This is a genomic window from Enterococcus sp. (assembly GCF_032555305.1).
Taxonomy (GTDB): Bacteria; Bacillota; Bacilli; order Lactobacillales; family Enterococcaceae; genus Enterococcus_A.
In genome coordinates this window covers 1-57,671 of sequence record NZ_JAWGOQ010000008.1, presented here as the reverse complement: position 1 = coordinate 57,671, position 57,671 = coordinate 1, and the positions used below count along the sequence as shown (strand labels likewise).

The following is a 57,671-nucleotide window of genomic DNA, read 5'->3' as shown; positions in this document are numbered from 1 at the left end:
GCTATCAGTCCTTCTTGATTTAATAAAGCTAACAAGCAACGAGTTAAATGAAATGATTTTCTTTACAGCAACTGATTTCCAATGCTATTGTTTTATAAAAGCATCGGAAATGGAGGCAAACTATGAAAATTGTTGTACTAGATGGTTATGCACTAAATCCAGGAGATTTAAGCTGGCAAGGATTTGAAAAATATGGCGACGTGACGATTTATGATCGAACGTCTTTTACAGACAAGCAGGAGATTATTTCGCGAATTGGTGAAGCGGAAGCTATTTTGACAAATAAAACTCCGATTGATGAAGAGGTATTAGCGGCAGCTCCCAACTTGAAATACATCGGAGTCGTTGCGACTGGCTACAATGTTGTGGACATTGAGGCGGCTGGCAAGCGCGGAATTCCTGTCACGAATATTCCGGCATATGGGACGGACGCAGTTGCTCAATTTTCGTTTGCACTTTTACTAGAAATAGCCAATCAAGTGGGCGTCCACAATGAATCAGTTCATCAAGGTGATTGGCAACGAAGTGATGATTTTACCTATCAAAAAACACCTCTAATGGAATTACAGGGAAAAACAATGGGATTGATCGGGTATGGTGAGATAGCGCAAGCAACGGCTAAGATTGCACATGCCTTTAACATGGAAGTGATTTATTGGAATCATCGTTCAAAGGAGCCTCAAGCTGAATGGGCACAGCAGGTATCTATAGAAGAACTTTATCAAAGATCAGATGTTATTAGTTTGCATGTTCCACAAACAGCTGATACAGAGGAAATGATTAATCGGGAATCAATTGCCAAGATGAAGGATGGCGTCATTTTGCTGAATACTGCACGCGGTGGTTTATTGGATGAGGCAGCAGTCGCAACTGCTTTAAATGAAGGAAAAATCTTCGCGGCAGGTGTTGATGTGGTTTCAAGCGAACCGATGGCTGAGGATAATCCTCTATTAGCTGCCAAGAACTGTTTCATCACACCACATATCGCTTGGCGACCACTAGAGACGCGGGAACGATTAATGGGAATTGCCGTTGATAATTTTGCCGCCTTCCTAGAGGGTAAAAGTAAAAATGTTGTAAATGAAAGAGCAAAATAAAAATCATACATTACGAGAAAAAAACTCGACAGGATTGATCTTTTAAGCTTTTTGTCTGTAGAAAATTGTGGTAGTATTTAATTAGTCGAGAAAAAAACTCGGAGGAGTGATTTTATGCTAATACAATTCAAAGTGAAAAATTTTTTATCTTTTAAAGATGAACAGGTTTTTAGTATGGTTTCATCAAATAAATTGAGTGAGCTTCCAGAAAATAGAATCGAAGTCGTTAAAGATGATTTCTATTTGCTCAAGTCGGCAAGTATTTTTGGTGCAAACTCTAGTGGGAAAAGTAATTTGTTAGCAGCGATTGGGTTCATGAAGAGATTTATTATGAATTCTTTAAAGGAATCCCAAAATGAAGGGAATATTGCTGAATTGTCCTTTGCGCTTAACGCGCAAACACGACATGAAAATACTATTTTAGAATTATCTTTCTTATTAGACGATACAATTATCAGATACGGTTTTTCAATAGACAGGAAAAGCATACAAGAAGAATGGTTGTATATGGATGAGGCTCTAGTTTTTTTTAGAGAGAACCAAGAATTGTCTCAATATGATCACGATAGACTTGAACCACAAGAAACAGAAATAAAATTTAATATGACCAATAGCAAGTCATTGTTTCTGACAATTCTTGCCACCACTAATACAGACTTTGCTGAATGGATTGTTGACTACATTAGAAATGATGTGAACATCATTCATGGACTAGGTGGAGGTAGAGTAGACTTTACAAAGATTGCCTTAAAAAAAGGGAACAAATTACTTAAGAAAAAAATTCTTGAGATGCTTGAAATTGCAGATTTAAATATCAATAACTTAGAAGTTGTTAAAGCTGGAGATGTTGATTTCACTGATACTCCCATGGAGGATTTTCCAGAGGAACTTCTTAGTCAAATTGAATTAGATATCAATAGGTTAATTTCTGAACACAATGTCTATGATAATGAGGGGAATATTGTCGGAAAGCATAAATTCGATGCTGAGATATATGAGTCTTCAGGAACGAATGAGTTCATTAAAATTGCTGGACCGTTAATTGATACATTAGAAAATGACAAGGTTCTATTTATTGATGAAATTGATGCCAAGTTACACCCATTGATGACAAAATACATTCTATCTCTTTTTAATTCTAAGAAGAATAGTAGAGCGCAATTAATCATGACCTCTCACAACGCAACTGTTTTAGGTGATAATCTCTTAAGAAGAGATCAGATTTGGTTCACAGAGAAGGATTCTTTCGAGGCCAGCCATTTGACGGCGTTATCCAACTATAAATTTAAAGGAGAGGTTGTCAGAAAAGATGAAAAATATGATAAGAATTATTTGAAAGGAAAATATGGAGCAATCCCAATAATCAAATCTCATATTATCGATGAAGTATTTAGTAGTGATTCGGAGGTACTGTAATGGCTTCGAAAAACAAATTTCATGCATTTAAGAGAGATATCGATAGAAATTCTGTTGAAGAAAACAAAAGTATTTTGATTGTTTGCGAAGGTGAAAAAACGGAGCCACTATATTTTGATTCTTTTGATGTTTATTCTGTAAGTGTAAAAGTTAAGGGGACAGGGAAGAATACAGAAACACTTGTTGATGAAGCGCTTCGATATAAAGATGAGTACGATGAAATTTGGTGCGTGTTTGATAAGGACAGTTTTCAGGCTCGACAATTCAACAATGCCTGTCAAAAAGCCAAGAGTAATGGGCTTAAATTAGCCTATAGTAATGAGTCCTTTGAACTTTGGTATATCCTCCATTTTCAATTTTTGCAGTCTCAGTTAAATAGAAAGCAATATATCAGAACGCTGAATCAAGAATTTTCGAGAAGATTCAATAGACAGTACAGAAAGAATGATTCTGAGACGTATTACCTATTAAAGGACTATCAAAATACAGCAATAAAAAATGCGAAAAGGCTGACCAGTTTCTATTCCCAAGGGACAACACCAGCGAATCAATTCCCTGTAACGTATGTGTATGAATTAGTGGAAGAATTGAACAGATGGTCGCGTAAAAATAGATGGTAGTTAATAATATAGGAATGAAGGATAGTGCATTCAAGCAGCAAAAGAACTCCAACCAGCATTTATTATCTATATAGATGCTGGTTGGAGTTTTTTTCAATAAGCATTGGAAGAATAATTCATGCTCTGTTTCTTCTATTTAAATAGTTGATCGATGGAATCGTAATCTTCGTTCGACAATCGAATATCGACGGCTTTAGCATTTGCCTCGACTTGTTCTGGTCGTTTTGCCCCAGGAATGACCACATCAATTTGCGGATGCTTCATGTACCAAGCAAGTATTAATTGTGCTACAGTCGCGTCGTAATTTTTCGCGATTGGTTTTAATTGATCGACTTTTTCAACGATCTCTGTGAAGCGTTCGCCATTGAAATCTGGTCTTTTGCTTCTTGGATCTGATTCTTCAAAGTGGTCCTCTTTCGTATATTTTCCAGTAAGTAAGCCAGAAGCTAGTGGGAAATATGGAACAAAACTAATTTTCTTTTCCTTTAGATAAGGGAAAAGCTCCTGTTCAAGTTCACGATGAATCAAGCTGTAGCGTTCCTCAACGATATCAACATAGCCCTCTTGATTGGCTTCCTTTAGTTGTTCTAATGAGAAGTTCGAAACCCCAATTGCACGGATTTTTCCTTCTTCTTTTAGTTGATGTAATGCCGCCACTGCTTCATTTTTCGGAGTGGCTTCATCTGGAAAATGGATATAAAAAATATCAATGTAGTTGGTTTGCAGTCTTTGCAGAGCATCTTCAACAGATTTTCGTAAAAATTCCGGCGAGTTATTAAATTTGTAATCATTTTCTGGATCGTGAGCAGCTTTCGTTGCAATAATAATGCGTGAACGGTCAAATTCAGGTTCCTGCAACACTTCCCCGATCAATTCTTCTGATCGCCCATACCCATAGGCAAAAGCGGTATCCAACACGGTAATTCCGTTGTTGATAGCCGCACGAATGACGTCTTTTCCAGTTTCATCATCTAAATTCGGAAAGAGATTGTGTCCGCCGACAGCATTTGTTCCTAATCCTAGATCACTAGCATAAACGCGTGATTTTCCAATTCGTACATCTGACATTGCGCATTCGCTCCTTTAATAAATAGTCTCATGTTTACTATTAAAGTGTAAGTGAAAGCTTTAAAAAAAGCGACTATTCAGTTTTGTTGATTTACTTGAGGAGATTGCGGTCTTCGAGTAAAGGCAAAGAAGATAAAAACAATTTACTGTTATAAAGCAGTGACGTATTTAATTGCGTACGTTATGATTAATGCATAAAGTAATGGAGGAATAGGTATGGCAAAGATTGTCATAAATCCAAGTACAGCACAAAAAAACTTCTATAAATTATTGAAAGAGGTAAATGAGAATCACACAGAAATAGAAATTATAAGTGAACGTAGCGATAACAACGCTGTGCTTATTGGATTAGATGATTGGAGAGCAATTCAAGAAACGCTATTTCTTGAACAAACAGGTACTTTGGATGTTGTTAAGAGACGCGAAAAAGATGAGAGTGGTTTTACCGATGTTGATGAAATTGATTGGGGTAGATTATAATGAGCAACTATTCTGTGAAAATTGTAAATTCGGTCAAAGCTGATATAAACTATATAATAGAAGAAAAGTTTCCGCAACAAATCTTTTTAAAGCGGGAAATCACTTGACTTTCAAGGCTATTTCTAGTAGCTTAATAAGAGATAAAAACATCTATGAAATATCGACGAAGGAACCAGTAAATTACAAAAAAACGTACAGAAAAAATTGCCTTGGCTGAAAGCAATTTCGTGAAAAGTAATTGAAAGACAGTCTGGAGATGAGTGCGTGCAAAGCCACTCCGTTACGCAAGCGTTAATTGCTAGAGAAAAAGAGGACAACTCTTTTAAAAAATAGGTGGTACCGCGACAATTTTCGCCCTTGTTCAGTTGAGCAAGGGCTTTTTTGCCAGTTCTACTTCTTGCTTTAGCAAGATTAGTAGAATGGTATGCGTACGAGAATAAGCTCATTTTTCCGGTTTTTTGGAAAAATGAACTTCCATTAATACGAGCTAGCTGCCAGTGCCACTTTTCGCAGTTTTCGAAAAATGACTTTCCTAGATGATGAGCTAGCTGCCGATCACACACTTAACATCAACTGAGGAAGAATTAGCAGAACAATTTTTATGACAAATTAAATACATTAAAAGGAGATATACCATGAGTTATCAGCGACCAAAAGGGACTAATGATATTTTACCGGGAGAAAGTGAAAAATGGCAGTTTGTCGAAGAGACGGCTCGCTTAGTTTTCAATGACTATCAATATCAAGAAATCCGTACACCAATCTTTGAACACTATGAGGTGATTGCCCGCAGTGTAGGGGATACAACGGATATCGTATCGAAAGAAATGTACGACTTTCGTGATAAAGGCGATCGTCATGTGACACTGCGTCCAGAAGGAACTGCGCCAATCGTGCGTGCGTATGTTGAAAATAAATTATTCGGACCGGAATTTAAGAAACCTTACAAGGTCTATTACACTGGCCCAATGTTCCGCTATGAACGTCCGCAAAAAGGTCGTTTGCGTCAATTCCACCAAATCGGTGTCGAAGCCTTTGGTAGTGAAAACCCGAGTCTTGATGTGGAAGTTATGGCGATGGCGATGGATTTCTTCAAGCAATTAGGAATCAATCAACTGCGTCTAGTCATCAACACCTTGGGAGATAAGGAAACTCGCGCAAACTATCGTCAAGCATTGATTACTTATCTTGAAGCTCATGAAGAAGAATTGAGCGAGGATTCACGTCGTCGTTTACATGAGAATCCGTTGCGAGTGTTGGATAGTAAAGACCGTAAAGATCAACCGATCGTCGCGAATGCGCCAAGTATTTTGGATTATTTGAGCGACTATGCGAAGGAATACTTCGAAGGCGTAACGAAAACTTTGGAGTATCTGGATATTTCTTATGAAATTGATCACCGCATGGTTCGTGGACTGGATTACTACAATCACACGATTTTTGAAATCATGAGTGATGCACCGGGTATGGGTGCGCAAACGACAATCTGTGGCGGCGGCCGTTATGATGGTCTAGTCGAAGAACTAGGCGGACCAGAAACACCGGGGATCGGATTCGCGATGGGAATCGAGCGTATTTTATTAACGCTGGAACAAGAAGATGTATTGATTCCTGATTCATCAAGCTTGGATGCGTATGTTGTCGGTCTTGGTGAAGCAACTAATATGGAAACATTGAAGGTCGTACAAGCGATTCGCGGCTTTGGTTTTTCTGCTGATCGGGATTTCATGGGTAGAAAAGCGAAAGCTCAATTCAAAACCGCTGATAAGGAAGGCGCAAAGCTTGTCCTAACATTAGGCGAAGACGAACTGGAAAAAGGCGTGATCAACGTGAAGGATTCAGCGACACGGGAAGAAAAAGCCTTCCCATTAGTTGATATCTACGAAGATTTCGCGGCGATCTATGATGAAATGACGATGCCGAAGATTGATTAATCGAAATAAATACTACTGATAACAAGGTAGATTACTTAAAAAATGGAGGAATGGAAAAATGGCTAGACGTACAGTCTACTGCGGACGCGTGTCCGATGAGTATTTGGATCAGAAAGTAACATTAAAAGGGTGGGTGCAAAAACGTCGTGATTTAGGCGGTTTGATCTTTATCGATCTCCGTGACCGCGAAGGAGTTGTGCAAGTGGTCTTCAATCCTGAAGAATCAAAAACAGCTTGGGAAGTTGCCGATCAATGCCGTAGCGAATTCGTTGTTGAAATTACCGGAACTGTGATCCGTCGTGATGCAGGTGCCGTAAACAAAAAAATGAGTACTGGTGACTTTGAAGTAAAAGGTGAAGAAATCACTATTTTGAATAGTGCCAAAACACCGCCGTTTTCTATTGAAGATGATCAAAATATCAGCGATGAAGTTCGCTTGAAATATCGTTATATGGACTTGCGTCGTCCGAAGATGACTCAAAATTTGATGATGCGTCATCGTTTGACCCAATCGGTTCGTCGTTTCTTAGATGACAATGATTTCTTAGATATTGAAACACCTTATTTAGCTAAATCTACACCAGAAGGTGCCCGTGATTACTTGGTTCCTTCACGTGTTCATCCGGGACACTTCTATGCGTTGCCGCAATCACCGCAAATTTTAAAACAGTTATTAATGACAGCTGGATTTGACCGTTATTATCAAATCGTTCGCTGTTTCCGTGACGAAGACTTGCGTGGCGACCGTCAGCCAGAATTTACACAAATCGATATTGAAACCAGCTTCTTAACGGCTGAAGAGATTCAAGAATACACCGAAGCAATGATCGCACAAGTCATGAAGGATGTACGTGGTGTTGAAGTGACGTTGCCATTCCCACGGATCACTTGGGATGAAGCGATGGAACGTTATGGCTCAGACAAACCAGACACACGTTTTGATATGGAATTGATCGATGTGACAGACATTGCCTCTGCTACAGATTTCAAAGTATTCCGCATGGCTTCAGATAATGGCGGTGTAGTTAAAGCCTTGAACGCGAAAGGTGCGGCGGACAAATATTCTCGTAAAGAATTGGATCGTTTAGGTCAGTTCGTTGGTCAATTTGGTGCGAAGGGATTAGCTTGGATCAAGGTTGACGAAAACGGTGAATTAACTGGACCGATCGCGAAATTCATGGGCGGTGTCAGTGACGACTTGAAGAAAGCGACCAATGCTGAAGCAGGCGATGTCTTGATGTTCGCAGCTGATCAATTCTTAACAGCTGTAACAGCTTTAGGTGCGGTTCGTTCGAAAGTTGGAAAAGAATTAGGCTTGATTGATGAAGATCGCTTTGACTATCTATGGGTTGTTGATTGGCCACAATTTGAATTTGACCAAGAATTAGGACGTTATGTCTCTGCACACCATCCGTTTACCATGCCGATGGAAAAAGATATCTCGAACTTAAAGGATCATCCAGAAAAAGTTTACGCGCAAGCTTACGATATCGTCTTGAATGGTTATGAATTAGGTGGCGGATCATTGCGTATCAATACACGTGAGCTGCAAGAACAAGTCTTTGAAACTTTAGGCTTCACTCGTGAAAGCGCCAATGAACAATTCGGCTTCTTATTAGAAGCATTGGATTATGGATTCCCTCCAATCGGCGGGATCGCTCTTGGATTGGATCGCTTTGCGATGTTGCTGGCTAACGAAGATAATATTCGTGAAGTCATTGCCTTTCCTAAGAACGGTAAAGCAGCAGAGCCAATGTCTGATGCTCCAAGTACTGTTTCGCCATTACAGCTTTATGAATTGAGTATTGATGTAACGAAAATTGAAGAGTAGTCAACTCGTCTTACAATACGTTTTTTCATAACTCTAAGAATATGCTAAGAGAAGTACCTGCTATCATGGTAGGTGCTTTCTTTTTTTCATGAAAATACGTATAATGTGAGTGAAATTTTGAAATGAGGCGGACCTTACATGATGAAAAAGAAGATAGAGGAGTGGCCCCATCACGATTATGCCACCCGATTATCTGTCGCAGTTGTTTATGCATTTTTAGCGGCGATTGCCGTAAACTTTTTTTACCAGCCAGGACACATCTATTCCAGTGGAGCAACCGGCTTTGCACAAATCTTAACGACTTTGTCCCATCGGGTGCTTGGTTTTACCGTACCGGTCTCGATCACTCTATTTTTGATCAATGTGCCATTATTTTTCCTGGCGTGGTTCAAAATTGGTCATAAGTTTACTATTTTCACCTTTATTACCGTTTTCTTGACATCATTCTTCATTCATATTATTCCCCAAACGGCATTGACGAAGGATCCCATTATCTGTGCGATCTTCGGCGGAGCGATTATGGGTGTCGGCATCGGGTTTGCGTTAAAAAATGGCTTGTCATCTGGCGGTTTAGATATTCTGAGCATCGTGATTCGTAAACGAACAGGCTCTTCGGTCGGATCGATCTCGATCATTTTTAATGTGATGATTATGCTAATGGCCGGAATTTTATTCAGCTGGCAGTATATGTTCTATTCTGCTTTGGCGATCTTTATGAGTGGAAAAATGACTGATGCACTCTACACGAAACAGCGGAAGATGCAGGTCATGATCGTTACTAAATGTCCTGAAAGAGTGGTGAACGCGATTCAGGATCAGATGCGCCGGGGAATTACCATTATTAATGAAGCGGAAGGTGCCTATAAGCACGATAAACAGACGGTACTTTTCACCGTGGTTACACGCTTTGAATTGCCTGTATTGGAATCAATCATGCGGGAAAATGATCCCGATGCATTCGTAAGTATTTCAGAAAACGTCCGAATCATGGGACGCTTTTACGAAGAATCAATGGACTAAAAGTGCCAGTTCTACTTCTTGCTTTAGCAAGACTAGTAGAATGGTATTCATGCGAAGATAAATTTTTTTCGTGGGTTTCTAAAAAGGAATCATCGAACCTGAGCTAGCTGACAGCTCAGGTTCTCGTTGTTTCCGGGACAGACTTGAATTGGTCAAATCAGACATTCTCATTTAAATTTATCAAGTTAAAAACTCAAATATTTAGGAAATGCTTTTTTTATTGAGAAAATGTTGCAGTTTGTCAGAATTATACGTATAGTTAATTTGATATTCTATAGTAAAGTTGGAAAGTAAAATTATGGGAAAAAGACTAAAGCATAGCCGCTATATTACAGGGTTTGACGGGCTTCGATCCTTGGCGGTAATCGGTGTAATTCTATATCATTTGATGCCTGCTCAAATGCGCGGCGGATATTTAGGGGTTCCTGTTTTTTTTGTGGTCTCAGGTTATCTGATCACAGATTTGCTATTGCAGGAATGGAAGCAGACAGGACGTATTGACATTAAGCAGTTTTATTATCGCCGGATGAAACGTCTGTATCCAGCGTTAGTTACGATGCTGGTAGGAGCTTCAGCGTACATAACACTGTTTCAACGAAATCTTTTAAATAATTTACGAGGCAATGTCATCAGCAGTTTGTTCTATGTGAACAATTGGTGGCAGATCAATCATGGGATGTCGTATTTTGATCGATTTTCTGGTGAGTCGCCCTTCACACATATTTGGTCGTTAGCCGTTGAAACGCAAAACTACATTCTCTGGCCGATCGTTTTTGTTCTATTAATGAAATTGGTGAAGAATAAGGGTAAGGTTTTTCTGAGTATTATTGGAGCTGCTTTTGTCTCGGCGATCTTAATGGCTGTTTGGTTTGTGCCAGGACAAGATCCTACTCGTGTTTATTATGGAACAGACACGCGTTTGTTCTCGATCCTATTAGGGGGAGGGTTGGCCTTCATTTGGCCAAGTACCCGATTAAAACCAAAGATACCGCCGCAGGCTAAGCGCATTTTGAATGGAATCGGCTTGGGCTCGTTATTGTTGTTAGTTTTAGCATTCCTATTCATGCGTGATGATCTATCGTTCGTTTATTATGGCGGAATGTTTTTAGTAAGCCTATTGTGTGTCTTACTAGTGGCCATCACAGCGCATCCGGGGGCGAGCTGGAATCGCTGGCTGACGAATCCGGTCTTTACTTGGATCGGCAAACGCAGCTACGGCATTTATTTATATCAATTTCCGGTAATGATTTTTTACGAGGCAAAAGTAAATGTTGCGAATCATACATTTCTCCATACGATCATGGAAGTGATTTTGATTCTTTTCGTTACAGAGCTTTCTTATCGTTATATTGAAAAACCGTTGCGCACGTTTAATTACCGCAAAACGTTCTCATCTTTAAGACAGTCGTTCTGGGCACCAATCAAAAGCCGCAGAAAAATCGGTTTTATCTTTTCAAGTTTGATTACTGTTATCGCGGTAGTCGGTGTGATCATTGCACCGACGAATAAGGTCGATGCGAATCAACAAGCATTGCAGAAGCAGATTGAGCAAAATAAACAAGCCGCAAATAAAACCGAGGTTAAAACGACGCCAAGTGATTCCAGCGGAACAGATGAAACGGCGGGATCGGCAGAAAGCTCCGAAGCACCAACGAGCTTAGCGGACAAATATGACTTAAGTAATCGTGAAGTGACGAAGGCTAAAAAGCTAAAAGTAACAGCTTTTGGCGATTCGGTCTTATTGGCTGGTTCAAAAGGATTGACGGAAATCTTCCCTAATATGGTCGTTGACGGAGAAGTCGGTCGGCAGTTAAAAGATAGTCCACCGCTGCTTCAAGCTTTAAAGGATAAAGGTGAATTGAATGATACGATTCTACTGAGTCTGGGTACGAACGGGGCGTTTGGCAAGGATGATTTTGCGCAGATTATGAATGTTCTGGGGGATAAGCATCAGGTATTTATTATCAATACCCACGTACCAACACGTCGTTGGCAAAATGATGTGAATGCGAACTTGGAGGCTGCTGCGAAGGAATACAAAAATGTCCACCTGATCGACTGGTACAATTTTAGTAAGGATCACCCAGATTGGTTCTATGACGATCAGGTTCATCCGAACGATGTTGGATCGATCCATTATTGTCATTTAATCACGAAGGAAATATTAAAGGGCGAATAGCCTGAAGGACGAAAAAACGTTTTGTGAGAGATCACAAAACGTTTTTTGCTTGGTTGTCCCGCAGGTACTTTTCTTTTTGCCTGCGAGGTAATTTTTTAAAAGCAGATTCGGCCTTAGTAGCCTCACTGCGGGTCTCAAAGCGTTCGGCGTGGATCATTTGCACTGGACGGCGACTTTGTGGATGGGTATATTTCGCACCCGTTCCGGCGTTATGTTCCGTCAGTCGTCGAGGCAAATCTGTCGTATATCCGCCGTAAAAAGAGTGGTCGTTACAAAGTAAAACATAGAAAAATTGATCAGTTGCCATAAAGCATCTCCTGTAAGTCGGCAGAGTAGCTGCCCGATTGGTCATAAGTATATAATGGTGGAAGAAAACGCAGGCCTTCGCTTTTACCGTCCTTGATTCCTTCAATCAGCAGCGTATTTGCTTCCTTGCCCGGTTTTGGATAAACGAACTGGATTCGTTTTGGCGCGATTCGATGAGCACGCAAACAATCCACGATCTCCAAAAAACGATCGGGACGGTGGACCATTGCGAAACGGCCGTTCATTTTTAATAGTTTTGCTGAAACATTGACCACATCCTCAAGAGTCGCATGAATCTCATGGCGGGCAATCGCCAGATGAGGATTGGGATTTTTAATGCTAGTCGGTAGCTCCTTAAAATAAGGCGGGTTGCAGACAACTAAGTCAGCAGAATCAGGATTGAAAATATCAAAAGTATTTTTCAAATCTAGTTCATGCATTGTTAGCTGCTCTTCTAAGTGATTCAAAAGAATGCTGCGCTGGCCCATATCGGCTAAGCGAGGCTGGAGTTCGATCTGATCAATGGCAGCCGACGTTTTTCGACTGAGAAAAAGTCCGATTGCACCATTTCCGGCACAGAGGTCGATAATTTTGCCGCGTTTCGGCACTCGAGCAAAATTGGCTAAAAGAACTGCATCAATGGAAAAAGAGAACACTTCCGAGCTCTGAATGATTTGAATGTCTTCAGCGTAAAGCTGATCGATTCGTTCGCCTTTTCTTAACAATTTCTTGTGCCCCCTTAAAAAAATCATACCGTTGTATTATACTACGTTTAGTTAGTTTACTGAAAGGAAAGAAAAAATGTTTTTTAAATTTATCCGTGTCATCGCACGAACGATCTTAGCGGTCGTCAACGGTAATGCTCAATATCAAAATCAAGACAAATTACCAGAGGGGAATTACATCCTAGTCGCTCCACACCGGACATGGTGGGATCCAGTTTACATGGCCTTAGGAGCATCGCCAAAACAATTCAGCTTTTTGGCAAAAGCAGAGTTGTTCAAGAATCCAATATTGCGTTTTATCCTCGTTCATTTGAATGCTTTTCCAGTGGACCGTGATAAGCCCGGTCCAAGTGTAGTGAAACGTCCAGTCAGATTATTGAAGGAATCAGATAAAAGCTTGATCATGTTTCCCAGCGGAACGCGGCATTCATCAGAATTAAAGGGTGGGATGGCCTTGATCTCTCGTTTGTCGAAAAAGCCAATCGTCCCTTGTGTTTATCAAGGACCAACGAAATTTTCCCAATTATTCAAGCGGACACCAGTAATCACTCGCTTTGGTGATCCTATTGATATTTCTGATATCAAAAAAATGGACAAAGCCGGATTAGCCGAAGTCGAACGCCGTGTGCAAGGAGCATTCGATCAGCTAGACCGTGAGATCAATCCAAACTTTAAGTATGTTGCCAAAGAAAAAAAGGTGGATTAAATTCAGCCAATTTAAAATAGGTCCCGAGCTCTAATAGTGAGCTCGGGACCTTTTTTCACTACGATCCCCTTTACAAGGCTGAAAATCCGGAACCTTCTGAAGTGACATCCACTTGCTAAGCAGAAAAAAATGGCGAATCGTGTTATACTTTTGGGAAGGACTTAATTAGGAAAAGGGTGGATCAATGAAAGTTTTACATACTGCTGACTGGCATATTGGCAAGAAGCTGCATGGCTATGACTTGTTGCCAGATCAAGCATACATTCTTGATCAAATACTAAAAATCGCTAAAGAAGAAGCTGTGGACGCTATTGTCATCGCCGGTGATCTGTACGATCGCTCAGTGCCTTCTGAAGATAGTGTGCGGTTATTAAATCAAACGATCGCTGATTGGAATTTGACCGAACATTTTCCATTGTTGGCTATTTCTGGTAATCATGACAGTGCCACACGATTAGCGACAGGGGCGCCATGGTTCAATCAAGCGAATTTTCATTTGCATACGCGTTTGGAGGAGGCGTTTACTCCTGTAGAAATGGGGAATACTCAATTTTATCTATTGCCCTATTTTGAACCAGTCGATGCACGGATTTATTTTGAAGATTCGGACTTACGGACGATCCAAGCGGCGATGCCGAAAGTAATCGAAAAAATGCAGGAAAGCTTTGATCCAACGAAGAAGCATATCTTAGTGAGTCATTTTTTTGTCGCCGGAAGCAGCAAGACAGATTCGGAAACCAAGATCGAAGTTGGCGGACTTGATGGTATCAATGGCAGCTTATTAGAAGATTTTGATTATGTAGCATTGGGCCATCTACATGGAAAAGATGCGTTGAAAATGGTGAACGCTCGATACAGCGGTTCGCCGCTAAAATATTCTTTATCGGAAAAGGATCAAACAAAAGGCGTTTGGATCGTGGATACATCAACGGCTGAGTTTTCCTTCCGCGTGCTGGCTCCGCTTCATGAGATTCAGGAGCTGCAGGCTAGTTTCACGGAATTACTGGATCCAAAGTTTTATACTGAGATCAATCGTGAAGACTATCTATCGATCTTATTAGAGGATCGTGCGGTGATTCCTAACCTGATGAATCAATTGCGCCAAGTCTATCCGCGGATCATTCAAGTTGAACGGGCTAACGGCTTTGAGACTTCTGTCGAAACTCGCTTAAAATCAGAAAACATTAAAGAAAAATCACCCATTGCTTTAACCGAGGACTTCTTTATCGAGGTTTCGCAAAATGAATTGACCACCAAGCAGAAAAAGTGGATTGAAGAAGGCTTGCACATGATCCTAAAAAAAGGAGGCGCTGAGTAATGCTTCCAAAGAAAATAATCATGGATAATTTTGGTCCATTTCTTCATGAGGAAGTGGACTTTGAAGAAATGTCTGAGGCACCGTTATTCCTGATCAGCGGGAAAACCGGTGCGGGGAAAACAACGATTTTTGATGCAATCACCTTTGCCTTGTATGGCGATGCATCAGGAGGCGTACGCTCCTCCAACGAGATTCGCTCATCTTTTGCCGAACCCACCGAAGAAACGCGCGTTCAGTTTATCTTTGAACATCAGGGGCGAAGCTATTCCATCGAACGGTGGCCGAAACAGACATTGGCCAAGAAAAACGGCAAGGGCGAGACGACAAAAAATCAGAAGGTCCAATTGAGTATTTTTGATGATGCTGGTCAAGAAGCGGAAGCTTATACGAAGGTGGATGCTGTCAATGAAGTGATTTATCAGATTCTGCATCTGCAAAAGGATCAGTTCCGCCAGATCGTGATGCTGCCGCAGGGAGAGTTTCGAACCTTTCTGAATGCCAATAGCACGGAAAAGGAAACCGTGCTGCGCAGCTTATTTGGAACCAACTTTTATCGGAATTTTACGGATGATTTGAAATTGCAAAAGATCGAGCTGGAAAAATCGGTCAGTGAATTAACCACCCGAATCGACCAGCTATTTCAACAAGTGACCGCTGAAAAGGGGGCAACCTATGAGGAATCACTGAATCTTGCCCGCGAATATTTAGTAGCAGAAGAAAACGAGCTTAAAAAAAGTCAGACCGAACTATTAGAAAAGCAAACCAAGCAAAAAGTACTTCAGCAGCAATTGCAAAAAGCACAAGATTTAGCTGAAAGTTTCCATCAAGCACGGGAAACAAACCAGCAGCTCCAGCAATTGGTAGAACGTCAGCCGGAGCAGGAGGAAAAGAAGCAGCAATTAGCAAAAGCAAAAGAAATCGAAAAAATACGTCCAGCTTATGAACGAACACAAGAACTAGAAGCGCAGCAGCTTCAACAGACGCGTGAAGCAAATGAAAATCAACAGCGTTCAGAGGAGCTGGAGCGGCAATACTCAGACTGTCAAAAGCAAGCCGCTGAGTTTGAACAGCAAAGCACTGCTTGGCAGGCAAAAGAAAAAGAGCTTCAAAACCTAGAGACTCTTTTGCCATTAGTAAAACAAAAAGAACAACTAGTGAAGCAAAAAGCGGAATTAACAAAGAAACAAACGGATCAGCAGACGCAATTATCACAGATTATCGAGCAAGTAAAAGCGCATGAAAAAGAACAAAAAGCGCTAGAAACGAAACTAAGCACTGAAGAGACCTGGCAAAATCGTCGCTATGAAGAATTACAATTGCAACAACAAGTGGTGCAATTGGAGGATTCAGCGAAGAAAATATTTGATCAGCAGGAAGAGGAAGAAGAACAGCAGATCAAATTGGCGCAACTGGTGGAAAAATCCAGCCGCACAAGCAATCAATTAACAAGCGAGACAGCGGACTATAAAAAACTGAAAAGTCAGTGGGCTTCCGCTGAAATTGCACGCTTGAGTATGGATTTGCTGCCGGGAGAACCTTGTCCAGTCTGTGGTTCAAAGGAACATCCGAATCCCGCTCAGCACAGCGAGCTGTCAACAGATAACTTGGGGCAATTGCAGGTGGCGCTTGAGACGCAAGAAGCGCGCATCAAGCAATTAGAATTGATTCGCGATCAAGCGGATGCTCAGTATGATGTTGCGATAAAAACCTTTGATAAATTGCAGGAAGAACGAGAAGCGGCACAAGCAGCGCAAGCACAGCGGATCAACGATCTTCAAGCCGTTATTAATGACTATTATCAGACAGAGATCGAAGCAGAATTATCGGAGCTTTCCGAGTTTCTCAAAGAACGTCAAAAAGAGACCGCCGATGCATTGGCTGAGCTCGCAGAAGCGAAGCAAGATCTACAAGTGATTACAGCAACGATTGCAAATGATCAAGCGAAAAGAATTGAAATCGAGGCTGCGGTAAATGCTATAAAAGGTGAAATACAACTATTAGACGGTCGCTTAGCTGGTGTGGAGGAACAAACGGCAGATTGGCAGCTGCCGACACTAGAAGTACAGATTGCCGAACTAACGGATGCACTCAAAGACTATCGTGAACGCCTGCAAGCACATCAAGCGGCTATGAAGGAACTAGAGCAGCAGCGAATTCGTTTACAGGAAAATCAAAAACTGTTGACTAAACAGCAGCTTGAAACTGCAGAAAACGTGAAGAAGTTTCAAACGCTGCTGGACAAACAATTGGTTGAAGCAGATTTGCTCATTGAACAATTAACAGAAACGCCGATTGATCTATCATTGTTAGAGCAAGAGATTACTGATTTTGATCAACAACTTCTAGTCCTCAAGGATCGTCAAAAACGATTAGCAGAGACAATCAAGGATCAAGCAGAGCCAGAGCTGGAGCAACTACAGAATCAGACAGCAGAATGCGAAGCTGAAGTAGCTGAATTTCAACAACTGCATTACGCCAAAGAAAACCAGCTGAAGCAGCAACGTGAACTGATTGAAAAAATCGAAGCCTTGCAGGAGCAAAGCAAAGAACAGCTGGATGAATTAAGCCAAATGCTCCAGCTGTACCAAACGCTAAATGGTGATAATCCACAAAAAATTAGTTTGGAACGCTACGTGTTGCAATGGTACTTGGCAGAGGTTCTGCAAAGCGCCAATCAGCAGTTGAATCAATTAACAAAAGGGCGATATCGCTTTGAATTGAAGCAGGAAACAGGTCGTTCGAAAGGCAATACTGGATTAGAGATCAATGTCTATGATGACAACGCCGGAGCAACACGCAGTTCCCATACCTTATCTGGTGGTGAAAGCTTTATCGCTGCTCTATCTTTGGCATTGGGCTTGGCGGAAGTGATCCAGAATCAAGCGGGCGGTGTCGCGATCGAAGCCTTGTTTATCGATGAGGGCTTCGGCTCATTAGATGAGGAAGCGCTGGAGATGGCGATGGAAGCACTAGAAGGCATTGAGAATGCGGGGCGGATGATTGGCATTATTAGTCACGTACGAGAATTGAAAGAACGGATCCCACAACAAATCATTGTGGAAACTAGCGGGACGGGACGTAGCAGTATTCGTTACCAGCTAGAAGGATGGAGTGAAACGTAAATGAGATGGAGTATTCCAGAAAAAGTGATCGAACGCGGCAGAACCTATTTGAAAGAGGGGCGGGTCTTATCCGTTGAGGCAGATCCCGCTCGACGTGTTTGGCATGGTGAAGTATTAGGTAGCGAACTTTATCTGGTTGATTTAGATGGCAGTGGAAAAGAAAATGATATTTGTGCTTGTCCTTATTGGGAAGAGCATGGTTACTGCAAGCACACCGTGGCAGTTGAATTGTACTTGCGAGAAAAAGGGTTATCCCGGGTAATCAAACCTGAGACTGTTTTACCGAAGAAAATGGAAAGCAGCGTTTCTTTTGCCGACCTATTGAACCAAGGCTTCTCCCGCTTGGAAAAAGAAGCAGAGCCGCTGCAATCGTTATTCGTAGAATTTGTGGTGGAGGCAATTCCGACGAATCCCTATCATCCTGAACTGGATGTATTGGCAGTATCGTTGCGCATCGGCAGCAACCTGAACAAACGCAGCTACATCGTAAAAAACTTGTACGACTTTTTACATGCGTATCAGACGGATTCAGCCTATACCGTCAATAAGCAATACAAGTTCCAGATCGAAGCCGGAGCCTTTGATCCAAAATGCCGTGATTTGATCGAAGATTTAGTTGGTGTTAGCGAGACCTATCAGTTATTAGGAAAAGCTGGGCTGCAAGTCAAAGGGAAATTGGACAAACGTTATCTCCTGTTGCCAGTTCATCGGATTCAAGAGCTATTAGAGGCGATGGAGAAAACCGAAAATTTAAGTATCAAACTGGGCGATAAAACCTATTCGGAAGTCCATGAAGGTCAGGAATTACCGTTGTCCTTCAATTTGGAAAAACGTGGGGAGAACGACTTTGGTCTGACGATCGAGGATGGCTTTACTAACTATTACAGTAATTATTTCCTAGGCTTCGTTGAAAATTCCTACTATTTATTGACTCACGAGCAGCAAGACACATATATCACGCTGAAGCAATTGATGAAGCGTCTGAAAGAACCGGTCATTGCTTATGAACAGCGCCAACTTTCACAATTATTTACCGATGTTTTCCCTTATCTACGGAAAATCGGACGAGTGATTGTTTCGGATGATGTGACAGAAATTATGAAGGAAGAACCGTTACGGGCAGTGGTGATTTTCCGCAAAATCAAGGGAATGGTCAAAGCTGAAGCAGAATTTCATTATGGCAGCGCCTATTTTTCCACGAATGAAGCCCATCAGCCGAAGCTGCCGAACAATGTCGAGATTCTCCGAGATCGAAAAAAAGAAAAACGCATCTTGGATCTATTTGACACCTATCGCTATCAAAAAATTGAGACCGGCTTTGAAAAGAAGCTGCCAGTCAAAGATAATCTTTACTACTTTTTCAAAGTTGAAGTGGAAGAGTTCAGGAGATATGCGGAAGTTCGAATGGGGAAGAAACTGCGTCAGCTATTCTTAGATGGCGAAGAATTCCAGCCAACGATCGAAGTTGATCAAGCAGGTTCATGGCTCGATATCAAATTTGATGTTACTGGAATCAATGATAATGAGATTGACCAAGTTCTAAACAGTCTGTTGCGGAAGGATCGTTTCTACACACTGGACAATGGCGAGGTGCTTTCTTTTGATTCGGAAGCTTTCCAACAAACCAGTGAAATGATCGGTCAATTACGGGAGCGCATCAGCGCGAAAGATGGCTTGATCAGATTGCCGAAGAGTCAAGGGATTATGCTGGAGCAACGCCTAAAGGATAATCCACAGGCACAATTCAGCGAAAGCTTTACCGCGATGGTACAGGATTTGACACATCCTGACGATTATCAAGTACCGATGCCGGATAATCTGCAAGCAACACTGCGTCCGTATCAGGAAGCAGGCTTCCGTTGGTTGAAAATGTTAAGCGATTATGGCTTTGGTGGGATTTTAGCCGATGAAATGGGCCTTGGTAAAACGATTCAGGTCATCACCTTCTTATTAGCTGAAAAAGCGCAACAGCCGATCAAAGCACTGATCGTGACACCTGCAAGTTTAGTCTATAACTGGCAGGCGGAAATAAAAAAATTCGCACCAAGCCTGAACTCAGCAGTCGTTTCAGGTAATCGCAGCGAACGTGAGCAGCTGCTTGCGGATGCGGACGAGATCGTCATCACTTCTTACGCTAGTTTGCGTCAAGATATTGATTTGCATGAGGAACTGGGCTATCAATACATGATCCTAGATGAAGCACAAATGGTGAAGAATGCTTCGACCAAAACATCTAGCGCCTTACGGAATTTGACCATACCGCATCGCTTTGCCTTAAGTGGTACACCGATCGAGAATAATCTGGAGGAACTATGGTCATTATTCCAGACAGTTATGCCGGGCTTCTTCCCGCCGATTGGACGTTTCCGTCAGATGGCTGTCCCAGAGATCGCCAAGATGATCCAACCGTTTGTTTTACGTCGTGACAAGGATACCGTCTTGCAGGAATTACCGGAGCGGATCGAATCGAATGTCCTAAGCAGTTTGACGGAGGAACAAAAGACCGTTTATCTAGCTTACCTAAAACGGATGAAGCAAGAAGTCGATCAAATGGACTCTGCGACCTTCCGAAAACAACGCGTAAGCATCTTGGCTGGTCTAACTCGTTTGCGTCAAATCTGTGACGACCCTCGTTTATTTATGGAAGGGTACGAAGGCGGTTCTGGCAAGCTGGATCAAGTCAAGGACCTGATTCAAGCAGCGAAGGAAAATGGTCGTCGGGTCTTACTATTCTCACAATTTACCAGCATGCTTTCTATCATTGAAGAAGAGTTTGCGGAAGAGGGGATTACCAGCTTTTATTTGCGAGGCAGCACGAAGGTTTCAGATCGGCTGAAAATGGTGGATGCCTTCAACGCTGGCGAAAAGGATGTGTTCCTGATCTCATTGAAGGCCGGAGGAACTGGATTGAACCTGACCGGTGCTGATACAGTCATTCTCTATGATCTTTGGTGGAATCCTGCAGTAGAAGAACAGGCTGCTGGACGTGCCCACCGAATTGGACAGAAGAAGGTTGTTGAAGTATGGCGGATGATTGCTGAAGGAACTATTGAGGAACGAATGAATCAGCTGCAGCAGGAAAAACGCGAGCTGTTCCAAAAAGTCATCCAAGGCAATGAAGAACAAACCAATAAGCTTACCGAAGAAGATATTCGCATGATCTTGAGTTTGGGTGAGTAAGATCAAATAAAAACAGGTTCTCAGCTCAAAATGAACTGGGAGCGTGTTTTTTAAGGAATTAATTCTGCAAACTATTTTTGATAGTAAGAGCCTCATTTAGTTCTTTGAAACTAGTGATTTCCTTGTCATAAATCGCTGTTTGTCCTGCTGGAATTTGTCGATTTTGATGATTGAACCACCAAACTGACCAGCCAGCCGTTTTAGCACCGATGACATCATTGTCGAAGCTGTCGCCGATGTACAAAAGTGAGTCTGGGGCTATGTCCAATCGTTTTTCCATCAGATGAAATATTTCCGGATCAGGCTTTTGAATTTCAACAGCATCAGAAATGATAATATTTTTTGAAGCGATAAAACGAGTTAATTGTAAAGCATCAAGCTTATCTTGCTGACGCCCAACAGGCCCATTGGTAATTATTCCTAATGGAACTTTTTGCTGTTTCAAGAAGTTCAGTGAAGCAACGATTTCCGAAGGCAAAGAAATCGTCTGCAGCGCACGATCATAAGCTGCTTGAAAGGAATCTAGCTCAGGATCGTCTGGAAGAAAATCAAAGTCTTGCAATGCCAAGCGAATTCGTTCATAACGCATCTTTTCCAAGGTCCATTCTCCGGTGATCGACTTCATGTAATGCAGATCACTATAATGACGAAAACGAATAAATAATGCATTCATCTTACTTTTTGGAAAGGTTGGAAATAGTTCGCTGATTGCTGAAGCAAAGGGTGCTTGTTGTTCATATAAGGTATCATCTAAATCAAATACGATTCCTTGAATCATTTACTCACTCCTAAATTTTGAATATACATATTATAGCAAAATTTTATAATTTTTATTTAGGCTGAGCAAAATAGTAGCATGATTAGATAGAAGTTGTTATGTTATTCGTGCAGTAAAATAGTGAAAAAAACATGAAGACCAATCAATCAAAAATATTCTTGTCAAAAAAAATAATGATTGAAAAGACGAACGACCGCGAAAATCTGAGGTCTACCAATTTTTGAATAGTCTATAAAATTTTTGATTTCTTTTGAATATTTGGAAGCTGTATCTATTTTTAATGTGTTTTTTAAACAAAAAATTTGATACAGAAAAATGACTAAGAGATTAAAATAAAATAACTATAAAATAATAACGAACGTCCTTTAATTATGATTCTTTTTTAAAATGATTCTAAAAAGAGCTTGATATACAAAGTTTTGTGAATACATTTTTAGCTTATAAAACTTTACTTTCTCAATTTTTTAAAAATAAAAAAATTCTTTGTTTAGAATAAAATTAAAAATTTGGCTCAAATAGATTCGGGATTAATACAGTTTTATGTTCTGTTATATCACTAATTTAAATGAGAGATAAGCCATTGTTTTCTCATCTTGACAAATTTGAATTGCCGTGAGGCTTCTATAACGACGATTTAAATTAAATAACATTAATATTTGCAAAAAAAAGACAAGCAACTCTTTTTTTTGTTACCTTTTTTTTGTATAATAGAAACAGATAGCAGGAAGGCAGTATTACCTGTTACAAAAATTGAGAGTCAAGAAAAGGAGTGATATGCATGTTAACACTATATACTTCCCCTAGTTGTACATCATGTCGGAAAGCACGTGCTTGGCTACAGGAACATGAGATTCCTTATGTTGAACGAAATATTTTTTCTGAGCCATTGAACATTGATGAGTTGAAGGCCATTTTACAAATGACTGAGGATGGGACTGAAGAAATCATTTCAACCCGTTCAAAAGTTTTCCAAAAGTTGAACATGGATTTAGATGAACTATCACTGAAGGAATTGCTAGACTTAGTAAAAGAAAATCCTGGATTGTTGCGTCGTCCGATCATGATCGACGAGAAACGTCTGCAAGTTGGTTTTAACGAAGATGAAATTCGTCGTTTCTTGCCTCGTGATGTTCGCCAATATGAATTACGTCAAGCCCAATTAATGGCTGGATTATAGAATGAATACCCCGTTCAGACGGGGTATTTTTTTGTCAGTCACGCTTTTCGCAGTATTTGGCGTAATAGTATCCATTTATATGTCAATTAAATCTCTGGATTAATATGTTTAGCGTGATGATATGCGAAACGAAAATAAGACTCATTTTTCTGGTTTTGGAAAAATGAATACCCAAAACTCATAGATGCGACAGTGAATGAAGAACTTTTCCGAAGAAAACTTTTGGAGAAGTCTTTTTTTATTGGACTTATAAAGCTAAACAACCGCGAATATGATGGGGTGACAGAGCTTTATGAAAACCATTAATTGCGGGTGTCCTTGTAAACGTTTTTTTACTGAATGCCTTACCACTTAAATAGAAAGCCTTCACCTTTGTTTATAGGATTTTAATAAAATTCGTCGGCTTTCTTTACTTTTAAGCGGAATCAGTTACAATGAACATATAATCTATCTTTAAAGTGAGGTGTGCCAAGATGGAGATGGAACACATCAATGAGAATACAATCCGAGTCATTATCGAGAATGAAGATTTAGCCGAACGCGGTATTACCTTTTTAGATTTGCTAGGAAATCATCGAGAAATCGAATCTTTCTTCTATAGTATTTTAGAGGAAGTCGATATCGAAGATGAGTTCAAGAGCAGTGAAGCGGTGACGTTCCAAGTTCTTCCGAAAAATGACGGATTAGAACTATTTATTAGTAAAAACTTGACGCCTGAAGACCTTAATAAAATGAATAATTCGACAGAGTTTGAATCAAGCGATTTTGATCAATTGATTCGTCAGCAAATTTTAGCCAACTCTGAAAGTCTTGAAGAAGATGATAAAGCTGATCGCTTACGGGTTTTTCAGTTGAATAGTTTTGAAGACATGATTGAATTAGCAAGCTATCACTTTTTAGATGAGGCCTGGTGTGATTTATATCTATTGAATGAGCGATACTATTTGCAGGTTTACTTTGATCCTGAGATTTTCGGCGAATTTGGATTAGCCGATGTAATCGCGGAGATTTTAGAATATGCGCAAGATTCTTCTGTTTCAACAGAAATGTTGGAAGAGTACGGAAAACTTTTGATGCATCGGGATGCAATTGAAATTACCCGAGCTCATTTTAACTAAATAGTTCAACAGCCACTGTTCATTAATCTGACGGTGGTTTTTTTGTCAGTCCAACTTTTCGCAGTTGCTCAAAGTCGGACTGACAAAAAAATTCTCTGATTATATGTTGGTACGTGACGTTTAGTTGGATGATATGCGAAACGAAAATAAGACTCATTTTTCCGCTTTTTGGAAAAATGAATACCTTAATTGGAGATAGCTGTCAGTTCAAAACTTTTCGCAGTTTCTCAAAGTCGGACTGACAAAAAATTCTCCGATTGTATATTGGTACGTGATGTCTAGTTGGATGATATGCGAAGCGAAAATAAGCCTCATTTTTCCGCTTTTTGGAAAAATGAATACCTTAATTGGAGATAGCTGTCAGTTCAAAACTTTTGGGAGCTGCTCAAAATCGGACTGACAAAACAATTTATCTGATTGTATGTAGGTACGTGTTGTTTAGCGGAAAGATATGTGAATCGAAAATAAGCCTCATTTTTCCGTTTTTTGGAAAAATGAATACTTTTAATAAGAGTTAGCTGTCAGTTCAAATCCGTTCTGTTTGAACATATTTATGAGCTTGAGTATTTGAACACTCGTTCATAGTTTTTAAATCTTTAATTGCAGCTTTTTTCAACTAATCCAAAGCTATTCCCACCTCAGCTGCGTATCTTTTTACGAGGTGAGGAGAATGTTGTTTGCTTACACAGAGAAAAAAGAAATGATCAGTGCTTCGGAGATTGATGAAAATAAGAACTGCTTTTGCCCAGATTGTGGGGGGCGCTTGGTTCGAAAAGCAGGGAAGATCAAGATTCCCCATTTTGCTCATGTTCAGAACATAGAATGTCATGGTCTGAGTGAAGGAGAAACACCCGAACATTTGGCTCTGAAGCAACTATTTTATCAATGGGGCAGTCGTTTTGAGAGGGACTGGCGAATCGAAAAACCGTTATCAGATTTGCCGCAACGTCCAGACTTGTTGCTGGACCGGTTAGCGGTGGAAATCCAATGTTCACCGTTGAAAAGTTCTCGTCTGGAAGAGCGGATCGTTGGTTATTCTCAGAAAAATTATCAAGATTGGTGGTTGCTTGGAAAAAAGCTATGGCCCAAAGAGAAGTTCAGTCATCTGCAAAAACAATTTTGCTCCTTTGATAAGGATCGTGGGTTGCATCTATGGTTGTTAGAAGAAAAGCAGCTTCGTTTGCTATACCATATCCATGAGATTGATGGCCTAGTATATTGCGAGGAACGGTGGCCTAGCTTCTCGCAGCCATTGAAAGAAATTCTTCATTTCTCTGTTTCCAAACGTCCACCTCATCTTTTTCCTACTATTAAAAGTGTGACTGAAAGAAAACAAACCTTGAGCCTCAAGCTGGTTCAAAGCAATGCAGGAATCCGTGAGTTGCAGCATTATTTTTATCAAGAGCGGAGACACCTGTTATATTTGCCAGATTGGATGTATTTTCCCAGCCGTTACTTCTTTTTTTATCAAGAAGATCTTCTGGTCTTTCGCTATTTATTTGAAAAAGAGAGGAAGAATGCTTCGCTGATTTTCCAGAAATTTTTGGATTATCGTCAGGCGAATCAAAGAGAGTGGCTTTTTTATCGAATCGATCAGCGAGAGATTTTGGAGCGGCTTTATCTTGAAGCGATCTTTTGTCAAAGAAAGGCTAAAGTTTCATCAGCCTGACTCCTTTTAAAAATACTTTTTTTAAAATTGTGGTAAGATTGAATGTGATTAACAGATGTTAGATCAATTATTCTAGAGAAAAATTACCTTAAAACGAGTTAGGAGTGTTTTTATGAGTGAAGCAAAACAATTGCCAAAACGCCAAGAAGTTCCTGTTGAACTGACTTGGGACTTAACGAAAATTTTTGCAGATGATGCTGCTTTTGAGGAGAAATTTCAAGACTTATCAAATGAATTAACCGAAGTCGATAAGATCAAAGGAACTCTAGGTCAAGGAGCAGCAGAATTTTTAACAGCAATCGAATATGTGTTAGATATTTATCGCAAGGCGGAAGTCATTTATGTGTATGCCCATTTGAAAAATGATGAAGATACCGCTAATACAACGAATCAAGCACTTTATGCACGTGCTTCTAGCTTAATCGCCCAGGTCAGTGAAGCAGTCAGCTGGTTTGAACCGGAAATGCTGCAACTTTCAGATCAAGAAATTTGGGCCTTTTTCGAGAATGAACCAAAGCTGGACTTGTACCGTCATTTCGTAGAGCAGATTATTTCAGAAAGAGCGCATGTTTTACCAGCAGAACAGGAAGCTTTATTGGCAGGGGCCAGTGAAATTTTTGGCAGTTCTTCGGATACATTTTCTGTTATGAACAATGCGGATCTGAAATTTCCAGTTGTGAAGAACGAAGAGGGTGAAGACGTCCAATTGACACACGGTGTTTATGGACAATTATTGGAAAGTACGGATCGAACGGTTCGTGAACAAGCCTTTAAAGCTTTGTATTCTGTTTATCATCAATTCCGCAATACCTTTGCTTCCACATTGAGCACGCATATCAAAGGTCATAATTACAAAGCAAAGGTTCGCGGATATGGTTCTGCTCGTGAAGCGGCGTTAAGCGGAAATCATATTCCGGAAGATGTTTATGAAACACTGACGTTGGTAGTCAATCAATACTTGCCGTTGCTGCATCGTTATGTAGAATTGCGCAAAGAGCTGCTAGGACTAGACGAGCTGCATATGTATGATCTATATACTCCGCTTTTAGCTGAAGCTCCGATTAAATTTACTTACGAGGAAGCACAGGCTAAAGCCCTTGAAGCGTTAAAACCATTGGGTGAGGAATATCTAGAGGTTGTGAAAAAAGCATTCGCTGAACACTGGATCGATGTTGTCGAAAATCAAGGCAAACGCAGCGGCGCTTATTCTTCTGGTGCCTATGATACCCAGCCATATATTCTATTGAACTGGCATGATCGTTTGGATGAGCTATATACCTTGGTTCATGAGATGGGACATAGTGTTCACAGCTATTTCACTCGCCATACCCAGCCATATGTTTACGGTGATTATTCGATTTTCTTAGCGGAAATTGCTTCGACAACCAATGAAAATCTGTTGACTAGTTATTTGTTAGAAACGGAAAAAGATCCAAAGATTCGCGCGTATATCATCAACCATTTCTTGGATGGGTTTAAGGGAACGATCTTCCGTCAAACGCAATTTGCAGAGTTTGAACACTTTATCCATACTGAGGATGCTGCTGGAACACCATTAACCAGTGAACACCTCAGCAAGTTTTACGGGGAATTAAATGCGAAATATTATGGACCAATCGTCGTCAATGATGAAGAGATCAAAGATGAATGGTCAAGAATTCCGCATTTCTACTATAATTACTATGTTTATCAATATGCGACTGGCTTCTCAGCAGCAAGTGCATTGGCGAAACGAATCGTTGAAGCGGAACCAGATGCACTGGAAAAATACTTGGCTTACTTGAAATCAGGCAGCAGCGATTATCCAATCGAGGTCATGAAAAAAGCCGGCGTCGATATGACACAGCCGACCTATATTGAAGATGCGATGGAAATATTTGCTCAACGCTTGGATGAACTAGAAGAATTAGTTGAAGAATTGAAGGGATAAAACCTTCATTAATAGTTGAACGATCAGCGGCTATCATCATAACGATAGCCAGCTGGTCGTTCTTTTTTGATCGTTGCGGACGTATAATCAGTTATTAATCATTCAATTATTTAATCGTAAAAGAGAGAGAGTCAGTCTTCACATTAAGTTAATAAAATATTTATTTTTATTAAAGTTTGATACTCTATAACATTTTTTCAAAACGGAGTCATGAAAACATAAAGTCTTCTATATGTGCATAGGACTGGGATTTGTTTTTGAAATCTTAATAATTGGACCCCATATATTCAAATAATTGAAAGAAATTTTACAATTGGAATTTCTCTTTTGATTATTATTATGCGAGAATTAGCATAAGTAGAGGGGGTGGATTCATAATGAGTAAACCGAACAAAAGAGACAAAATTGACTTGCTGTTAAAATTATCAATTGCTGTTATGTTTATTGTAGGTTTTCTAATTTTTATGTATCCATTCGTCGTTGATTCGATCAACAATTATATTGATCAGCAGCGCCTTGAAGAAGTTCAAGACAAGATGGAAGCTCGGTCGGAGGCGGAAAAGAAAAAACGACTGGCGAAGCTTGAAAAAGAAAATAAAAAATTGAAGACAATCATTCCAGGTGCCGGAAGCTTCGATGATCCATTTGAAACCTCTCTTCAGGGAACGAAAAGCCCCAAAAAAGAATACTTTGAAAAGCACATGATCGGTGCGGTCTTCATCCCTAAAATAAAGGTTAGTTTGCCAGTCTATGACGAGACGAATGATTTTTTGCTGGATAAGGGCGCGACCGTTTTACAAGGGACTTCATTTCCAGTAGGTGGAAAAGGAACCCATTCGGTAATCACAGGACATACCGGCTTGCCAGAAAAGAAGCTTTTTACTGATTTGGACCAGTTGAAAAAGAAAGATAAATTTTTCTTACATATAGAAGGGAAGAAATTAGCTTATCAGGTTGATCGAATCAAGATCGTTAAGCCTGATAAATTTGACGCGCTTAAAATCGAATTGGATCGTGATCAAGTAACGTTGTTAACTTGTACTCCTTATGGGGTCAACAGTCATCGTTTATTAGTTACCGGACATCGAGTCGCTTATCCAGTCGAGGCGGCGAAGAAAATCAAAGAGACCGAAAAATACCATCGCCGACGTGTTTATTATTTAATTGCCGGCTGTGCCTTCTTCTCTATCATTTTTGCTTACTTTGTCTGGCGCAAAATCATTCTGTATCAATCAAAGAAACGCAACTACACATTTGTCTTTTATTTATACGAGAATGGGGAACCATTACCGGGTGTTCGGGCACTGCTTACTCAGAAGAAGGATGTTGTTCGATTTGATGGCAAACTTGTTCATACAGTCAGCGATGCATTCGGAAGGATCGAATTCAGAGACATTCCAGGCGGTGTCTATCGTGTAGAAACGGAAAATGGCTTAAGCGTCAAAGGAAAAGTCTGGCGGCTGAAGAATAAGAAATTTAAGATCCTGAATCGCCGCGGATACAAGAATATTAAACAGAAAATCAAACATTATATTATTGAAAGTAAGAAGGTGAGCTAGTGTGAAGAGATCACCTAAGCCTAAAAGCGCCAAAAGACAGATGCTCAGCAAAATTTTCATGATATTAGTCTTCTTGGTTGGGGTACTCGTCATGATGTATCCTTTCTATATCAATGCGGTGAACGATTTCATCGACCAGAAGCGGATGGAAGAAGTTCAGCAGCAAAACAAGGAACAGAACAAAGAGCAGGTACGTAAGGCCAAAGAACGGATGAAAAAGCGAAATGAAGAGCTGAAAAAAAATGGTCTTGTACCTAAAGCACCGAAGTTTACGAATGATAATGAACGGAAAATTGTGAGCGATGACTATATTCGCAAGCATTTGATTGGTGCGATCAGTATTCCAACCATCGAGATCACCTTGCCTCTCTTTGATACCACCAATGAAAAGTTGTTGCAGGAAGGGGCGACTGTTTTACAAGGGACCTCTTTTCCGACAGGCGGGGTGGATACCCATTCTGTTATTTCGGCTCACAGCGGGCTGCCTGAGAAAAAGCTTTTCACGGATCTGGAGGATGTGAAAAAGGGCGAGATCTTTGTCATTACGCTGTTTGAAGAGAAGCTGGCTTATGAAGTAGATAAGATCGATATTGTAGAACCAAAAGACACCTCAGTAATCAATATCGAACCCGGGCGCGACATCGTGACGCTGTTGACCTGTACGCCGTATATGATTAACAGTCATCGACTATTAGTGACTGGTCACCGAGTACCTTATACAGAGAAGATGGCGAAAGCCATTGAAAAAGCGGATGATTCGCGGAAGCTGAAACAGATATTGATCTTGGTCGGTGTCGGATTGGCTATCCTATTACTGCTTTTTGGAATCTATCGTGCGATCCATGTGTATCTGTTGAGAAAACGGCTGTTCAATTTGAACCTGCTGCGTACAGATGCTGAAGGAAATGTATTGGCGGGGCATGAGTTTGCTATGTACACGAAAAATGGCAAACGACCAGTTCAAAGACATGGTATTCCGCTAATGGCAGCCACGGATGAAGCAGGGCGTGCGCGGTTCGAAAAAATTCCAGGTGGCGTCTATTGCATCAAGGATAGTGAGGATGTAGGATTCAATGTCGGAATCAAGAAGCTGCGGCAAGACAAGATTAGTCTGTATTTAAAGAAAGAGCAGAAGAGTTATATCTTTACTAAAGATAATGCAGTTCAGATAAAAAAATAAGTTCATTGCCACTCGGCAATGAACTTTTTTAGATTAATGATAAATGATTGTCCATATCAGATTGTCTGATGGATGTATTTTTACTTTGTGATTCTAAAAAGGCTATCAATGATTCCTTCGTATTATATGTATCCAAGATATGATGGATCGTGTCACAGCCTTCAATGCGAATACCTGCGTCGTAATCTTTGCCGTAATTATAGATTACAGCGGAAGGGTGCGAAGTGATCTCCATATCATGTGCGATCTGCTGGTCGCTCAAGAATGCTTCCTGTACAAAAGCCGAATGCCGGTCTTCCAAAAACATTTCCAAGTCACCGCCAACTTTAGTAAACAGCTGGATTGCTAATTTTTTAGAATAAGGCTGCTTTTGCTCGCCGACTGTTTTTTGCAGCTCGACTAAAAAGTCCCGTCCACGTTTTTTCCCTTGAAGCTGTGCTGCTTTGACATCAAGCGCTGCGGAATGAATCTCCTGAGATAACTCGGTTCGCAATTGCGTGTCCTTCTCGGAAGCGCCGATGCGCTGCATAAATTCCGAGACTGTTTTCAAATTCATGATGGGTATCAAACGTAATTGAATTTTCATGTCATATTCTTGAATCAAATCGATAATTCGCCGTTCGATCGATAAACATTTTTTTCCGATCGGATTCACAAACAAATAAATCTCAATCACTAAAGTCCCTCCATTTCTTTATTCTGCTCTTGCTGAGCGGATACAGCGCGAACAATTTTATTTTGTGTTTTGCGGTAAGGTAGATCAAACTTAGCCAGCAGCTGTTTGAACGCTGTTTCATCAAAACCAGAGTTGGGTACTTCCAATTCCAACTCGAAATCGTGATGTTCGCTATACCAGCTTTCATCCAAAGCCAGTTTTCCTTCAGATATCATAAATTCTGCCCGATTTGTGATTAGTTTCCCAATCAAGTGCAAGTCGGATAATGGGATATTTAACGTTTCTAGCTGTTCCAAAATCTCAGCGGCTTGCTGGGCAAATTGATCTTTAGCTAAAGCTTCATCTACTTCATTTAAAGTTAAGGGATCTGTGACCTCTAACAATCCGATGGTCTGAGGAATCTTCAATGTCGCCTCTGCTTTATCAGCGAAACGGCGAATCCTTAGCCCCATGCCATGTTGCTTTAATTGAAAATCAGTCGTATCGAAATAAAGATTGGTTTGTGTTACAAATTGTTCATCTGAAACATTGTAATAACGTAACAGTGTTTCGTACTCCTTTTTTGTCAGCATGCTCTTGAATTCGATTTCAATTTCTTTACTCAATCCTATTTTACCTCTGATCCTAGAAAATTCCTAATATAAGGTATCCTCACATAGAATAACCTATATAGTCAAACAATTAGAACGAATTCCATGAAAATGTTAGTATTTTGTAATATTTGATAAGGTACAAAAATGTGACAATTCTTTCTATTGAAAGTTTATGATAAGATAAGTAAGGAATGGAAAAAGAAGCGAGGGATATGGGATGGAGAGAGACTGGGATACATTTCTTGCGCCTTATGAATTGGCAGTAGCTGAATTAAAAATTAAATTACGCGGATTACGCAAACAATACCGCACAAGCGGAGATCATGTACCGATCGAATTCGTAACAGGACGCGTCAAGCCGGTTGAAAGTATTCTCAATAAGTCAGAGCTGCGGGGAATTCCGTTGGACCGTTTAGAAGAAGAGATGTCAGACATGGCTGGCATGCGTATCATGTGTCAGTTTGTGGAGGATATTCCTTTAGTAGTAGAAATTTTGCGCAGACGAAATGATATGAAGATCATTCAAGAACGGGATTATATCACGAATCGAAAGGCTAGCGGATATCGTTCCTATCATTTGGTAATCGAATATCCGGTGCAGATGCTGGAAGGCGAGAAAAAACTTCTGGCAGAGATTCAAATCAGAACACTTTCAATGAACTTCTGGGCGACGATCGAGCATTCGATGAACTACAAATATAAAGGGCAAATTCCCGAAGATATTCAAGAAAGATTATTTCGTGCGGCCGAAGCAGCTTACCAATTAGATGAAGAAATGTCTAGTATACGCGGTGAGATTCAAGAAGCGCAGCATGTATTTAATCGCAAGGAACAGAAAAAGGAAGTGAAAAAGCATGGGGCTACGGATCGGAATCATCCATAATCAAGAAGAAAAATCAATTCGAGTATTGCAGCGTCTCAGAGGATTATTAGCAGAAAAGGATGATTTGGAAATCGTGGAGCGCGACCCGGAATTAGTGATCACTATCGGCGGTGACGGGACATTATTATCAGCGTTCCATCGCTACAATCATCGACTAGATGAAGTACGTTTTCTAGGTGTACATACGGGGCACCTCGGTTTTTATACGGATTGGCGAGATTATGAACTGCCTGAGCTGGTCAATAGTTTAAGTGCTGAACAAGGGAAAAGCGTCAGCTATCCGCTGTTGGATATTCTTTTGACTACAACCGATGGGGAGCAGAAACACTTTTTAGCGCTGAACGAATCCACGATCCGAAAAGGCAGTCGCACGATGGTTGCGGATGTCTACATTAAAGAAGAATTATTTGAGCGATTTCGGGGTGATGGGTTAGCGATCTCTACTCCGACCGGTTCGACTGCGTATAATAAGAGTGTTGGCGGCGCGGTGGTGCATCCCAGCATCAATGCGATGCAATTATCAGAGATTGCGTCACTGAATAACCGTGTTTTCAGAACACTAGGCTCACCAAGTATTATCGGCTCTCATGAGTGGATCGATGTTCGGTTGAAAAGCAATGAGCAGCATCTAATTACCATCGATCAGTTAGACATTAATAGTAAAGATATTACATCGATCAAATACAAAATCGCTGATGAACGGATTCATTTCGCTTCCTATCGGCATATGCACTTCTGGCATCGGGTGAAAGATGCCTTTATTCGAGAGGATTAATTTTGTGGAATTTAAATGGACTTATCAAGAGCCGACCAGCTCGCTTGTACGGACTTTTCTAAAGCGTCAAGGAATCTCAAAGAAATTGTTGGCGAAAATCAAATTTCATGGCGGAAAAATTTTAGTGAACGAGACAGAACAAAACGTCTTGTTTTCTTTAAATACCCATGATATTGTAACTGTTGTGATTCCAGACGAGGAACCCCATGAAACATTGCTAGCAGATGATGTTCCAATCGAGATTGTTTTCGAGGACGAGCACCTTTTAGTTGTAAATAAACCAGCGGGAATCGCCTCGATTCCGGCGCAGTATCATCCGCGGGGGACGATGGCGAATCGAGTCAAGGCCTATTATGTGGCGCAAGGCTACGCGAACCAGGTGGTGCATGTCGTTACCCGCTTGGATCGCGATACTTCCGGTCTGATGCTCTTTGCAAAGCACGGCTTCGCCCATGCAAAATTGGATCAAAGCCTGCAGCAAAAGCTGTTTATTAAAAAATATCAAGCTTTGGTTTCCGGAGAAGTAGAGACTTTGCAGGACCACGGAAATATTTCGTTACCAATTGGGCGCGACCTGTCTTCCTTATTGAAGCGTCAAGTGATCGAAACGGGTCAAAAAGCCGAGACGGAATACTGGATGAAAAAACGAAACCAGAATTGTGCGTTAGTCGATATCCAATTACATACCGGACGAACCCATCAAATTCGGGTACATTTTTCGGCAATCGGTTGTCCATTATTGGGTGACGAACTTTATGAAGGCGCGATGGATCTGGGAATCGCGCGGCAGGCATTGCATTGCTATTCCTTATCATTTCCCCATCCTTTCAATGACGAGCGTCTATCCTTTGAACTTCCGCTAGCCGAGGATATGGCGAAGATAGCCGAAATGATTTAAAGGATGCGACTCTATGATGGATATTTGCATTAAGTAGAATAGTATCCGTGCTGAAAATAGAACTAATTTTTCTCTAAGAAAAAAATTCATAATCCTGAGGGAGGTTGCCAGTTCTACTTTTCGCAGTGATTATCCATGTGAGAGAGTTACTAGAAATTTAGAATTATCAAATTCAGGAAGTTTAGTAGAATGATATCCGTGCTGAAAATAAGACTAATTTTTTTCCTTGAAAAAATTAATACATTAACGTGAAGTAGGTGAGATTGATGGATGAAAACCAAGAGGAGCTAGAAATACATTTCCAACAATTACGGGAGGAACTGGATCAGAATGATATACAGGCGTTTCGTGATCATTTTTTGGACTTGCATTTCTATGATCAGGGGCAATTTTATCAATCTTTGAATCAAGAAGAGCGGCAGCTCGTTTATTCTTATCTATCACCAAAAGAATTGGCAGATATGTTTGACGTTATTGAAGAAGACGATGAGCATATGGATGAATATCTGAATGAGATGCGTCCGCAATATGCTGCTGATATGTTATCCGAGATGTATACGGATAACGCGGTGGATTTACTAAATGAGCTGGATAAAAAGCCAGTGGCGAAGTACTTGAGTCTGATGGATTCTGAACACGCCAATGAGATTCGCGAACTGCTTCATTATGAAGATGATACAGCTGGATCGTTGATGACGACCGAGTATGTTTCGCTCGTTGCGAATCAAACGATGCGTTCAGCCATGTATGTTTTGAAAAAAGAAGCCCAAATTGCCGAGACAATCTATTATACTTATGTAGTAAACGATGACAATCAATTGGTTGGCGTAATCTCGCTGCGTGATTTAATCATTAATGATGATGACGCGATGGTCTCTGATGTGATGAGTGAACGGGTGATTTCTGTTCATGTAGGAGATGACCAAGAAGATGTCGCCCAAACGTTCCGTGATTATGACTTCTTGGCATTGCCAGTAACCGATTATGATGACCACTTGTTGGGAATCGTGACGGTCGATGATATCATTGACGTAATCGATGATGAGGCAGCCAGCGACTACTCTGGTTTAGCCGGGGTCAACGTTGAAGAAGTCGATGAAAATCCTGTCAAAGCAGCTTCACGTCGCTTGCCTTGGCTGATTACTTTGCTGTTTCTTGGTATGACGACAGCGACGTTGATCAATCATTACGAAGCACTCGTCAGTAAAGCAAGTATCTTAGCGGTATTTATTTCTTTGATTACAGGTACTGCGGGGAATGCCGGCACGCAATCATTGGCCGTTGCTGTTCGGCGGTTAGCGATTTCTGACGATAATGATAAGAGTTTCGGCAAGCTGATCATTGGTGAAATCTTAACGGGGCTAGTAACAGGTCTGGTGACGGGCGTAACAATCTTTATTATTGTGGGTATTTGGAAACATAATTTTGTTTTAGGTTTTGTAATCGGAACTGCGATGATGGCGGCGATTACTGTGGCGAATTTAGCAGGAAGTTTGATACCGATGGTGATGGAAAGAATCGGTTTTGATCCGGCAGTTGCCAGCGGGCCCTTCATTACTACCTTGAGTGATCTGACTAGTGTATTGATTTATTTCAATATCGCCAGTCTCTTTATGGATCGCTTCATCGGGCAATAAACAATTGAGTAGGAAAAGACATATGCTGAAAGTAGTGAGAAAATTTTGAAAAAAGCTTATGCCATTATTATCCGTAACGGATTGATTCTATTAGTCCGACGGCCGGGGATGCCTGTTTGGGATTTGCCTGGGGGCGACCTTCTGCCGAATGAAAATGAACGCGAGGGAATCCGGCGTTTGATTAAGGAGCAGCTTTCCTTTGACAGTAGAATCGAAGATTTAATCGGGATTTATACGAAAGAGTTTCGCGATGAGATCACCTATGTTTATAAGGTTCAAGAAACGGTCTCGCAAAGTAGAATGGAGTCGCAGGATTATGTGGCCTTCAATTTCTTTGATCTCCACAATCTGCCATTGAATGTTTATCCTGAACGACATCGTCAGATCAGAGATTATAAGACGGGAAGATACCCTGTACGTCTACGCTTTAAAACGAATAAATGGGTGTTCAAGTTCACTAATTTTATCAAAGAAAAAAGAAAATGATCCGTATGATGTCATACGAGTCATTTTCTTTTTTCGTTTAGGCTGGCATATCGACGAACGAGATAGTCACAGAAAAACTCTAATGGGTAGTTACCGATCTGCACATAATTAGTGCTTGTCACATTTAAAACCTGATCTAAGAGATTCGTGATCAGATTCTGGGTATGTTGAGTGATTAGGATTGAATAAGCGGGGCAGTTACTGATTTGTGTGATTAGCTCGACATGGCTATTCAAAATCGATCCATAGGAGGAAAGAACAAGAATCACGCTGTTCTCGTCTGCTTGTTTGATTGCCTGCTTTTGCAGCTCTTCTGTTTCGGGAACATTGGTCAGTTTATTTGAAGCGATGAAAGCAGTCTGCATATTTCGTGCAAGCTCCAACGTAGTAGTATAGCCAATAAAAATCACCTTGTCCGCCTGCTGAATTTTTTTAAGTAGTTTATCGACTGCGGGATAATCAATCGTTTTGAGAATATCCTGCAGAGCGAGTGTGATCTCTGCGGCGTAGTCTGCTAAAAAGGCGTCGGGGCGATCTTGTAATTGTCGGAAGTCGGACTCCTTCATTCGTAACGAATTGTAGCTTTTCATTTGTTCGTTGGTGTTTAGCAGTTCTCGCAAACTAGAAAATGAAGGAATATTGAACGCTTGACAAAAACGGGTCAAGGTAGCAGGTGAAACAAAGCAGCGTTCGGCAATTTGCGAGATTGTCAGCTTCTGGACTTCCTTTTGGTGAGTAAGCAGATAGGTAATGATTTTTGCATAGGTTTTATCTGGATCGTGTCTATTTAAATAATTGAAAAAGTCAAAGATAGTGGACATATGGATGCTCCTTTAGAAATATATTGTGAGAGTTCATTTTCGGGTTTATGAAAATGAAAAGCAAAAAAGAAAATGGCAGCACAAAAGCGAAATTGGCGTCGCACTGCTTTATGCTACACTAAATGAGTAATGATAATTATACACTATTCGTTCAGAAAGGATGAGAAGATGACTAAATTTCCAAAAAACTTTTTGTGGGGTGGCGCAGTCGCCGCAAATCAATGGGAAGGTGCCTTTTTAGAGGATGGAAAAGGCTGGTCTACTGCGGATACAGCACTTTATACAGATAATCCTGATAAAAAAAGCTTCTCAATTTTACAACCAATGACGACCGAAAAAGTTGAAGCTGCCATGAAAGATACAGAGGGGATTTATCCGAAACGCTACGGGATCGATGCTTATCACCATTATAAAGAAGATATTGCATTGTTTGCTGAAATGGGCTTTAAGACGTTCCGCTTATCAATTTCTTGGCCGCGAATTTTTCCAAACGGCGATGATTTAGAACCAAATGAAGCAGGATTGGCTTTTTACGATGAGCTATTTGACGAGTGTTTAAAATATGGCATCGAACCACTAGTGACGATCTCTCACTATGAGTTTCCCTTGAACTTGGCGTTAACACGGAATGGTTGGGAAAGCCGTGAGACGATCGATGATTTCGTTCGTTATGCCAAAGTATTATTTAAGCGTTATCAGGGGAAGGTCAAGTATTGGTTGACCTTTAATGAAATTAATATTATCGGAATGACCGGTTATTTGAGTGGCGGGCTTTTAGCGGATAAAACCGAAAATATGCTGCAGGCACAGTTTCAGGCAGCGCATCATCAGTTTATCGCCAGTGCCTTAACCGTTAAGGCCTGTCATGAAATGCTGCCAGATGCGCAAATCGGCTGCATGCTGGCGCGTCAAGAATCATACCCGGAAACCTCTAATCCGCTAGACGTAATGGAGAGTGTGGAGGCCGACCATGTAAACTTGTTTTATTCAGATGTACAGATTCGTGGTTATTATCCGCGCTACATGGATAAATTCTTCCGTGATCATGACATTACCATCAAAAAAGAAGCAGATGACGATGAAATCTTGAAGCAGGGAACAGTGGACTATATGTCCTTCAGCTACTATATGAGCAATATCGCTTCTCATGATGTGTCTGGAGAAGAAACGGCGGGTAATCTTTTAGGATCGAAGAAAAATCCTTATCTAGCCGCAAGTGATTGGGGTTGGCAAATTGATCCAGTCGGCTTGCGGATCACGCTGCATAAATTATATGACCGCTATCAAATTCCACTATTCATCGTTGAAAATGGCTTAGGCGCAAAGGATGTTGTTGCCGAAGATGGCAAAATTCATGACGATTATCGCATTGATTATTTGCGGGATCATATTACAGAAATGGCTAAGGCAATTGATGAAGGTGTCGAATTGATGGGCTATACACCATGGGGTTGTATTGATTTGATCAGTGCAAGTACCAGTGAAATGTCTAAACGTTATGGCTTTATTTACGTCGATCAAGACGATAAAGGCCAGGGCACATTGAAACGTTCACGTAAAGATTCCTTCTATTGGTATAAAGAAGTGATTGCCACGAATGGTGAGAACTTAGCATAAAATAAGGCTCTGAAACAGCGATTGTATGATCACTGTTTCAGAGCCTTTGCGAGTCTAACTTTTTCGGTTTTTGAAAAAGTTAATTCTTTAATACGAATTAGCCGTCCTTATGGTTAAAACTTAACGATCTTAGTGCCGTGAAGTTCGTTGACGCCTAATGCTTCAGCGATTCGTTCTGCATTTTCCTCATTGATCCCGCCGCCAGGTAAAATGATGATACGACCAGCCGCGTAATCAATCAATTCTTTAAGATGCGGAAGGTTTTCGTCAATCGAAGTTGATAAGGGGCCACCGTGAGTTAGAATGCGGTCGATGCCCAATTTTGCAAACCAATCAATGGTTTTGAATTGTTCTTCGTTAGAAAGCTCATCAAATGCCATGTGGAAGGTCGTTAATAACCCTTCACTGTTGCCTATCAGCATTTCCAGCGCTTCTTCATCAACCTCATTGTCTTCGGTCAGACAACCAAATACAACACCATCAGTTCCCGCATTTTTGGCATGAATTAAATCGTTCTCCATAATCTTCAATTCGATATCGTTATAGACAAAATTCCCGCCTCGTGGTCGGATCATGGTCATGATCGGTACATGTTTCTCGCCAGCATACGACAATGCTTCTTCAATCACGCCCATGCTTGGTGTTGTCCCGCCAACAGCTAAGTTGTCACATAATTCGATCCGTCCTGCACCAGCCTGAATCGCTTTTGGAATGTCGGTATAGTTTTCCGCACAAAATTCTTTAATCATGAGTACATCCTCCAGTTTTATAAGAAAATTTTTTAGAAAAATTGATGACCTCGACGTATAGTTTAGCATATCTCGATGATAGTAGAAATAAAAGAACTATGCTATGATAGGATAGCAAAAAAGAGGTGAAAAGATGCTTAAAAAAATTGATCGGGGCGCTTTATTTTTAGCTAAGCAGCAGGAGTTGTTCCGTTGTCCCAACTGTCATCAGAAAATGAGTCAGAAAGAAAAAAGTTTAGTCTGTGTGAACGGACATCGTTTTGATCTAGCGAAAAAAGGCACGCTTTACTTTTTAGATCATCAAATAAAAACCGAGTATGACAAGGAAATGTTCGCTCCCCGGGGACGAATGATCCGTTCTGGGATGTATCAGCCTGTAATTGAAAAAATCGCAGATCTCATGCAGACGGGAAACCTTTTAGATGTTGGCTGCGGCGAGGGCAGTTTCTTGCAGCAAATCAATCAATTGAAGACAAATTCGGTAAATATTGGTTTTGATATCGCTAAGGAAGGCATCTATTTAGCCAGTAATCAACCCTTCGACGCTTTTTGGTGTGTCGCTGATTTGACGAACCTGCCGTTTGCAGATCAATCCTTCGATACGATATTAAACATTTTCTCTCCTTCGCAGTACCGAGAGTTTAAACGCGTCATGAAGCCAGATGGTTGTGTGGTCAAAGTGGTTCCACAATCTGGCTATTTGCAAGAGCTGCGGGCAACCTATCATCCTGATGGCGAAGCTTATTCCAATGAAGCAGTAATTCAACGTTTCACAGAAGAGCTAGAAATTGATCATCGTGAACGCATTACTTATACCTTTGAGATACCGGAAGAAAACCGTTTGGATCTGCTGGAAATGTCACCATTGGAATGGCAGGTTTCACCGGAAGTAAAGGCGGGACTAGCAGAAAATCCTTTGAAGAAAATAACGGTCGATGTCGAAATATTAAAAGGTCATTAGAGAATACGCTTTCATTCAAATTCCTGAAAACAGAAGGTTGCATTTGTGACTTCGTGATGTTATAGTACAAACAAGTTGTTTTTCATTGGTTTTTATCAGGTTCCTGTTCTGATAAAAGTTAGTGAAAAGTGCTTCACTAACGTAGCGACTCGCCGTGCTAGACACCGAGTTGGTACGTTTTTTTTGTCAGTTCTGCTTTTTGCAGTATGACTGATTTCGATAAGGATACTAGATTTGAATGACTTATTTTTTTACGAGCAGTTTAGCAGAATGATATGCGTACGAAAGACAATTCATTTTTCCAGTCTTGGGAAAAATGATTTCTTTGCTTGTGAGCTAGCTGCTGTAGGTAATACGTTTCTGGTATAGAATTAGCAGCGAATAGCTTTACTGAATTAAATACTAAAATTAGATTGAAGGAAACTATTATGACAAATCATATCGTATTATTTGAACCACAAATTCCTGCAAATACGGGAAATATCGCAAGAACCTGTGCGGCGACAAATTCACCGCTGCATTTGATCGAACCGTTGGGATTCTCGACGGACGACAAGCACTTAAAGCGGGCGGGTCTGGACTATTGGAATGATGTGAATATCACTTATCACAAAGATTTAGCTGCTTTTCTTGAATACTTAGGAGATCGGCAATTGCATTTAATCACAAAGTTCGCCAATGCGACCTATTCTGAGATCGATTATACTGATGACGCTGATCATTTCTTTATGTTTGGGAAAGAAACGACTGGTCTACCAGAAGAATTCATGCGGGAAAATGAAGACAAATGCTTGCGTATCCCCATGAATGATGAGCATGTTCGATCGTTGAATCTATCCAACACGGTTGCTTTGGTTGTTTATGAAGCGCTGCGCCAACAAAGTTTTCCTAATTTGGAATTGACTCATCATTATGAAAACGATAAGTTAGACTAGATAATACGGACTTGGAAAGGGATTTTTATGAAACTTTATTTTACTCGTCATGGAAAAACGCGTTGGAATCAAGAGAAACGATTTCAAGGTATGATGGGGGATTCCCCATTGCTGCCGGAGAGTCTGGAGGCAATCAAGGCTTTAGGAAAAGAATTAAGAGATATTCCGTTTGAAAAAATCTACACAAGTACATTAAAGCGAGCTTATTTAACAGCAGAAGGCATTAATAAGCAATTGGCGCAACCGACAGAAATCATTCGTTCGGAAGATTTACGAGAGCTAGGTTTAGGGACTTTGGAAGGTCAATTGATCCCAGTAATTGAAGAACGTTATCCAAAAGATATGGTCAACTTACGTCATCACCTAGAGCTTTATGATCCAACCCCATTTGAGGGTGAAAAAATCGAAGACATGCTTAAACGCATCAATGATCTGGTAGAAAAAGCGGTGGCGGAAGCCAAAGAAGGTCCGCTTCTTTTTGTCGGACATGGTGCTGCATTGACAGCAGCAATTCAGGCGCTAACCGGAAAACCATTAGCAGAATTACGAGAGATGGGTGGCCTATTCAACAATAGCTTGACGATTTTAGAAGCAGACGGCAGTAAACCACCGTATCGAATGCTTCAATGGAATGATGTCAGTTTTTTAGAAGGTACTGGTTCAAAACCGGATTCATTACTATAGAAGACAGAAGGGGTGAGCAAAATGTCAGAGGAACAGCTATACATTGTAGGAACATTAAAGGCGATTTTCTTTCAGAATCCCAGTAATTTCTATAAAGTCTTGTTAATCAAGGTCAGCGAGACCAATAGCGATTTTCTCGAACAGGAAATCGTTGTAACAGGAAGTTTCGGCGATGTGCAAGAAGATGAAGATTATCGCTTTTTCGGACATTTTGTTGATCATCCTCGTTACGGTAAACAGTTTCTAGTTGAAAGCTATGAACAGGCACATCCGACTTCGGCCAATGGTTTGATCAATTATCTTTCGAGTGAGAAATTCCCTGGAATTGGAAAAAAGACCGCGGAGAATATTATCGACACTCTAGGGGAAGAAGCCATTGATCAAATTATGGAAAATCCCGATATACTGGCCAAGGTTCCGAATTTAAATGTGAAGAAGCAAAAGGTGATCGTAGAGACGATTCGGCAAAATCACGGCATGGAGCAGATCATCGTTGGTTTAAGCCGCTATGGTTTTGGTAGTCAGCTTTCGTTTGCGATCTTTCAAACCTATCGTAATGAAGCATTGGAAGTGATCGCGGAGAATCCTTACCAGCTGGTGGAGGATATCGAGGGAATCGGCTTTAAAAAGGCCGATAGCTTAGCGGAGCAATTAGGAATTGCGGCGGATAGCCCGCAGCGGATTCGGGCAGCGATTTTTCATCAAGTCAATGAAGATGCCAATCAAAGCGGCGATACCTATGTAGAGGCGCAGCAGCTATTGACAGAGGTCTTGCAGCTATTGGAAACGACACGACCAGTGGAGATCGCGCCAGATCAGATTGCAAACATGATCATCCAATTAGTTGAAGAAGAAAAAATTCAGCAAGAAGCGACTAAGATTTACGAGAATACCTTGTACTTCAGTGAGTGGGGGATCGCTTCATCAATCGAGCGCTTGCTAGCACGAAAAAAAGAGATCAATTATTCCCAGAAAGCCATTGATAAAAACTTGCGAATCATTGAAAAGCAGTTGAAGATCACTTATGGCGATTCACAGGATCAAGCAATCAAGGAAGCGATCCGTTCGCCGCTGTTTATTTTGACGGGTGGTCCCGGAACAGGAAAGACCACTGTCATCAATGGGATCGTCAAATTATTTGCTGAGTTGAATGATCTATCGCTAGATCCGAAAGATTACACTCAGGCAGTTTTCCCGATCCTCTTATCAGCACCGACTGGACGTGCGGCGAAGCGCATGAATGAGACGACCGGACTGCCGGCAAGCACAATCCACCGATTGCTTGGATTGAATGCTAATGACGATACACCGGATATTGATGCCAAAGAGCTAGATGGCGGATTACTAATTGTTGATGAGATGTCGATGGTAGATACTTGGTTAGCTAATACGTTGCTGAAGGCGATCCCGAATAACATGCAAGTGATTTTCGTGGGAGATAAGGATCAGCTGCCATCAGTTGGACCGGGACAAGTTTTTCATGACTTGCTGCAGATTGAAGATATCCCGAAGATGGAGTTGACGGACATTTATCGTCAAGGCGATGGGTCATCGATCATTCCTTTAGCACATGAAATCAAAGACGGCAAGCTGCCGCAGGATTTTCGTAAAAATCAGCAAGATCGATCCTTTATTGCCTGTCATGCTTTTCAAATGGAAGAGGTCATCAAACAAGTCGTTGAACGGGCGAAGAAAAAAGGCTTTACTGCTCAAGATGTTCAAGTTCTAGCACCGATGTATCGCGGGCCAGCCGGAATCGATGCCATCAATAAAATGATGCAAGAAATTTTTAATCCTAATGATGGGCGAAAAAAAGAAGTGCAATGGAATGATGTGGTTTATCGAATTGGGGACAAAGTCTTACAATTGGTTAACAATCCAGAGCTGAATGTCTTCAATGGCGATATGGGCATCATTGTCGGAATCATTCCAGCAAAGGAATCTGAGGATAAAGTCGATGAACTAGTCATTCAGTTCGACAGCAATGAAGTCAGCTACAAGCGGACGGAATGGAATAAGATCAAACTTTCCTATTGTTGTTCGATCCATAAATCACAGGGGAGCGAGTTCAAAATGGTGCTCCTGCCGATGGTCAAGCAATATTCGCGGATGCTGCAGCGCAATCTTCTATATACAGCCGTGACCCGAAGCAAGGATTTATTGATCCTGCTAGGTGAGGAAGAAGCCTTCCAAGCCTGTGTCACTCGTGAATCAGCAGTTCGAAAAACCACCCTGATTGAACGAATCATGAAGGATGCCAAAGACGCTCCAGCAAAACCAAAAGAAGAACCGTTTAAAGCAGTAGAAGAAAAAGTTAAGCCAATCGCAAAAGCAGCAAATGAGCCGACAATTTTGACACCAAAAATGATCACCGCTCAAGTGATTGATCCAATGATTGGAATGGAAAACGTTACTCCTGCTATGTTTATGTAAAAAGGACTGAGAAATAAATCCGCGGATTTATTTCTCAGTCCTTTTGTCTGCATACCAAATGTATTGTGTGCCAGTGGAGAAGTTCATGTCAAAGGAACGTTCCCCCATGTCCTCGCCATCCGCCTGACCGTGCTGCGGAACTACCGAGACGATCCGAATTTTGCTGCTGGTAAAATGTCTGTAATGTTTGTTCTCAATATGTTTCTTCCGTAATAGCTGAAGCAAGAAACGCAGAATTGCCAGCATGTTTGGTTTTTCTACGACAACGAGATCAATCGTGTCCTTTTTCGGATCAGCCATTGGTGCGATCGCCACGCCGCCACCAAAATAAGGGATATTTGTCGTTGTACATAAAAAAGTCCGTTCGAAGCTAAGCGTCTGACCGTTTAATTCCACCAGAATCGGAAAGGTCTTTTGAGTAAAGATCGCTTTCACCAGATAAAGGGCATACGAAGCTGAGCCTAAATGGTACTTGTTCAAGACTTTTTTTGAAGTCGAAGCGTTCGTTGTTGCAACGATCAGAGCATCCAAGCCGATTCCGACATTATTTAGAATGACGCCTTGTTCCTCCCGAATCTTTTCTTCATAGTGAAAGACGTTGATCGGTTGCGGCTTCAATGCTGAAGTGATCTGTTCAAAGGCTTTCTCCGGGTCGCGAGACAATCCAATACCGCGAGCAAAGTCGTTCCCTGAACCAGCAGGAATATAGCTGACCGGAAGCTGGACATCCAACGCGTAAAATTCATTGACGACTTGATGGAGTGTACCATCACCGCCGATTACCACTAACAGATGAAATGAATTATCGACGTGGTCCTTTTCGCAGCTTTCCGACCAAGGGCTTAACAAGTCGGCTAGTCGATCGACGATTTCTTTTTCGTCGCCAGGTTTCTCTGTGTAATACGGAGTGTATGTATAGTCGCCGTCATCAAGCAACTGGATAATTTTTTCTGCTGTTTTCGCCGCGTTGCCGCTGCCGGCAGCGGGATTAATTAAAATATGATAATGAAGATTCATGTCCTCGATCCTTTCAAAAACTGATTATAACAGAGTAATGAAAGGAACTGTAGAAAATTGATTGATTTTTTATTAATCCTAGAGTCAAAAAAAGCCTTCTCGTTTTATTGAGAAGGTCCTCGAGCGAATCAGTTATGATTTTCGAGCTTGCTGAATAAACCAGTCGATGATTTTCTTGTCGTAATTCGAGGCTTTGTAGGCTTCGTTCACACGAGCTGTTTGTTTATCGTGGTCGACCACTACCACTTTTGTGCCCCAGAGATAAAGCGAGCTATGTGTATCGGTGTGTTCAATCCTATATTTTTCTACTAATGGAGCGCGGGTACTGCAACAGCCGTAGTTTCCTGCTGTCCAACGATCTTTGAGCACAGCTTCGCCATCCTGCTGTGCCTTTTTGTACAACTGTTCCAATTCATTGTCAATGCCTAGCATAGCCAATCACCTTTCCTTCAAGCTGATTGTATCACCCGAAGCTAGAAAAATTCAATTTTAACCAACTGTTTTTGCTGACTTCAAGAGTTGACTTACAATCTGAAAAAAAGTATGCTGTAAAAGGTTTACAGCGGTTCATCAACCATCCCGCTTTAAAAAAACTCGGAGAAAGAAGGACAATTATGAATATGGTAGAAAGAAAGCGTGTCACTGTTGTAGTGACCAACGGGATCATCATGGCGCTTTATTTGGCGCTGACGATCTTAGTTTCACCTGTAGCATCCGGTGCGATTCAGTTTCGCATCTCAGAAAGTTTGAATCATTTAGTCGTATTTAATCGAAAATATCTATGGGGGATCTTCGGCGGAGTCGTTATCTACAATGCGATCTTTGGCATGGGCTGGCTCGATGTGGTCTTCGGTGGCGGACAAACGTTGTTGGCGTTAACCTTAACGGCCGTTTTACAAAATGTCATACAGAATACGAAAGTTCGATTAGCTTTGAATGTGGTATTTTTCAGTGCCAGCATGTTTCTAATTGCTTTGATGTTGAATTTAACCGCACAATTACCTTTTTGGCCAACTTATGGCTGGACAGCGTTGAGTGAAGCAATCATTATGACGATCTCAGCACCGATTATGTACTATTTAAATACACGTTTGCAATTTGCAAAGCAAATATAAATAAATGGCGGTCCTGAATTTCAGGATCGCCATTTCTATTGATAGATCAGTCTTGCATGGATAATGCTTCAACTTCTTGAATCTCGAAATGCTTGCGTTCAAGATGATCAATAATTTGATTCATTTTGTTTTCATCTACACCAGCAGGTAAAGTGAACAGAGTGCGGCGTCCCTTGAAATCTTTACCAACATCTAACGTGATGCAGCTAGCGATCGTCGTAAATTTCGAAATAATTTTTGCCATAGCGGCTAAGTCACCGCGCTTGCCGGTCGAAACGACTGTGATCACATAACTACCGGTTTGGATATTCCAAGATTGTGACAACATATTTAACAAGGTACTATGGGTCAAGATACCATAAAAATGATGATCTTCATCTAAGACAGTAATATATGGCAATTCTTTAATCGTAAAAAAGATTTTAAAAAATGAAGTGTCGAGCGAAATAAATTTTGTTGCGTTTTTCAGCAAGTGAGTGACAGGCAGATTCATGTCACCGCCGTTTGCTTTGTGCCGGTAAATGTGCATCTTGTAAATATTGCCTCGGAAAATTTGATCGCTCTCATCAAGGATTGGAACACAACGAAAGCCAGTGCCTTCAAGTATATCCAATGCCTCTTGCAATTTCGTCGATTCATTGATCGTCGTCAAATTCTCTTTGGGATAAACGAGACTTTTTAATAACATCCAATAACCCTCCAATAAAGCTATTCATTCTTTCATCATATTATCATATTCTATCTGATAAAGAAATTTATTTTAGAAACAATTCACATTCAAGAATCGACAGTTGAAGAAAAGTTTATTGTTGGGATGTAAGATTGACAGGCAAAAGGATAGATGATAATGTAACTATGTGACTTTGCGAGGTTACCAGCTCTGCTTTTCTCAGATTAGCAGCTTACGGTATACGGCATGAACGTCAAATTCATTTTTAATATATTTAAGAATTAGGAGTAGATCGCTATGGCAACAAAGAAAGCGGCTCTGGCCTGCACTGTCTGTGGTTCGAGAAACTACACAAAATCAGTGAGTGAAGGCAAACGCGGAGAGCGTTTAGAGATTAATAAGTTTTGCAAACATTGTAATCAGTACACGATACATAAAGAAACAAAATAATCAAATGAGGGGGATAATCAATTGAACTTTTTACGTAGTGTCAGAGAAGAAATGAAGCTAGTTACTTGGCCTTCAAAAAAACAATTGCGTCATGATTCGCTAGTCGTAATCGAAACAGCAATTATTTTTGCTTTGATGTTTTTCATCATGGATACAGGGATTCAAGCATTGATCAATTTGATCATTCGCTAGTAGCCAATTCAAAAAAAGCATGTTATACTATTTGAGAGAAAAAACCTTGGGAGCACTGAGGTTTTTTTATTTTAGAACGAGGAGCCGATGGCAAAAATGGAATCTTTTGAAAAACAATGGTATGTGCTGCATACTTATTCCGGCTATGAAAACAAAGTAAAGGCAAACATCGAATCACGTGCACAAAGTATGCGGATGGAAGACTATATTTTCCGCGTAGTTGTCCCGGAAGAAACGGAAACGGAAGTTAAAGGCGGTAAGGAAAAAGAAATCGTCCACAAAACCTTCCCAGGATATGTGTTAGTGGAAATGGTCATGACTGATGACTCTTGGTACGTTGTTCGTAATACACCAGGTGTAACAGGATTCGTTGGGTCCCACGGTGCCGGAAGTAAACCAGCGCCATTGATGCCAGAGGAAATCAACCACATCTTGCGTTCGTTGGGTATGAGTACCCGTCAGAATGATCTTGAAGTGGAAGTCGGCGAAACAGTGAAGATCATCGAAGGCGCGTTTGCGGGTCTTGAAGGTGTGATTACTGAGATCGACGAAGAGCGTGCGAAAATCAAAGCCAACATTGATATGTTTGGCCGTGAAACAAGTACAGAATTGGACTTCGATCAAGTCGACAAAATTTAAGTAGTTAAGCTGGGACAAGTTGTCTCGGCTTTTTTTTGCTAAATTTCCCCAAAGTTATGGCCTTTCAGTTGAGTTGTGGCAGGTTTGTAACTATAGTAAAAAGAAATATCAGGTAGATAGCAAAGAGGAGTTAAAAGGGATGAAAAAAGTTTTTTTAAGTATTTTTGCAATGATGACAGTCTTTTTACTTGCCGGCTGTGGAAATAACCAAACGAAGGACTCGGGAAAAACATCGGTCTCAGCGGTAGCCAAAAAGAAGATCAAGGACGCCTATTCGAAAAGTGATGTTCCAACGATTTTTATTCACGGATATGGTGGTACTATCAATTCCTTCGGCGGGATGCTTCAACGATTGACTAATGAAGGAAAGACCAAGAAAGAAATGCTGATCACGGTACAGTCGGATGGGACATTGAAGGTTGATGGACAGCTAAGCAAAACAAAGGACAACCCAAGTATCCAAGTATTGTTCACAGCGAATAAGGATACTGAATGGAATCAAACGGAATGGATCTATGGTGTTCTAAAATATTTGAAGCAGCAGGGTGTTGATCAAGTGAACCTAGTAGGTCATTCAATGGGCGGAGTCAGTTCTTTACGTTACTTGACGACTTACGGGCAGCCTACTGACGCGTCGACGATCAAAAAATTTATCTCGGTTGGTACACCATTTAATGACTTTACCGAATCGTCTGAATCAATTGATGATGTGTTGAACAATGGTCCGGATGTACAAGCCAGCAGATATATGGATTATAACAATGGCATAAAAAATGTACCGAATAAACTGCCGATACTATTGTTAGCAGGGAAATTAAATGCTGATACTGCAACGGACGGAACGGTCCCACTTAATAGTGCGTTAGCGACCTATTCGCTTTTGAAAGCTCACGGGAATCCAATCAGTTATCAAATCTTCACTGGACCAAATGCGCAGCACAGCCAATTACACGAGAATCTAGAAGTTGATAAAGTTGTTGCAAACTTCTTGTGGAAATGAGAAGACAAATTGCTTGCTTACTTTTTGTAAGAGTATTAAGATAACTCATGTATTCAAAAGAAAGAAGGATTTATCATGACTTATCAAGCAAGTAACGAAGAACATCCAATTGAAATTGTAAATATCGCTTCACTTGAAGGACGCGTGAAAGAACGTATGGAAAAAGGTGCGTTTGGTTATATTCGCGGCGGTTCTGAAGATGAATGGACAATGAAGGAAAACACTACTTCATTTAATAATAAGACAATTATGCCGCGGGTCCTACGCGGAATCGATCATGCCGATTTAAGCACAGAGCTTTGGGACATTGATCTTGCAACACCGATCATTCAAGCCCCATCTGCTGCGCAAGGATTGGCTCATGAAAAAGGCGAAGCGGATACAGCTAAAGGTGTCGCTGATGCTGGTTCAATATTCTCTATAAGTACCTATGCAAATACAACGATTGAAGATGCAGCCGCTGCTGCACCAAATGCGCCACAGTTTTTCCAATTGTATATGAGCAAAGACGATGGTTTTAATGAGTTTATCTTGGATAAAGCCGTTAAGGCTGGAGCGAAAGCAATTATTTTAACTGCAGACTCGACACTTGGTGGTTACCGTGAAGAAGATATTATCAACAACTTCCAATTTCCGCTACCCATGCCTAACCTAGCTGCTTATAGTGCACAAAGTGCTAGCGGTGACGGTGAAGGAAAAGGGATCGCTGAAATTTATGCGGCAGCGAAACAAGGTTTAGTTCCTGAAGATATCAAGAAAATCAAGGATCTAACAAACTTGCCTGTTTTTGTTAAGGGAATCCAATCACCTGAAGACGCCGAAGTTGCAATCGCAGCTGGTGCGGATGGTATCTGGATCTCAAATCATGGTGGTCGTCAATTAGATGGTGGCCCCGCATCATTCGATGTATTGCCATTAATTGCCGGTGTCGTAAACAAACGTGTACCAATCGTCTTTGATAGTGGTGTACGTCGCGGCGAACATGTCTTTAAAGCATTAGCCAGCGGTGCTGACTTAGTTGCTATCGGCCGTCCAGTGATTTACGGCTTGAACCTTGGCGGAGCAGAAGGCGTGAAATCTGTCTTTGACCATTTGAACAAAGAATTGTCTATCACGATGCAGCTTGCAGGAACAAAAACAATTGAAGAAGTTAAAAACACCAAACTTCATAATGCATAATAAGTTTTCAAAGACTACATCAAGAAACTCAGTTTCTTGATGTAGTTTTTTTTTTGACCATTTTTCTTGCGTACGCTTTCTTTTTCGTTTATCATGTATATAATATTTAGGTGAACCTAAAATAGAAAGAAGGGATAACTATGAATAGGATTAGGATAGAAAATTTATCTGTTGCTTATCGTGGGAAAATCGCTTTGCGACAGGTTGATTTGGAACTAGTACCTGGAAAATTAACGGGAATCGTAGGTCCGAATGGAGCCGGAAAATCTACCTTGATGAAGGGAATCTTAGAGCTAGTGAACATCCGGTCAGGAAAAATTTCGTATGGTGATCAACCGTTAGCAAAACAAAGAAAGAAGATTGCTTATGTGGAGCAGCGACAAGATATTGATTTAAGCTTCCCTATTGATGTTTTCGGAGTGGTATTGTTCGGAACATATCCGCATTTAACGATGTTCCAACGGCCAGGAAAAAAAGAAAAAGCTTTTACCCATGTGTGTTTAGAAAAAGTAGGCTTAACAGAATATGCTGATCGTCAAATCAGCGAATTGTCTGGTGGGCAGCTTCAACGTGTCTTCATAGCACGAGCATTGGCACAAAAAGCAGAATGGATTCTATTGGATGAGCCGTTTGCTGGAATTGATGCAACCAGCGAGAAGATCATCATTGAATTATTGAAAGAATTACGTGATGAAGGAAAATCAATCGTGATTGTCCATCATGATTTGCATAAGGTCACCGATTATTTTGATGAAGTGATTCTGTTGAACAAAGGACTGATCGCCTCAGGACCGGTTGAGTACACGTATACGACAAAAAATATGGAGAAAACCTATGGCAGTGAAATTACGAAAATGCTAAGAATTGGGGGTGCAGACTTTGCTACATGAATTCTTTAAAGGATTAATCGACTATCAATTTTTACAAAATGCCTTGATCACTTCAATCATGGTAGGAATTTCAGCAGGGATCATTGGCTCATTTATTATTTTACGAGGAATGTCCTTGATGGGCGACGCCATTTCCCATGCTGTTTTACCAGGTGTAGCGATATCATACATGCTAGGCAGTAGTTACATTATTGGGGCGACCATTTTTGGGATTTTCTCAGCAGCATTGATTGGCTTTGTCGGAAAACATACAAGGTTAAAAAATGATACTGCTATCGGAATTGTTTTTAGCTCCTTTTTTGCACTAGGAATTATTCTGATCTCTTTTGCTAGAAGTGCTACCGACCTTTACCACATTCTGTTTGGAAATGTGCTGGCAGTAAGGGATTCAGATATGTATCTAACAGCAATCGTCATGGTAATAGTTGTTTTGGCAGTAGGGATTTTTTATAAACAGTTGAAATTAACCTCTTTTGCTCCGACAATGGCGCAGTCCTATGGTTGGAATATTAGCTTGATCAATTATGGTTTGATGTTTCTACTGACGTTAGTTGCAGTTACATCTCTACAAACGGTTGGAACGATTTTGGTTATTGCGATGCTGATTACCCCGGCTGCTACAGCCTATCAGTTAACAAATAAGCTTCCTGTAATGGTGGGTTTGTCTACTTTATTTGGTGTATTAAGTGCGATTATCGGTTTGTATTTCAGTTATAGCTATAATCTTCCTTCTGGTGCAACAATCGTGATGACAGCAGCAATCTTTTTCATCGCAGCTTTTCTTTTTTCACCTAGCAAAGGATTGATTCAACAATTACGAAAGGAACGAGCATATGAAGCATAAAAAAATACTTTTTGCAGGGATCATCGGATTATTGTTCCTAGCAGGCTGTGGAACCAAGAACAATGCCAATAGCGAAGCGGGAGACTCAGAAAAATTATCCGTCGTGGCGACAAATTCGATCATCGCAGATATGGTCAAAGAAGTTGGTAAGGATCAAGTGAGTGTGCATAGTATTGTGCCAGTTGGAACAGATCCCCATGAATACGAACCGTTGCCGGAAGATATCAAAAAAGCGAGTGAAGCGGAGATTATTTTCTATAATGGCTTGAATTTAGAAACCGGTAATGGTTGGTTTGATAAGCTGATGGAGACAGCTAAGAAAAAGGAAAACGAAGATTATTTCTCTGTCAGCAAAGAGGTGACACCGATTCATTTAACTAGCAATAACAAACAGGAAGACCCTCATGCTTGGCTGGATATTTCTAACGGTATTTTATATGTGAAGCAGATTCAAGTTGTTTTGAGCGAAAATGATCCTGACAATCAAACAAACTACGAGAAAAATGCGGAAGCGTATATCAAAAAGCTGGAAGAGTTGGATACTTCAGCGAAAAAGGAATTCGCTGATATTCCTGATGAGAAAAAGTTATTAGTGACCAGTGAGGGAGCCTTTAAGTATTTTTCCAAAGCCTATGATTTAACAGCGGCGTATATCTGGGAAATCAATACAGAAAGTCAAGGAACACCAGAGCAAATGAAACAAATCGTTGAAAAAGTCCGCGCATCTAAAGTACCTTCGTTATTTGTTGAAACAAGTGTAGATGAGCGCAGTATGGAACGATTGTCAAAAGAGGTCGACTTATCAATCTATAGTGATCTATTTACGGATTCTTTAGCGAAAATAGGTGAAACAGGAGATAGTTACTATAGTATGATGAAATGGAATTTGGATAAAATTCATGAGGGTTTGATGAAATAGAAAAAGCAGCTGATTCGACATCAGCTGCTTTTATTCTGTTTAAACGGTCGCTTTCTCTGGTTCGCCAAAGACTTGTTTTTGCAGACGTAAACCCGTTGGTGTCGTAGCCACTCCGCCTTCTGCTGTTTCCTTGAAGATTTGCGGCATTGCCCGACCAACTTTGTACATCGCTTCAACGACTTCATCGGGCGGGATGACACTGCGGATTCCGGCTAACGCCATATCCGCGGAGATAAAGGCTTGCGAAGCGCCCATCGCATTTCGTTTCACACAGGGTACTTCCACTAAACCAGCGACGGGATCACAGATTAGCCCCATCACATTTTTTAGGGTAATTGCAAGCGCGTTGGCAGCCATTTCTGGCGTACCGCCGTTTGCAGTAACTAGAGCTGCCGCTGACATCGCGCTGGCAGAACCGACCTCAGCTTGACAGCCGCCTTCCGCACCAGAAATTGAGGCGTTGTTTGCCATCACTAAACCAAATGCGCCAGCAGTAAATAGGAAATCAATTTGCTGTTCATGGGTTAATTCTAGTTTTTCACGGGCAGCCATCAATACACCCGGCAATACGCCGGCGCTACCAGCAGTAGGGGTGGCACAAACTAAACCCATCTTAGCATTGACTTCATTGACTGCAATCCCGTTACGCACGGCTTTCAAAATCGTATCGCCGCTCATGAATTTGCCGCTTTCGATGTAGTCATTCATACGTTTGGCATCGCCGCCAGTTATTTTCGTTACAGAAGTCACTCCTTGAATGCCTTCTTCGATTGAGCTTTCCATTACTTCTAAATTGCGTTCCATCAACGCAATGATTTCTTCACGTGTACGATCGGTTAATTCCATTTCTGTCGCGATCATTAATTCGCCAACTGTTGGATAATCCTTTGCTTGCTCTACAAGCTCCTGGATTGAGTAAAACATGACAATTCCTCCTATACTATTTGAAATAAGTGACACTCAGTACATCGTCTTCACGTTTGATCTCTTGTCGTAAGCCTTCTGGATCGTCCGGGGTATCATCGATCTCTAACAGAACGATGCCGTTTTCACCACGTGTTTTTCGTGTCATCGTAACTTTTCCGATGTTCAACCCGTGTTTCATGAAAATCGTGGAGACCCGAGAGAGCAAGCCAGGTACGTCTTTATTGATAATAATATAGGTAGGATTGCCCATACCAAGTGAGATGCTGTAGCCGTTCATTTCAGTGATTTGAATATTGCCGCCGCCAATTGAGACCCCGGTAATAGACATCTCGAGATCACCTTTAATCATTCGAAGGGTAACCGTATTGGGGTGGTCAGATATTTCTTTTTTCGGTACAAACAGAACTTCCATTCCTTGTTCGTGAGCAATCTTCAGTGAATCGGATAAACGAGGGTCATCTGGCTCCATCCCTAAAATACCGCCAACGAGGGCGATATCTGTTCCGTGCCCACGGTAGGTTTTGGCAAAGGATTCATAAAGATCAAATTCGACTGAATCGGGGCGTTCCCCAAAAATCATGCGACAAACTTTCCCGATTCGAGCAGCTCCAGCAGTATGCGAACTGCTTGGGCCCACCATTACTGGACCAATAATGTCAAAAACACTGCGATATTTTAATACTTCCATTATTTTATACCTCCCTGAATTATCCGATGAAAATCCTCATCAAGTCGACCATAGTGTAACATATACGCTTTCTGAAAATAGGAAGATTAATAATTTATTTTGTTATTCTCATAGTAGTTAAAGAGATTGTGAAGCGTTTTATTATTGTCAGAAAAGTTCGAACAGGTAATTTCCGTCTTGATTTAGCTGAGGAATTCTGGTATGATACCAAAGTGTGTCTTTACGCACACGGTTTTAAAGTGGGAGGAGAAATTTTGATCTCCAATTAACCACATCACGGACTCAAGGAGGTATGTCTCGTGGCAAAGAAAGTAGAAAAATTAGTTAAACTGCAAATTCCTGCAGGGAAAGCAACACCAGCTCCCCCAGTAGGTCCTGCACTAGGTCAAGCGGGTATCAACATCATGGGATTCACTAAAGAATTCAATGCTCGTACAGCTGATCAAGCAGGTTTGATCATTCCAGTGGTGATTTCTGTATATGAAGACCGTTCATTTACATTCATCACAAAAACACCGCCAGCTGCCGTATTATTGAAAAAAGCAGCGAAGATCGAAAAAGGATCAGGCGAACCAAACAAAAACAAAGTTGCAAAAGTTACTAGCGATCAAGTAAAAGAAATCGCTGAGTTGAAAATGCAAGACCTAAACGCTGCTAACGTTGAGTCAGCTATGCGCATGGTTGAAGGAACTGCACGAAGCATGGGTATCACTGTCGAATAATTCTCGACGACCCAAGAAAGTAGCTTCTCAGTTGGCTCCCTATCTAAAGATACGGAACACGTGGGAGGTTCTACCGTTATAACCACATCAAGGAGGAAACAAAATGGCTAAAAAGAGCAAAAAAATGCAAGATGCATTGAAAAAAATCGACGCTACTAAGGCTTACCCTGTTGCGGAAGCTGTAGCATTAGCAAAAGAAATTAACTTCGCGAAATTTGACGCAACGGTTGAAGTTGCTTACAAATTGAACGTAGACCCTAAAAAAGCAGACCAACAAATCCGTGGAGCAGTTGTGCTTCCAAACGGAACTGGTAAAACACAAACTGTTTTAGTATTCGCGAAAGGCGAAAAAGCAAAAGAAGCAGAAGCTGCTGGCGCTGATTTCGTTGGCGACGACGACATGGTTGCAAAAATCCAAGGCGGATGGTTTGACTTTGACGTTGTTGTTGCGACACCTGACATGATGGCTACAGTTGGTAAATTAGGTCGTGTGCTTGGACCAAAAGGTTTAATGCCTAACCCTAAAACTGGTACTGTAACGATGGATGTTACAAAAGCAGTTGAAGAAGTTAAAGCTGGTAAAGTAACGTACCGTGTTGATAAAGCTGGTAACGTTCATGTGCCAATCGGTAAAGTATCATTTGACGATGCGAAATTGGTTGAAAACTTTAACACAATCAACGAAACTTTAGTAAAAGCAAAACCTGCAACTGCTAAAGGTCAATACATCAAAAACATTTCAATGACAACAACATTTGGACCTGGTATCCATGTTGAACAAACGGCTATCTAATTAATTTTAGAAAAGTGCTTGACTCGACTAGCTTATCTATGGTAAGTTAGTCGAGGTTAAATATTAACTGTACCGAAGACAGTAGGTGACGCGAGTCTTAATTTCCTACCGAGGACGTTTATTGAGAACATTCAATAGTCCCTCTATGTCTGCGGTGGCATGGAGTTTTTTTGTGCCCGTCACAAGAAACTCTCCCCATCAAAATCAGGAGGTGAAACATATAATGAGTGAAGTAGCAATCGCTAAAAAAGCCGCTATCGTTGAAGAAGTCACTGAAAAATTCAACGCTGCAGCTTCAGCCGTTATCGTCGATTACCGTGGTTTAACAGTAGAACAAGTGACTGAATTACGTAAACAACTACGCGACGCTAATGTTGAAATGAAAGTTATCAAAAATTCTATCTTAGTTCGTGCCGCTGAAAAAGCTGGTTTGAACGGATTAGAAGAAGTATTCTCAGGACCTACTGCTGTTGCATTTAGTAATGAGGATGTAGTTGCTCCAGCTAAAATTATCGACGAGTTCGCTAAAACAGCTGAAAAACTAGAAATCAAAGGTGGTATCATTGAAGGAAAAGTAGCTTCTATCGAAGAAATTACTGCTCTTGCAAAACTACCGAACCGCGATGGACTTCTTTCTATGCTATTATCTGTCCTTCAAGCGCCAGTCCGCAACGTGGCTTACGCTGTGAAAGCAGTCGCAGAAAAAGAAGAAGAAGTAGCTTAATCGCTGCATAACATAAAAAACCAAAAAAACTTACCTAAACGGAGGAAATTTAAAATGGCATTGAACATTGAAAACATTGTCGAAGAACTTAAAGGCGCGACAATCTTAGAATTAAACGACTTAGTTAAAGCTATCGAAGACGAATTTGGCGTAACTGCTGCTGCTCCTGTAGCTGCTGCTGGCGCTGCTGCTGGTCCAGCTGCTGAAGAACAAACAGAATTTACTGTTGAATTAACAGCTGTTGGCGATCAAAAAGTTAAAGTTATCAAAGCAGTTCGTGAAGCAACTGGCTTAGGCTTGAAAGAAGCTAAAGCTGTAGTTGATGGCGCTCCTGCACCAGT

Annotated in this window: 54 protein-coding genes and 1 other annotated feature; of the genes, 41 read left to right on the top strand and 13 right to left on the bottom strand. The window is 40.9% G+C overall.

Annotation, left to right across the window (positions count from 1 at the left end):
• The first annotated feature begins 122 nt into the window (after positions 1–122).
• The 3 genes from E6139_RS07905 (at position 123) to E6139_RS07895 (ending at position 3,133) form a co-directional block, all read left to right on the top strand.
• Positions 123–1,097 (top strand): D-2-hydroxyacid dehydrogenase, encoded by a 975-nt coding sequence (locus E6139_RS07905; protein WP_316402513.1) that lies wholly within the window; start codon positions 123–125, stop codon positions 1,095–1,097.
• Positions 1,098–1,211: 114 nt separating this feature from the next.
• A complete protein-coding gene (locus E6139_RS07900; protein WP_316402512.1) occupies positions 1,212–2,513 on the top strand; it encodes an ATP-binding protein in 1,302 nt (433 codons plus the stop codon).
• Positions 2,513–3,133 (top strand): RloB family protein, encoded by a 621-nt coding sequence (locus E6139_RS07895; protein WP_316402511.1) that lies wholly within the window; start codon positions 2,513–2,515, stop codon positions 3,131–3,133. The genes E6139_RS07900 and E6139_RS07895 overlap by 1 nt, the downstream gene beginning before the upstream one ends.
• Before the next feature lie 132 nt (positions 3,134–3,265).
• Here the strand turns inward: E6139_RS07895 and E6139_RS07890 are convergent, their stop codons facing one another.
• Entirely contained in the window at positions 3,266–4,201 is a 936-nt protein-coding gene (locus tag E6139_RS07890) for an aldo/keto reductase (RefSeq protein ID WP_316402510.1), read from the bottom strand.
• Positions 4,202–4,417: 216 nt separating this feature from the next.
• Here E6139_RS07890 and E6139_RS07885 point away from each other — a divergent pair, with 216 nt between their 5' ends.
• The 5 genes from E6139_RS07885 (at position 4,418) to E6139_RS07865 (ending at position 11,645) form a co-directional block, all read left to right on the top strand.
• A complete protein-coding gene (locus E6139_RS07885; RefSeq protein WP_316402509.1) occupies positions 4,418–4,681 on the top strand; it encodes a type II toxin-antitoxin system Phd/YefM family antitoxin in 264 nt (87 codons plus the stop codon).
• Positions 4,682–5,316: 635 nt separating this feature from the next.
• Positions 5,317–6,615, top strand: a complete 1,299-nt coding sequence (gene hisS / locus E6139_RS07880) for a histidine--tRNA ligase (RefSeq protein WP_316402508.1) — start codon at positions 5,317–5,319, stop codon at positions 6,613–6,615.
• A gap of 58 nt (positions 6,616–6,673) precedes the next feature.
• Positions 6,674–8,446, top strand: a complete 1,773-nt coding sequence (aspS, locus tag E6139_RS07875) for an aspartate--tRNA ligase (protein ID WP_316402507.1) — start codon at positions 6,674–6,676, stop codon at positions 8,444–8,446.
• 141 nt (positions 8,447–8,587) lie between these two features.
• Positions 8,588–9,466: a YitT family protein gene (locus tag E6139_RS07870; RefSeq protein WP_316402601.1), complete on the top strand. Its 879-nt coding sequence runs from the start codon at positions 8,588–8,590 to the stop codon at positions 9,464–9,466.
• Positions 9,467–9,764: 298 nt separating this feature from the next.
• Positions 9,765–11,645 carry an acyltransferase family protein gene (locus E6139_RS07865; RefSeq protein ID WP_316402506.1) on the top strand — a complete coding sequence of 627 codons (1,881 nt, stop codon included), beginning with the start codon at positions 9,765–9,767 and terminating at the stop codon, positions 11,643–11,645.
• A gap of 31 nt (positions 11,646–11,676) precedes the next feature.
• Here E6139_RS07865 and E6139_RS07860 read toward each other — a convergent pair whose 3' ends face one another.
• Both E6139_RS07860 and E6139_RS07855 read right to left on the bottom strand, forming a co-directional pair.
• Complete coding sequence (locus E6139_RS07860; RefSeq protein ID WP_316402505.1) at positions 11,677–11,952, bottom strand: GIY-YIG nuclease family protein; 276 nt, start codon at positions 11,950–11,952, stop codon at positions 11,677–11,679.
• A complete protein-coding gene (locus tag E6139_RS07855) occupies positions 11,942–12,676 on the bottom strand; it encodes a tRNA1(Val) (adenine(37)-N6)-methyltransferase (RefSeq protein WP_316402504.1) in 735 nt (244 codons plus the stop codon). Before E6139_RS07855 ends, E6139_RS07860 begins: the two co-directional genes overlap by 11 nt.
• 76 nt (positions 12,677–12,752) lie before the next feature.
• Here E6139_RS07855 and E6139_RS07850 point away from each other — a divergent pair, with 76 nt between their 5' ends.
• The 4 genes from E6139_RS07850 to E6139_RS07835 all read left to right on the top strand — a co-directional run bounded on the left by E6139_RS07850 (position 12,753) and on the right by E6139_RS07835 (position 21,002).
• Positions 12,753–13,382: a 1-acyl-sn-glycerol-3-phosphate acyltransferase gene (locus E6139_RS07850; protein ID WP_316402503.1), complete on the top strand. Its 630-nt coding sequence runs from the start codon at positions 12,753–12,755 to the stop codon at positions 13,380–13,382.
• A gap of 184 nt (positions 13,383–13,566) precedes the next feature.
• Positions 13,567–14,700: an exonuclease SbcCD subunit D gene (locus E6139_RS07845; protein WP_316402502.1), complete on the top strand. Its 1,134-nt coding sequence runs from the start codon at positions 13,567–13,569 to the stop codon at positions 14,698–14,700.
• Positions 14,700–17,822: an SMC family ATPase gene (locus tag E6139_RS07840; RefSeq protein ID WP_316402501.1), complete on the top strand. Its 3,123-nt coding sequence runs from the start codon at positions 14,700–14,702 to the stop codon at positions 17,820–17,822. The genes E6139_RS07845 and E6139_RS07840 overlap by 1 nt, the downstream gene beginning before the upstream one ends.
• Positions 17,823–21,002 (top strand): SNF2 helicase associated domain-containing protein, encoded by a 3,180-nt coding sequence (locus E6139_RS07835; RefSeq protein ID WP_316402500.1) that lies wholly within the window; start codon positions 17,823–17,825, stop codon positions 21,000–21,002. It begins immediately after the preceding gene.
• A gap of 58 nt (positions 21,003–21,060) precedes the next feature.
• Here the strand turns inward: E6139_RS07835 and E6139_RS07830 are convergent, their stop codons facing one another.
• Positions 21,061–21,780, bottom strand: a complete 720-nt coding sequence (locus E6139_RS07830) for an HAD family hydrolase (protein WP_316402499.1) — start codon at positions 21,778–21,780, stop codon at positions 21,061–21,063.
• A gap of 778 nt (positions 21,781–22,558) precedes the next feature.
• Here E6139_RS07830 and spxA point away from each other — a divergent pair.
• The 6 genes from spxA to E6139_RS07800 all read left to right on the top strand — a co-directional run bounded on the left by spxA (position 22,559) and on the right by E6139_RS07800 (position 30,413).
• Positions 22,559–22,957 carry a transcriptional regulator SpxA gene (spxA, locus tag E6139_RS07825; protein WP_010739854.1) on the top strand — a complete coding sequence of 133 codons (399 nt, stop codon included), beginning with the start codon at positions 22,559–22,561 and terminating at the stop codon, positions 22,955–22,957.
• 473 nt (positions 22,958–23,430) lie between these two features.
• Entirely contained in the window at positions 23,431–24,075 is a 645-nt protein-coding gene (locus tag E6139_RS07820; RefSeq protein ID WP_316402498.1) for an adaptor protein MecA, read from the top strand.
• A 670-nt stretch (positions 24,076–24,745) separates the two neighbouring features.
• Complete coding sequence (locus E6139_RS07815; RefSeq protein ID WP_316402497.1) at positions 24,746–25,744, top strand: competence protein CoiA; 999 nt, start codon at positions 24,746–24,748, stop codon at positions 25,742–25,744.
• Between the two features lie 112 nt (positions 25,745–25,856).
• On the top strand, positions 25,857–27,674 hold the full coding sequence (gene pepF / locus E6139_RS07810; protein ID WP_316402496.1) for an oligoendopeptidase F: 1,818 nt from the start codon (positions 25,857–25,859) through the stop codon (positions 27,672–27,674).
• 377 nt (positions 27,675–28,051) lie between these two features.
• Positions 28,052–29,233 (top strand): class C sortase, encoded by a 1,182-nt coding sequence (locus tag E6139_RS07805; RefSeq protein ID WP_316402495.1) that lies wholly within the window; start codon positions 28,052–28,054, stop codon positions 29,231–29,233.
• Between the two features lies 1 nt (position 29,234).
• Positions 29,235–30,413 carry a class C sortase gene (locus tag E6139_RS07800; RefSeq protein WP_316402494.1) on the top strand — a complete coding sequence of 393 codons (1,179 nt, stop codon included), beginning with the start codon at positions 29,235–29,237 and terminating at the stop codon, positions 30,411–30,413.
• Positions 30,414–30,441: 28 nt separating this feature from the next.
• Here E6139_RS07800 and E6139_RS07795 read toward each other — a convergent pair whose 3' ends face one another.
• Together E6139_RS07795 and E6139_RS07790 are read right to left on the bottom strand one after the other, a co-directional pair.
• Positions 30,442–31,089: a DsbA family protein gene (locus E6139_RS07795; RefSeq protein ID WP_316402493.1), complete on the bottom strand. Its 648-nt coding sequence runs from the start codon at positions 31,087–31,089 to the stop codon at positions 30,442–30,444.
• Complete coding sequence (locus E6139_RS07790) at positions 31,089–31,694, bottom strand: CYTH domain-containing protein (protein WP_316402492.1); 606 nt, start codon at positions 31,692–31,694, stop codon at positions 31,089–31,091. Before E6139_RS07790 ends, E6139_RS07795 begins: the two co-directional genes overlap by 1 nt.
• A 205-nt stretch (positions 31,695–31,899) precedes the next feature.
• On the opposite strand from E6139_RS07790, the gene E6139_RS07785 reads away from it, so the two are divergent.
• The 5 genes from E6139_RS07785 to E6139_RS07765 all read left to right on the top strand — a co-directional run bounded on the left by E6139_RS07785 (position 31,900) and on the right by E6139_RS07765 (position 36,361).
• Positions 31,900–32,565, top strand: coding sequence for a GTP pyrophosphokinase family protein (locus E6139_RS07785; RefSeq protein WP_316402491.1), 666 nt, complete (start codon positions 31,900–31,902; stop codon positions 32,563–32,565).
• Positions 32,537–33,340: an NAD kinase gene (locus E6139_RS07780; protein WP_316402490.1), complete on the top strand. Its 804-nt coding sequence runs from the start codon at positions 32,537–32,539 to the stop codon at positions 33,338–33,340. Before E6139_RS07785 ends, E6139_RS07780 begins: the two co-directional genes overlap by 29 nt.
• A 4-nt stretch (positions 33,341–33,344) precedes the next feature.
• Entirely contained in the window at positions 33,345–34,238 is an 894-nt protein-coding gene (locus E6139_RS07775) for an RluA family pseudouridine synthase (protein ID WP_316402489.1), read from the top strand.
• Between the two features lie 266 nt (positions 34,239–34,504).
• Positions 34,505–35,875, top strand: a complete 1,371-nt coding sequence (mgtE, locus tag E6139_RS07770; protein WP_316402488.1) for a magnesium transporter — start codon at positions 34,505–34,507, stop codon at positions 35,873–35,875.
• Positions 35,876–35,920: 45 nt separating this feature from the next.
• Positions 35,921–36,361: an NUDIX hydrolase gene (locus E6139_RS07765; protein ID WP_316402487.1), complete on the top strand. Its 441-nt coding sequence runs from the start codon at positions 35,921–35,923 to the stop codon at positions 36,359–36,361.
• A 20-nt stretch (positions 36,362–36,381) separates the two neighbouring features.
• Here E6139_RS07765 and E6139_RS07760 read toward each other — a convergent pair whose 3' ends face one another.
• A complete protein-coding gene (locus E6139_RS07760; RefSeq protein WP_316402486.1) occupies positions 36,382–37,182 on the bottom strand; it encodes a MurR/RpiR family transcriptional regulator in 801 nt (266 codons plus the stop codon).
• Positions 37,183–37,350: 168 nt separating this feature from the next.
• On the opposite strand from E6139_RS07760, the gene E6139_RS07755 reads away from it, so the two are divergent.
• Positions 37,351–38,799, top strand: a complete 1,449-nt coding sequence (locus tag E6139_RS07755; protein ID WP_316402485.1) for a 6-phospho-beta-glucosidase — start codon at positions 37,351–37,353, stop codon at positions 38,797–38,799.
• A gap of 113 nt (positions 38,800–38,912) precedes the next feature.
• Here E6139_RS07755 and E6139_RS07750 read toward each other — a convergent pair whose 3' ends face one another.
• The gene (locus E6139_RS07750) at positions 38,913–39,548 is read right to left on the bottom strand and encodes a copper homeostasis protein CutC (protein WP_316402484.1); all 636 of its coding nucleotides are present in this window, start codon (positions 39,546–39,548) and stop codon (positions 38,913–38,915) included.
• A gap of 133 nt (positions 39,549–39,681) precedes the next feature.
• Here E6139_RS07750 and E6139_RS07745 point away from each other — a divergent pair, with 133 nt between their 5' ends.
• From E6139_RS07745 to E6139_RS07730, 4 genes are all read left to right on the top strand, one after another.
• Positions 39,682–40,509 carry a putative RNA methyltransferase gene (locus E6139_RS07745; RefSeq protein ID WP_316402483.1) on the top strand — a complete coding sequence of 276 codons (828 nt, stop codon included), beginning with the start codon at positions 39,682–39,684 and terminating at the stop codon, positions 40,507–40,509.
• 428 nt (positions 40,510–40,937) lie between these two features.
• Positions 40,938–41,444 carry a tRNA (uridine(34)/cytosine(34)/5-carboxymethylaminomethyluridine(34)-2'-O)-methyltransferase TrmL gene (trmL, locus tag E6139_RS07740; RefSeq protein ID WP_316402482.1) on the top strand — a complete coding sequence of 169 codons (507 nt, stop codon included), beginning with the start codon at positions 40,938–40,940 and terminating at the stop codon, positions 41,442–41,444.
• A gap of 27 nt (positions 41,445–41,471) precedes the next feature.
• The gene (locus tag E6139_RS07735; RefSeq protein WP_316402481.1) at positions 41,472–42,128 is read left to right on the top strand and encodes a histidine phosphatase family protein; all 657 of its coding nucleotides are present in this window, start codon (positions 41,472–41,474) and stop codon (positions 42,126–42,128) included.
• A gap of 21 nt (positions 42,129–42,149) precedes the next feature.
• Positions 42,150–44,561 carry an ATP-dependent RecD-like DNA helicase gene (locus E6139_RS07730; RefSeq protein WP_316402480.1) on the top strand — a complete coding sequence of 804 codons (2,412 nt, stop codon included), beginning with the start codon at positions 42,150–42,152 and terminating at the stop codon, positions 44,559–44,561.
• Positions 44,562–44,588: 27 nt separating this feature from the next.
• Here the strand turns inward: E6139_RS07730 and E6139_RS07725 are convergent, their stop codons facing one another.
• Both E6139_RS07725 and E6139_RS07720 read right to left on the bottom strand, forming a co-directional pair.
• Complete coding sequence (locus tag E6139_RS07725; protein ID WP_316402479.1) at positions 44,589–45,578, bottom strand: diacylglycerol/lipid kinase family protein; 990 nt, start codon at positions 45,576–45,578, stop codon at positions 44,589–44,591.
• A gap of 132 nt (positions 45,579–45,710) precedes the next feature.
• Positions 45,711–46,010 carry a hypothetical protein gene (locus E6139_RS07720; RefSeq protein ID WP_316402478.1) on the bottom strand — a complete coding sequence of 100 codons (300 nt, stop codon included), beginning with the start codon at positions 46,008–46,010 and terminating at the stop codon, positions 45,711–45,713.
• Between the two features lie 179 nt (positions 46,011–46,189).
• Between E6139_RS07720 and E6139_RS07715 the strand changes: the two genes are divergently transcribed.
• Positions 46,190–46,693 (top strand): QueT transporter family protein, encoded by a 504-nt coding sequence (locus tag E6139_RS07715; RefSeq protein WP_410470516.1) that lies wholly within the window; start codon positions 46,190–46,192, stop codon positions 46,691–46,693.
• 46 nt (positions 46,694–46,739) lie between these two features.
• Here the strand turns inward: E6139_RS07715 and cbpA are convergent, their stop codons facing one another.
• Positions 46,740–47,381, bottom strand: a complete 642-nt coding sequence (gene cbpA / locus E6139_RS07710; RefSeq protein WP_316402476.1) for a cyclic di-AMP binding protein CbpA — start codon at positions 47,379–47,381, stop codon at positions 46,740–46,742.
• 279 nt (positions 47,382–47,660) lie between these two features.
• Between cbpA and rpmG the strand changes: the two genes are divergently transcribed.
• The 8 genes from rpmG to E6139_RS07670 all read left to right on the top strand — a co-directional run bounded on the left by rpmG (position 47,661) and on the right by E6139_RS07670 (position 53,476).
• Entirely contained in the window at positions 47,661–47,813 is a 153-nt protein-coding gene (rpmG, locus tag E6139_RS07705; RefSeq protein ID WP_010739830.1) for a 50S ribosomal protein L33, read from the top strand.
• 21 nt (positions 47,814–47,834) lie between these two features.
• Positions 47,835–48,005 (top strand): preprotein translocase subunit SecE, encoded by a 171-nt coding sequence (gene secE, locus E6139_RS07700; protein ID WP_316402475.1) that lies wholly within the window; start codon positions 47,835–47,837, stop codon positions 48,003–48,005.
• A gap of 96 nt (positions 48,006–48,101) precedes the next feature.
• Positions 48,102–48,644, top strand: a complete 543-nt coding sequence (nusG, locus tag E6139_RS07695; RefSeq protein ID WP_316402600.1) for a transcription termination/antitermination protein NusG — start codon at positions 48,102–48,104, stop codon at positions 48,642–48,644.
• A 139-nt stretch (positions 48,645–48,783) separates the two neighbouring features.
• The gene (locus E6139_RS07690; RefSeq protein WP_316402474.1) at positions 48,784–49,644 is read left to right on the top strand and encodes an alpha/beta fold hydrolase; all 861 of its coding nucleotides are present in this window, start codon (positions 48,784–48,786) and stop codon (positions 49,642–49,644) included.
• Positions 49,645–49,719: 75 nt separating this feature from the next.
• Positions 49,720–50,823 (top strand): lactate oxidase, encoded by a 1,104-nt coding sequence (locus E6139_RS07685; protein WP_316402473.1) that lies wholly within the window; start codon positions 49,720–49,722, stop codon positions 50,821–50,823.
• 140 nt (positions 50,824–50,963) lie between these two features.
• Complete coding sequence (locus tag E6139_RS07680) at positions 50,964–51,713, top strand: metal ABC transporter ATP-binding protein (protein WP_316402472.1); 750 nt, start codon at positions 50,964–50,966, stop codon at positions 51,711–51,713.
• Positions 51,703–52,557 (top strand): metal ABC transporter permease, encoded by an 855-nt coding sequence (locus tag E6139_RS07675; RefSeq protein ID WP_316402471.1) that lies wholly within the window; start codon positions 51,703–51,705, stop codon positions 52,555–52,557. Before E6139_RS07680 ends, E6139_RS07675 begins: the two co-directional genes overlap by 11 nt.
• Complete coding sequence (locus E6139_RS07670; protein WP_316402470.1) at positions 52,547–53,476, top strand: metal ABC transporter substrate-binding protein; 930 nt, start codon at positions 52,547–52,549, stop codon at positions 53,474–53,476. Before E6139_RS07675 ends, E6139_RS07670 begins: the two co-directional genes overlap by 11 nt.
• 39 nt (positions 53,477–53,515) lie before the next feature.
• On the opposite strand, the gene sdaAA is transcribed toward E6139_RS07670, so the two are convergent.
• Both sdaAA and sdaAB read right to left on the bottom strand, forming a co-directional pair.
• Positions 53,516–54,400 carry an L-serine ammonia-lyase, iron-sulfur-dependent, subunit alpha gene (sdaAA, locus tag E6139_RS07665; RefSeq protein ID WP_316402469.1) on the bottom strand — a complete coding sequence of 295 codons (885 nt, stop codon included), beginning with the start codon at positions 54,398–54,400 and terminating at the stop codon, positions 53,516–53,518.
• Between the two features lie 16 nt (positions 54,401–54,416).
• Complete coding sequence (gene sdaAB / locus E6139_RS07660) at positions 54,417–55,091, bottom strand: L-serine ammonia-lyase, iron-sulfur-dependent subunit beta (protein WP_316402468.1); 675 nt, start codon at positions 55,089–55,091, stop codon at positions 54,417–54,419.
• 299 nt (positions 55,092–55,390) lie between these two features.
• Here sdaAB and rplK point away from each other — a divergent pair, with 299 nt between their 5' ends.
• From rplK to rplL, 4 genes are all read left to right on the top strand, one after another.
• Positions 55,391–55,813 (top strand): 50S ribosomal protein L11, encoded by a 423-nt coding sequence (rplK, locus tag E6139_RS07655; protein WP_010739820.1) that lies wholly within the window; start codon positions 55,391–55,393, stop codon positions 55,811–55,813.
• Positions 55,814–55,916: 103 nt separating this feature from the next.
• Positions 55,917–56,606 carry a 50S ribosomal protein L1 gene (gene rplA, locus E6139_RS07650; RefSeq protein ID WP_010781346.1) on the top strand — a complete coding sequence of 230 codons (690 nt, stop codon included), beginning with the start codon at positions 55,917–55,919 and terminating at the stop codon, positions 56,604–56,606.
• Positions 56,607–56,660: 54 nt separating this feature from the next.
• Positions 56,661–56,786 (top strand) — a sequence feature (ribosomal protein L10 leader region).
• A gap of 43 nt (positions 56,787–56,829) precedes the next feature.
• Positions 56,830–57,330 carry a 50S ribosomal protein L10 gene (gene rplJ / locus E6139_RS07645; RefSeq protein WP_316402467.1) on the top strand — a complete coding sequence of 167 codons (501 nt, stop codon included), beginning with the start codon at positions 56,830–56,832 and terminating at the stop codon, positions 57,328–57,330.
• Positions 57,331–57,384: 54 nt separating this feature from the next.
• Positions 57,385–57,671, top strand: a 287-nt coding sequence (gene rplL / locus E6139_RS07640; RefSeq protein WP_316402466.1) for a 50S ribosomal protein L7/L12, incomplete at its 3' end; no start/stop codon positions are given.

What these genes read in the sequence shown, in the direction of transcription:
- E6139_RS07905 (WP_316402513.1), top strand. Translation starts at nt 123, where the DNA reads ATGAAAATTGTTGTACTAGATGGTTATGCACTAAATCCAGGAGATTTA.
- E6139_RS07900 (WP_316402512.1), top strand. Translation starts at nt 1,212, where the DNA reads ATGCTAATACAATTCAAAGTGAAAAATTTTTTATCTTTTAAAGATGAA.
- E6139_RS07895 (WP_316402511.1), top strand. Translation starts at nt 2,513, where the DNA reads ATGGCTTCGAAAAACAAATTTCATGCATTTAAGAGAGATATCGATAGA.
- E6139_RS07890 (WP_316402510.1), bottom strand. Translation starts at nt 4,201, where the DNA reads ATGTCAGATGTACGAATTGGAAAATCACGCGTTTATGCTAGTGATCTA.
- E6139_RS07885 (WP_316402509.1), top strand. Translation starts at nt 4,418, where the DNA reads ATGGCAAAGATTGTCATAAATCCAAGTACAGCACAAAAAAACTTCTAT.
- hisS (WP_316402508.1), top strand. Translation starts at nt 5,317, where the DNA reads ATGAGTTATCAGCGACCAAAAGGGACTAATGATATTTTACCGGGAGAA.
- aspS (WP_316402507.1), top strand. Translation starts at nt 6,674, where the DNA reads ATGGCTAGACGTACAGTCTACTGCGGACGCGTGTCCGATGAGTATTTG.
- E6139_RS07870 (WP_316402601.1), top strand. Translation starts at nt 8,588, where the DNA reads ATGAAAAAGAAGATAGAGGAGTGGCCCCATCACGATTATGCCACCCGA.
- E6139_RS07865 (WP_316402506.1), top strand. Translation starts at nt 9,765, where the DNA reads ATGGGAAAAAGACTAAAGCATAGCCGCTATATTACAGGGTTTGACGGG.
- E6139_RS07860 (WP_316402505.1), bottom strand. Translation starts at nt 11,952, where the DNA reads ATGGCAACTGATCAATTTTTCTATGTTTTACTTTGTAACGACCACTCT.
- E6139_RS07850 (WP_316402503.1), top strand. Translation starts at nt 12,753, where the DNA reads ATGTTTTTTAAATTTATCCGTGTCATCGCACGAACGATCTTAGCGGTC.
- E6139_RS07845 (WP_316402502.1), top strand. Translation starts at nt 13,567, where the DNA reads ATGAAAGTTTTACATACTGCTGACTGGCATATTGGCAAGAAGCTGCAT.
- E6139_RS07840 (WP_316402501.1), top strand. Translation starts at nt 14,700, where the DNA reads ATGCTTCCAAAGAAAATAATCATGGATAATTTTGGTCCATTTCTTCAT.
- E6139_RS07835 (WP_316402500.1), top strand. Translation starts at nt 17,823, where the DNA reads ATGAGATGGAGTATTCCAGAAAAAGTGATCGAACGCGGCAGAACCTAT.
- E6139_RS07830 (WP_316402499.1), bottom strand. Translation starts at nt 21,780, where the DNA reads ATGATTCAAGGAATCGTATTTGATTTAGATGATACCTTATATGAACAA.
- spxA (WP_010739854.1), top strand. Translation starts at nt 22,559, where the DNA reads ATGTTAACACTATATACTTCCCCTAGTTGTACATCATGTCGGAAAGCA.
- E6139_RS07820 (WP_316402498.1), top strand. Translation starts at nt 23,431, where the DNA reads ATGGAGATGGAACACATCAATGAGAATACAATCCGAGTCATTATCGAG.
- E6139_RS07815 (WP_316402497.1), top strand. Translation starts at nt 24,746, where the DNA reads ATGTTGTTTGCTTACACAGAGAAAAAAGAAATGATCAGTGCTTCGGAG.
- pepF (WP_316402496.1), top strand. Translation starts at nt 25,857, where the DNA reads ATGAGTGAAGCAAAACAATTGCCAAAACGCCAAGAAGTTCCTGTTGAA.
- E6139_RS07805 (WP_316402495.1), top strand. Translation starts at nt 28,052, where the DNA reads ATGAGTAAACCGAACAAAAGAGACAAAATTGACTTGCTGTTAAAATTA.
- E6139_RS07785 (WP_316402491.1), top strand. Translation starts at nt 31,900, where the DNA reads ATGGAGAGAGACTGGGATACATTTCTTGCGCCTTATGAATTGGCAGTA.
- E6139_RS07780 (WP_316402490.1), top strand. Translation starts at nt 32,537, where the DNA reads ATGGGGCTACGGATCGGAATCATCCATAATCAAGAAGAAAAATCAATT.
- mgtE (WP_316402488.1), top strand. Translation starts at nt 34,505, where the DNA reads ATGGATGAAAACCAAGAGGAGCTAGAAATACATTTCCAACAATTACGG.
- E6139_RS07760 (WP_316402486.1), bottom strand. Translation starts at nt 37,182, where the DNA reads ATGTCCACTATCTTTGACTTTTTCAATTATTTAAATAGACACGATCCA.
- E6139_RS07755 (WP_316402485.1), top strand. Translation starts at nt 37,351, where the DNA reads ATGACTAAATTTCCAAAAAACTTTTTGTGGGGTGGCGCAGTCGCCGCA.
- E6139_RS07750 (WP_316402484.1), bottom strand. Translation starts at nt 39,548, where the DNA reads ATGATTAAAGAATTTTGTGCGGAAAACTATACCGACATTCCAAAAGCG.
- E6139_RS07745 (WP_316402483.1), top strand. Translation starts at nt 39,682, where the DNA reads ATGCTTAAAAAAATTGATCGGGGCGCTTTATTTTTAGCTAAGCAGCAG.
- trmL (WP_316402482.1), top strand. Translation starts at nt 40,938, where the DNA reads ATGACAAATCATATCGTATTATTTGAACCACAAATTCCTGCAAATACG.
- E6139_RS07735 (WP_316402481.1), top strand. Translation starts at nt 41,472, where the DNA reads ATGAAACTTTATTTTACTCGTCATGGAAAAACGCGTTGGAATCAAGAG.
- E6139_RS07730 (WP_316402480.1), top strand. Translation starts at nt 42,150, where the DNA reads ATGTCAGAGGAACAGCTATACATTGTAGGAACATTAAAGGCGATTTTC.
- E6139_RS07725 (WP_316402479.1), bottom strand. Translation starts at nt 45,578, where the DNA reads ATGAATCTTCATTATCATATTTTAATTAATCCCGCTGCCGGCAGCGGC.
- E6139_RS07720 (WP_316402478.1), bottom strand. Translation starts at nt 46,010, where the DNA reads ATGCTAGGCATTGACAATGAATTGGAACAGTTGTACAAAAAGGCACAG.
- cbpA (WP_316402476.1), bottom strand. Translation starts at nt 47,381, where the DNA reads ATGTTATTAAAAAGTCTCGTTTATCCCAAAGAGAATTTGACGACGATC.
- rpmG (WP_010739830.1), top strand. Translation starts at nt 47,661, where the DNA reads ATGGCAACAAAGAAAGCGGCTCTGGCCTGCACTGTCTGTGGTTCGAGA.
- nusG (WP_316402600.1), top strand. Translation starts at nt 48,102, where the DNA reads ATGGAATCTTTTGAAAAACAATGGTATGTGCTGCATACTTATTCCGGC.
- E6139_RS07690 (WP_316402474.1), top strand. Translation starts at nt 48,784, where the DNA reads ATGAAAAAAGTTTTTTTAAGTATTTTTGCAATGATGACAGTCTTTTTA.
- E6139_RS07685 (WP_316402473.1), top strand. Translation starts at nt 49,720, where the DNA reads ATGACTTATCAAGCAAGTAACGAAGAACATCCAATTGAAATTGTAAAT.
- E6139_RS07680 (WP_316402472.1), top strand. Translation starts at nt 50,964, where the DNA reads ATGAATAGGATTAGGATAGAAAATTTATCTGTTGCTTATCGTGGGAAA.
- E6139_RS07670 (WP_316402470.1), top strand. Translation starts at nt 52,547, where the DNA reads ATGAAGCATAAAAAAATACTTTTTGCAGGGATCATCGGATTATTGTTC.
- sdaAA (WP_316402469.1), bottom strand. Translation starts at nt 54,400, where the DNA reads ATGTTTTACTCAATCCAGGAGCTTGTAGAGCAAGCAAAGGATTATCCA.
- sdaAB (WP_316402468.1), bottom strand. Translation starts at nt 55,091, where the DNA reads ATGGAAGTATTAAAATATCGCAGTGTTTTTGACATTATTGGTCCAGTA.
- rplA (WP_010781346.1), top strand. Translation starts at nt 55,917, where the DNA reads ATGGCTAAAAAGAGCAAAAAAATGCAAGATGCATTGAAAAAAATCGAC.
- rplJ (WP_316402467.1), top strand. Translation starts at nt 56,830, where the DNA reads ATGAGTGAAGTAGCAATCGCTAAAAAAGCCGCTATCGTTGAAGAAGTC.